The 45,154-nt window shown below is 63.9% G+C and carries 48 protein-coding genes and 2 tRNA genes; 39 read left to right on the top strand and 11 right to left on the bottom strand.

Annotation, left to right across the window (positions count from 1 at the left end):
- Window positions 1-42 precede the first annotated feature (42 nt).
- A complete protein-coding gene (gene ald, locus U9J41_RS27290) occupies window positions 43-1,158 on the top strand; it encodes an alanine dehydrogenase (RefSeq protein WP_322405311.1) in 1,116 nt (371 codons plus the stop codon).
- Here ald and U9J41_RS27285 read toward each other — a convergent pair.
- On the bottom strand, window positions 1,128-1,925 hold the full coding sequence (locus U9J41_RS27285) for a 5'-methylthioadenosine/adenosylhomocysteine nucleosidase (protein WP_322405310.1): 798 nt from the start codon (window positions 1,923-1,925) through the stop codon (window positions 1,128-1,130). The genes ald and U9J41_RS27285 overlap by 31 nt on opposite strands.
- Window positions 1,926-3,207: 1,282 nt before the next feature.
- Here U9J41_RS27285 and U9J41_RS27280 point away from each other — a divergent pair.
- From U9J41_RS27280 to U9J41_RS27245, 8 genes are all read left to right on the top strand, one after another.
- On the top strand, window positions 3,208-4,833 hold the full coding sequence (locus U9J41_RS27280) for a GMC family oxidoreductase (RefSeq protein WP_322405309.1): 1,626 nt from the start codon (window positions 3,208-3,210) through the stop codon (window positions 4,831-4,833).
- 138 nt (window positions 4,834-4,971) lie between these two features.
- Window positions 4,972-5,745 (top strand): ABC transporter ATP-binding protein, encoded by a 774-nt coding sequence (locus U9J41_RS27275; RefSeq protein ID WP_322405308.1) that lies wholly within the window; start codon window positions 4,972-4,974, stop codon window positions 5,743-5,745.
- The gene (locus tag U9J41_RS27270; protein WP_322405307.1) at window positions 5,742-6,449 is read left to right on the top strand and encodes an ABC transporter ATP-binding protein; all 708 of its coding nucleotides are present in this window, start codon (window positions 5,742-5,744) and stop codon (window positions 6,447-6,449) included. Before U9J41_RS27275 ends, U9J41_RS27270 begins: the two co-directional genes overlap by 4 nt.
- Before the next feature lie 20 nt (window positions 6,450-6,469).
- Window positions 6,470-7,684, top strand: coding sequence for an ABC transporter substrate-binding protein (locus U9J41_RS27265; RefSeq protein WP_322405306.1), 1,215 nt, complete (start codon window positions 6,470-6,472; stop codon window positions 7,682-7,684).
- A 70-nt stretch (window positions 7,685-7,754) separates the two neighbouring features.
- On the top strand, window positions 7,755-8,639 hold the full coding sequence (locus tag U9J41_RS27260) for a branched-chain amino acid ABC transporter permease (RefSeq protein ID WP_322405305.1): 885 nt from the start codon (window positions 7,755-7,757) through the stop codon (window positions 8,637-8,639).
- Between the two features lie 9 nt (window positions 8,640-8,648).
- On the top strand, window positions 8,649-9,632 hold the full coding sequence (locus U9J41_RS27255; RefSeq protein WP_322405304.1) for a branched-chain amino acid ABC transporter permease: 984 nt from the start codon (window positions 8,649-8,651) through the stop codon (window positions 9,630-9,632).
- A 36-nt stretch (window positions 9,633-9,668) separates the two neighbouring features.
- The gene (locus tag U9J41_RS27250) at window positions 9,669-10,505 is read left to right on the top strand and encodes an alpha/beta fold hydrolase (RefSeq protein WP_322405303.1); all 837 of its coding nucleotides are present in this window, start codon (window positions 9,669-9,671) and stop codon (window positions 10,503-10,505) included.
- Window positions 10,506-10,572: 67 nt separating this feature from the next.
- The gene (locus U9J41_RS27245) at window positions 10,573-11,343 is read left to right on the top strand and encodes a TSUP family transporter (protein WP_322405302.1); all 771 of its coding nucleotides are present in this window, start codon (window positions 10,573-10,575) and stop codon (window positions 11,341-11,343) included.
- An 18-nt stretch (window positions 11,344-11,361) separates the two neighbouring features.
- Here U9J41_RS27245 and U9J41_RS27240 read toward each other — a convergent pair whose 3' ends face one another.
- Window positions 11,362-12,450, bottom strand: a complete 1,089-nt coding sequence (locus U9J41_RS27240; protein ID WP_322405301.1) for a DUF1176 domain-containing protein — start codon at window positions 12,448-12,450, stop codon at window positions 11,362-11,364.
- Window positions 12,451-12,567: 117 nt separating this feature from the next.
- On the opposite strand from U9J41_RS27240, the gene mnmG reads away from it, so the two are divergent.
- The 16 genes from mnmG to U9J41_RS27160 all read left to right on the top strand — a co-directional run bounded on the left by mnmG (window position 12,568) and on the right by U9J41_RS27160 (window position 26,626).
- Window positions 12,568-14,502 (top strand): tRNA uridine-5-carboxymethylaminomethyl(34) synthesis enzyme MnmG, encoded by a 1,935-nt coding sequence (mnmG, locus tag U9J41_RS27235; protein WP_322405300.1) that lies wholly within the window; start codon window positions 12,568-12,570, stop codon window positions 14,500-14,502.
- Window positions 14,499-15,146 (top strand): 16S rRNA (guanine(527)-N(7))-methyltransferase RsmG, encoded by a 648-nt coding sequence (gene rsmG, locus U9J41_RS27230; RefSeq protein ID WP_322405299.1) that lies wholly within the window; start codon window positions 14,499-14,501, stop codon window positions 15,144-15,146. Before mnmG ends, rsmG begins: the two co-directional genes overlap by 4 nt.
- A 128-nt stretch (window positions 15,147-15,274) precedes the next feature.
- Window positions 15,275-16,045 carry a ParA family protein gene (locus U9J41_RS27225; RefSeq protein WP_322405298.1) on the top strand — a complete coding sequence of 257 codons (771 nt, stop codon included), beginning with the start codon at window positions 15,275-15,277 and terminating at the stop codon, window positions 16,043-16,045.
- Between the two features lie 18 nt (window positions 16,046-16,063).
- Window positions 16,064-16,948: a ParB/RepB/Spo0J family partition protein gene (locus U9J41_RS27220; protein WP_322405297.1), complete on the top strand. Its 885-nt coding sequence runs from the start codon at window positions 16,064-16,066 to the stop codon at window positions 16,946-16,948.
- A 372-nt stretch (window positions 16,949-17,320) separates the two neighbouring features.
- Entirely contained in the window at window positions 17,321-17,665 is a 345-nt protein-coding gene (locus tag U9J41_RS27215; RefSeq protein WP_322405296.1) for an ATP synthase subunit I, read from the top strand.
- The gene (gene atpB / locus U9J41_RS27210) at window positions 17,662-18,546 is read left to right on the top strand and encodes a F0F1 ATP synthase subunit A (RefSeq protein ID WP_322405295.1); all 885 of its coding nucleotides are present in this window, start codon (window positions 17,662-17,664) and stop codon (window positions 18,544-18,546) included. The genes U9J41_RS27215 and atpB overlap by 4 nt, the downstream gene beginning before the upstream one ends.
- A gap of 70 nt (window positions 18,547-18,616) precedes the next feature.
- Entirely contained in the window at window positions 18,617-18,862 is a 246-nt protein-coding gene (gene atpE, locus U9J41_RS27205) for a F0F1 ATP synthase subunit C (protein WP_322405294.1), read from the top strand.
- An 80-nt stretch (window positions 18,863-18,942) separates the two neighbouring features.
- A complete protein-coding gene (locus U9J41_RS27200) occupies window positions 18,943-19,413 on the top strand; it encodes a F0F1 ATP synthase subunit B (protein WP_322405293.1) in 471 nt (156 codons plus the stop codon).
- A 2-nt stretch (window positions 19,414-19,415) separates the two neighbouring features.
- Window positions 19,416-19,949, top strand: a complete 534-nt coding sequence (locus U9J41_RS27195) for a F0F1 ATP synthase subunit delta (RefSeq protein WP_322405292.1) — start codon at window positions 19,416-19,418, stop codon at window positions 19,947-19,949.
- A 72-nt stretch (window positions 19,950-20,021) separates the two neighbouring features.
- Window positions 20,022-21,557, top strand: coding sequence for a F0F1 ATP synthase subunit alpha (gene atpA, locus U9J41_RS27190; protein WP_322405291.1), 1,536 nt, complete (start codon window positions 20,022-20,024; stop codon window positions 21,555-21,557).
- A 106-nt stretch (window positions 21,558-21,663) separates the two neighbouring features.
- Window positions 21,664-22,545, top strand: a complete 882-nt coding sequence (gene atpG, locus U9J41_RS27185) for a F0F1 ATP synthase subunit gamma (protein WP_322405290.1) — start codon at window positions 21,664-21,666, stop codon at window positions 22,543-22,545.
- 98 nt (window positions 22,546-22,643) lie between these two features.
- On the top strand, window positions 22,644-24,047 hold the full coding sequence (gene atpD / locus U9J41_RS27180; protein ID WP_056437476.1) for a F0F1 ATP synthase subunit beta: 1,404 nt from the start codon (window positions 22,644-22,646) through the stop codon (window positions 24,045-24,047).
- A gap of 26 nt (window positions 24,048-24,073) precedes the next feature.
- Window positions 24,074-24,499: a F0F1 ATP synthase subunit epsilon gene (locus U9J41_RS27175; RefSeq protein WP_056437478.1), complete on the top strand. Its 426-nt coding sequence runs from the start codon at window positions 24,074-24,076 to the stop codon at window positions 24,497-24,499.
- Window positions 24,500-24,697: 198 nt separating this feature from the next.
- Window positions 24,698-25,129 (top strand): CoA-binding protein, encoded by a 432-nt coding sequence (locus U9J41_RS27170; protein WP_322405289.1) that lies wholly within the window; start codon window positions 24,698-24,700, stop codon window positions 25,127-25,129.
- A complete protein-coding gene (locus U9J41_RS27165) occupies window positions 25,126-25,968 on the top strand; it encodes a PPK2 family polyphosphate kinase (RefSeq protein WP_322405288.1) in 843 nt (280 codons plus the stop codon). The genes U9J41_RS27170 and U9J41_RS27165 overlap by 4 nt, the downstream gene beginning before the upstream one ends.
- A 61-nt stretch (window positions 25,969-26,029) precedes the next feature.
- A complete protein-coding gene (locus U9J41_RS27160) occupies window positions 26,030-26,626 on the top strand; it encodes a glutathione peroxidase (RefSeq protein WP_322405313.1) in 597 nt (198 codons plus the stop codon).
- A gap of 3 nt (window positions 26,627-26,629) precedes the next feature.
- Here the strand turns inward: U9J41_RS27160 and U9J41_RS27155 are convergent, their stop codons facing one another.
- From U9J41_RS27155 to argB, 6 genes are all read right to left on the bottom strand, one after another.
- Complete coding sequence (locus U9J41_RS27155) at window positions 26,630-28,504, bottom strand: chorismate-binding protein (protein WP_322405287.1); 1,875 nt, start codon at window positions 28,502-28,504, stop codon at window positions 26,630-26,632.
- Between the two features lie 8 nt (window positions 28,505-28,512).
- Window positions 28,513-29,091, bottom strand: coding sequence for a nucleoid occlusion factor SlmA (gene slmA, locus U9J41_RS27150; protein ID WP_322405286.1), 579 nt, complete (start codon window positions 29,089-29,091; stop codon window positions 28,513-28,515).
- 4 nt (window positions 29,092-29,095) lie between these two features.
- Entirely contained in the window at window positions 29,096-29,842 is a 747-nt protein-coding gene (locus tag U9J41_RS27145) for a pyrimidine 5'-nucleotidase (protein ID WP_322405285.1), read from the bottom strand.
- Window positions 29,843-30,057: 215 nt separating this feature from the next.
- Window positions 30,058-30,134, bottom strand: a tRNA-Asp gene (locus U9J41_RS27140).
- Between the two features lie 160 nt (window positions 30,135-30,294).
- Window positions 30,295-30,369: transfer RNA gene (locus U9J41_RS27135), tRNA-Thr, on the bottom strand.
- Between the two features lie 38 nt (window positions 30,370-30,407).
- Entirely contained in the window at window positions 30,408-31,316 is a 909-nt protein-coding gene (gene argB, locus U9J41_RS27130; protein WP_056437493.1) for an acetylglutamate kinase, read from the bottom strand.
- A 159-nt stretch (window positions 31,317-31,475) separates the two neighbouring features.
- On the opposite strand from argB, the gene U9J41_RS27125 reads away from it, so the two are divergent.
- The gene (locus tag U9J41_RS27125; protein ID WP_322405284.1) at window positions 31,476-31,682 is read left to right on the top strand and encodes a cysteine-rich CWC family protein; all 207 of its coding nucleotides are present in this window, start codon (window positions 31,476-31,478) and stop codon (window positions 31,680-31,682) included.
- 7 nt (window positions 31,683-31,689) lie between these two features.
- On the opposite strand, the gene U9J41_RS27120 is transcribed toward U9J41_RS27125, so the two are convergent.
- Window positions 31,690-32,808: an extracellular catalytic domain type 1 short-chain-length polyhydroxyalkanoate depolymerase gene (locus tag U9J41_RS27120; protein WP_322405283.1), complete on the bottom strand. Its 1,119-nt coding sequence runs from the start codon at window positions 32,806-32,808 to the stop codon at window positions 31,690-31,692.
- Window positions 32,809-33,130: 322 nt separating this feature from the next.
- Between U9J41_RS27120 and U9J41_RS27115 the strand changes: the two genes are divergently transcribed.
- The 3 genes from U9J41_RS27115 to U9J41_RS27105 all read left to right on the top strand — a co-directional run bounded on the left by U9J41_RS27115 (window position 33,131) and on the right by U9J41_RS27105 (window position 35,292).
- A complete protein-coding gene (locus tag U9J41_RS27115) occupies window positions 33,131-33,340 on the top strand; it encodes a DUF1289 domain-containing protein (RefSeq protein ID WP_322405282.1) in 210 nt (69 codons plus the stop codon).
- Window positions 33,340-34,248: an MBL fold metallo-hydrolase gene (locus U9J41_RS27110; protein ID WP_322405281.1), complete on the top strand. Its 909-nt coding sequence runs from the start codon at window positions 33,340-33,342 to the stop codon at window positions 34,246-34,248. Before U9J41_RS27115 ends, U9J41_RS27110 begins: the two co-directional genes overlap by 1 nt.
- Before the next feature lie 84 nt (window positions 34,249-34,332).
- Window positions 34,333-35,292 carry an NAD(P)H-dependent flavin oxidoreductase gene (locus tag U9J41_RS27105; RefSeq protein ID WP_322405280.1) on the top strand — a complete coding sequence of 320 codons (960 nt, stop codon included), beginning with the start codon at window positions 34,333-34,335 and terminating at the stop codon, window positions 35,290-35,292.
- Window positions 35,293-35,359: 67 nt separating this feature from the next.
- Here the strand turns inward: U9J41_RS27105 and U9J41_RS27100 are convergent, their stop codons facing one another.
- Window positions 35,360-35,941 (bottom strand): hypoxanthine-guanine phosphoribosyltransferase, encoded by a 582-nt coding sequence (locus tag U9J41_RS27100; RefSeq protein ID WP_322405279.1) that lies wholly within the window; start codon window positions 35,939-35,941, stop codon window positions 35,360-35,362.
- Window positions 35,942-36,074: 133 nt separating this feature from the next.
- Here U9J41_RS27100 and U9J41_RS27095 point away from each other — a divergent pair, with 133 nt between their 5' ends.
- The 7 genes from U9J41_RS27095 (at window position 36,075) to U9J41_RS27065 (ending at window position 41,249) form a co-directional block, all read left to right on the top strand.
- Window positions 36,075-37,901 carry an aminopeptidase P family protein gene (locus tag U9J41_RS27095; protein ID WP_322405278.1) on the top strand — a complete coding sequence of 609 codons (1,827 nt, stop codon included), beginning with the start codon at window positions 36,075-36,077 and terminating at the stop codon, window positions 37,899-37,901.
- A gap of 1 nt (window position 37,902) precedes the next feature.
- Window positions 37,903-38,163 carry a hypothetical protein gene (locus tag U9J41_RS27090; RefSeq protein WP_322405277.1) on the top strand — a complete coding sequence of 87 codons (261 nt, stop codon included), beginning with the start codon at window positions 37,903-37,905 and terminating at the stop codon, window positions 38,161-38,163.
- Window positions 38,160-38,933 carry an MgtC/SapB family protein gene (locus U9J41_RS27085; RefSeq protein ID WP_425261198.1) on the top strand — a complete coding sequence of 258 codons (774 nt, stop codon included), beginning with the start codon at window positions 38,160-38,162 and terminating at the stop codon, window positions 38,931-38,933. The genes U9J41_RS27090 and U9J41_RS27085 overlap by 4 nt, the downstream gene beginning before the upstream one ends.
- A 22-nt stretch (window positions 38,934-38,955) precedes the next feature.
- Window positions 38,956-39,534 carry a DUF924 family protein gene (locus tag U9J41_RS27080; protein ID WP_322405276.1) on the top strand — a complete coding sequence of 193 codons (579 nt, stop codon included), beginning with the start codon at window positions 38,956-38,958 and terminating at the stop codon, window positions 39,532-39,534.
- On the top strand, window positions 39,534-40,355 hold the full coding sequence (locus U9J41_RS27075) for a Rossmann-like and DUF2520 domain-containing protein (RefSeq protein ID WP_322405275.1): 822 nt from the start codon (window positions 39,534-39,536) through the stop codon (window positions 40,353-40,355). The genes U9J41_RS27080 and U9J41_RS27075 overlap by 1 nt, the downstream gene beginning before the upstream one ends.
- Before the next feature lie 18 nt (window positions 40,356-40,373).
- On the top strand, window positions 40,374-40,751 hold the full coding sequence (locus U9J41_RS27070) for an MAPEG family protein (protein WP_322405274.1): 378 nt from the start codon (window positions 40,374-40,376) through the stop codon (window positions 40,749-40,751).
- A 135-nt stretch (window positions 40,752-40,886) separates the two neighbouring features.
- On the top strand, window positions 40,887-41,249 hold the full coding sequence (locus U9J41_RS27065) for a hypothetical protein (protein ID WP_322405273.1): 363 nt from the start codon (window positions 40,887-40,889) through the stop codon (window positions 41,247-41,249).
- A 6-nt stretch (window positions 41,250-41,255) separates the two neighbouring features.
- Here U9J41_RS27065 and U9J41_RS27060 read toward each other — a convergent pair whose 3' ends face one another.
- A complete protein-coding gene (locus U9J41_RS27060) occupies window positions 41,256-41,849 on the bottom strand; it encodes a putative pterin-binding protein (protein ID WP_322405272.1) in 594 nt (197 codons plus the stop codon).
- 112 nt (window positions 41,850-41,961) lie between these two features.
- On the opposite strand from U9J41_RS27060, the gene U9J41_RS27055 reads away from it, so the two are divergent.
- The 3 genes from U9J41_RS27055 to ltrA all read left to right on the top strand — a co-directional run bounded on the left by U9J41_RS27055 (window position 41,962) and on the right by ltrA (window position 45,066).
- Entirely contained in the window at window positions 41,962-42,495 is a 534-nt protein-coding gene (locus tag U9J41_RS27055; RefSeq protein WP_322405271.1) for an alpha-ketoglutarate-dependent dioxygenase AlkB family protein, read from the top strand.
- A 180-nt stretch (window positions 42,496-42,675) separates the two neighbouring features.
- A complete protein-coding gene (locus tag U9J41_RS27050; protein ID WP_322405270.1) occupies window positions 42,676-43,245 on the top strand; it encodes a porin family protein in 570 nt (189 codons plus the stop codon).
- A 453-nt stretch (window positions 43,246-43,698) separates the two neighbouring features.
- A complete protein-coding gene (gene ltrA / locus U9J41_RS27045; protein ID WP_322401867.1) occupies window positions 43,699-45,066 on the top strand; it encodes a group II intron reverse transcriptase/maturase in 1,368 nt (455 codons plus the stop codon).
- Window positions 45,067-45,154 lie beyond the last annotated feature (88 nt).

Here is a 45,154-nt window from a genome sequence, read left to right as displayed (position 1 = left end):
ACGCCACGCGTTTTGTTTTTGAAGTACAACTTGGAGGCAGACATGTTAGTAGGCGTACCAAAAGAAATCAAAAACAACGAATTCCGGGTGGGCCTCACGCCCCCCAGCGTGCACGAACTGGTCGCGCGCGGCCATCGTGTCATCGTGCAAGCCGGCGCGGGTGCCGGCATCGGCCTGACGGACGAGCAATACACGGCCGCCGGCGCGACGATCGCGGCATCGGCGCACGAGATCTTCGCGCAGGCCGAGATGATCGTCAAAGTCAAGGAACCGCAGCCGCAGGAATGCGCGCTGCTGCGCCCGGGACAGATCCTGTACACGTATCTGCACTTGGCGCCGGATCCGGAACAGACGGCGGCCCTCGTGAAATCGGGCGCCGTGTGCATCGCATATGAAACCATCACCGGTCCGGGCGGCGGCCTGCCGCTGCTCGCGCCGATGAGCGAGGTGGCGGGGCGGATGTCGATCCAGGCCGGCGCCAGCCACCTGGAAAAATCGAAGGGCGGCGCCGGCATCCTGCTGGGCGGCGTGCCCGGCGTGGCGGCGGGGCATATCGTCATCATCGGCGCCGGCGTGGTGGGAACGAATGCGTTACAAATGGCGGTCGGGATCGGTGCGCGCGTTACCGTTCTCGACAAGAATGTCGACCGCCTGCGCCAGCTCGACCTCGTCTACGGCAACCGGATTTCGACCCTGTATTCGAACGCGCATGCGATCGAGGAAGCGGTATTGTCGGCCGATCTCGTCATCGGCGGCGTGCTCGTGCCCGGCGCCGCGGCACCGAAACTGGTGACGCGCGCAATGGTGTCGCGGATGAAAAAGGGCGCCGTCGTCGTCGACGTGGCGATCGACCAGGGCGGCTGCTTCGAAACGTCGTATCCGACGACGCACGCTGATCCGACGTTCGTCGTCGACGGCGTCGTGCATTACTGCGTGGCCAATATGCCTGGCGCGGTGGCGCGCACGTCGACGTTCGCGCTGAACAACGCGACGATAGGCCACGCCGTGGCGCTGGCGAACAAGGGCTGGCGCCAGGCGCTGCGCGACGATGCCCACCTCAAGAATGGCCTGAACGTCTGCGAAGGCAAAGTGACGTATGCCGCCGTCGCGAAGGATCTGGGCTACGATTACGTGCCGGCCGATACGCTGCTGGCCTGACCGGCATCCGCTTTTTGCCACCCCAGGCAGAACTGCCTGACGATGTGAAATGCATAACGTGCGGCCACCGATTTCACGAAGCGCATGAAATCGGTGGCCGCGTTTTCGTTGGCGTTGTCGGAAATCGTCCGGATCACGCCGAACGGGATCCCCAGCTCGAAACAGGCCTGCGCCACCGCGGCGCCTTCCATCTCCACCGCCAGCAGACCGGGTAACGCCTCATTCAACGCGTTCAGACGGGCCTTGTCGCTCATGAACTGATCGGCGCTGGCGATGAGCCCATGATGCAGCCGCGGCCCGCTGAGCGCGAATACGGCCCTTTCCGCGGGATCGATGGCGGAAGCGAAATCGTCTTCCAGGAAACGGCGTGCCGCATCCGCCAGTTGCAAGGCGATCTGACGGTCGGACAGGAAGTGCGTCAAGCCCGTCAGCGGTACTTCATAGCGGGGAAACAAGGGACTCGCATCCATGTCGTGCTGGATCAGGGATTCGGCCACCACGATGTCGCCGACACGGACAGCCGCGTCCCCGGCGCCAGCCACACCCGTAAAGAGGATGTGGGTAACACCGAACTTCTCCACAAGCGTTGCGGTCGTCAGTGCCGCAGCAACCTTGCCTATACGCGATAAAACGCACACTGCGTCGATTTCCCACAGTCGTCCGACAAAGTACTCGCGCATGCCATGCATGAGCTTGTAGGGCCCTTCCATGGCTTCTATGAGCCCCTGCTGTTCTTCGTGCAACGCACTGATGATCCCTAATCGCATGGTTCAGCCTGTTTTTGTTGGTAGAGCGGCAACGGATTGGCGGCTTGTTCACGTTGTTTCCGGTCTTTTTGTTTTATAGACATAAATGTATATAAAAAATTGATAGTGATAGTAAACGGGCTTCTGTCTGTGGATAAAGAGGAATTTGTCTACAGCGTCAACGGTTTACGCGCTCACGAAGCGGCTGGAAAAGCATTGTATCGATGCTGAACCGATGTTGGACAAAAAAGCCGGAGGTCGTCAAAACGGGGTTTTTGCACATCCAGTCCTGTGGATATGCAGGCGGTTTTCCACAGTCGGGTTGGTTTTGCGGTCGATCTGGACGCTTCGCTTGCCGTTTTTGCATGCAAACAGTGCGTACTCAGCTTTTCCGACGCTTGCAGCGAAGCGATCGCTGCTCCGGATGCGACGGGTGCGTCTCGTCCTTTCTGTAGACAAGCCGGCAGTCGAGCAGTGCCTGCGTCGGCATTCAGGGATGTGGCCAGCATTGGCGTCGGCATCGTTGTGTCGCGACGGCGCTTTTTTTTTTGCAGACAAAAGAACGTTCGCGTCGCGCCTGCCTGGTTTTCCCTCTTTAGTTAACTTGGAGAGAAAGATAAGAATAGTAGTGATAGTAAACGCGGGCCGAACTGTGGATAACCGGGATTTTGTCCACATGCTCAAGGGTTTACGTGCTGTGCTACCGGTCGGACAAACCTTGCGTCTGGACCGGACCGAAACTGGACAAGAAATTGGTCGTCATAAAACACGGCAGTTTCGCACATTCGATCCTGTGGATATTCAGCAGCTTATCCACAAAGCTGGCTCGGCCACGTGGTTTTTTAGCTGGTGGAGGCCGATGTGGTCGACGTCGCGACGGTGTCGGGTCGCGAACGCGTCCGGAGTCGGACTTTTTTTTTCAAGAACGCTTGCAGGGAGATCGTGGGCCGAGACGGTCGAGGTCGACGGTGTTTTCCGGCAGAGCCGTAGCGTTCGCAACGAATCCCCAGGTTTACAACCAAAAGCTTGTATACAGAATGATGATAGTAGTTAACGGTGGCACTCTTCTGTGGATAAGCCGGGTTTTGTCCACAACATCAAACGTTTACGGTTCGCATAAGCCGGTGGGCTGGTCTTGTATGTGCCGAGAGGCAAAACTGGATAAAAAATGCGCTGGTGCGAAAAAACGGGTTTCCCCACATTCCGTACCTGTGGATATTCATACGTTTATCCACAGCCCGGAGACCTCGTTTACACTTGATCATCTGGTAAGCTTGCTCAACCGAATCACGAATGAGGCTCCATGGAATCTGCCGGCGCATTCGATTACGTCATCGTGGGGGCCGGCACGGCCGGCTGTGTGCTGGCCAATCGCCTTAGTCGCAAGCCCGACGTGCAGGTCCTGCTGATCGAGGCGGGCGGGAAGGACGATTACCTGTGGATCCACATCCCCGTCGGCTATCTGTATTGCATCGACAATCCCCGTACGGACTGGTTGTTCAAGACGGAAGCGGACCCCGGGCTGGCAGGACGATCGCTGCTCTACCCGCGCGGAAAAGTCCTGGGTGGCAGTTCGTCGATCAACGGCATGATCTATATGCGCGGCCAGGCCAGCGATTACGACCGCTGGGCCGATATGTCGGGCGATCCGTCCTGGCGCTGGGACAATGTCCTGCCCATTTTCAAGGCAAGCGAAGACCATCACGGCGGCGCCAGCGCCATTCACGGCAGCGGCGGCGAGTGGCGTGTCGAGCGCCAGCGGCTGTCCTGGGAGATCCTCGATGCGTTCCGCGACGCGGCCAGCGAGACGGGCATCCCGAAAGTCGACGATTTCAATGGCGGCGATAACGAAGGGTGCGCCTATTTCGACGTCAACCAGCGGCGCGGCATCCGCTTGAACACGGCCAAGGCGTTTCTAAGGCCGGCTTCGGCGCGGCCGAACCTGACGATCATGACCGGCTGCCATGTGGAAAAGCTCATCCTCGAGCAAACGGCGCAGGGCGCCGTCTGCCGCGGCGTGCAATTCACGGGCGGCGGGCGCGCCTTTTCGGCCATGGCGCGGCGCGAAACCCTGCTGGCGGCCGGCGCGATCGGCTCGCCGCACATCCTGCAGTTGTCCGGCATCGGGCCGGGGGGGCTGCTGCATCGGCACGGTATTGCACCCGTCGTCGACGCGCCGGGCGTGGGCGAAAACCTGCAGGATCATTTGCAGCTGCGCATGGTCTTTCGCATCACGGGCGCCCGTTCGCTCAACACGAGTGCCGCATCCTGGTATGGCAAGCTGAAAATCGGCGCGCAATATCTGCTGTTCCAGAGCGGGCCGATGTCGATGGCGCCGTCGCAGATGGGCGCGTTTGCCCGTTCCGATCCCGGCCAGGCGACGCCGAACCTGGAATACCATGTGCAGCCGTTGTCCCTGGAAAAATTCGGCGATCCGCTGCACGGTTTTCCCGCGTTCACGGCCAGCGTGTGCAATCTGCGTCCGACGGCGCGCGGCCACGTCCGGCTCGCGGACAACGACAGCTATTCTCCGCCGAAGATCGTGCCGAACTACCTCAGCACGCCGGAAGACCGCAAGGTGGCGGCCGACGCGCTGGCGCTCACGCGCCGCATCGTGGCCGCGCCGTCCATGGCGAGATACCGCCCGGAAGAATTCAAGCCGGGCCCGCACTACCGCACGGAAGACGAGCTGGCGCAAGCGGCCAGCCTCATCGGCACGACGATCTTTCACCCGGTCGGCACCTGCCGCATGGGCAACGTGGACGATCCGCTCGCCGTCGTCGACAGCGCGTTGCGCGTGAAAGGGGTCCAGGGATTGCGCGTGGTCGACGCCTCCATCATGCCGACGATCACGTCCGGCAATACGAACGCGCCCACCTTGATGATCGCCGAAAAGACGGCGCAGCTGATTTCTCGCGACTGGCGCTAGCTGGGCATATTTGCACAACAGGTTTGCGCGCCGTCATGACATAGCGCACGGCGATTCACCGGTCGCGTGCTGTATCTTGACGAGTTCCAAAAGTGTGTATGATTTGTAAAGCTTGCATCACGACAGCGAGGAGGCGCAATGCCGGACGTCATTCTGGAAACACGCGATCTGACGAAGGAATTCAAGGGTTTTACGGCCGTCAATCAGGTGAATCTGCAGGTGCAGCGTGGCCATATCCACGCGCTGATCGGGCCGAATGGCGCCGGCAAGACGACGTGTTTTAATCTGCTCACGAAATTCCTGGCCCCATCCGCCGGCCGCATCCTCTTCAACGGCGCCGACATCACCCGGCTGAAACCGGCGCAGATCGCGCGCCGCGGCATCATCCGCTCGTTCCAGATCTCGGCCGTGTTTCCACACCTGAGCGTGCTGGAAAACGTGCGCATCGGCCTGCAGCGCGCGCTCGGCACCAGCTTTTATTTCTGGCGCAGCGAAAAGACCTTGAACCAGCTCAACGATCGCGCCGTACAGTTGCTGGCCGAAGTCGACCTGGAGAATTTTGCCGACACCGTCACGGCCGACCTGCCGTACGGCCGCAAACGTGCGCTCGAGATCGCCACGACGCTCGCCATGGAGCCGGAACTCATGCTGCTGGACGAGCCGACGCAGGGCATGGGCCATGAAGACGTGCACCGCGTGACGGCACTGATCAAAAAAGTGTCGGCCGGCCGCACGATCCTGATGGTCGAACACAATATGAACGTCGTGTCCGGCATCTGCGACCGCATCTCCGTGCTGCAGCGGGGCGCCGTGCTGGCGGAAGGCGCATATGCCGACGTTGCGCGCAATCCACAGGTGATCGAAGCGTACATGGGCAGCGCCGACAACGACCTGGCGGGAGCCCACGGATGACGCCGGCACTGGAAATCGACAATCTGCAAGCCTGGTATGGCGAATCGCACATCCTGCACGGCGTCGGTTTATCGGTACAGCCGGGCGAAGTGGTGACCCTGCTGGGGCGCAATGGCGCCGGCCGCACGACCACCTTGCGCGCCATCATGGGCCTGACGGGCGCGCGCACCGGGTCGATCCGCGTCAATGGCGTCGAGGCGATCCGCCTGCCGACGCACCGCATCGCCCACCTCGGCATCGGCTATTGCCCGGAAGAGCGCGGCATTTTCGCGTCGCTGTCGACCGAGGAAAACCTCATGTTGCCGCCGCGGCTTGCCGGGCGGGACGCCGGCATGTCCGTGGCCGAGATCTACGAGATGTTCCCGAACCTGGTCGAGCGCCGCCACAGCCAGGGGACGCGGCTGTCCGGCGGCGAGCAGCAGATGCTCGCGGTGGCCCGCATCCTGCGCACCGGCGCGCGCCTGCTGTTGCTGGACGAGATCTCGGAAGGCCTGGCGCCCGTCATCGTGCAGGCGCTGGGCCGCATGATCACGACGCTCAAGGCCAAGGGCTACACGATCGTCATGGTGGAACAGAATTTCCGGTTCGCGGCACCGCTGGCGGACCGGTTTTATGTCATGGAACACGGCCGCATCGTCACCACGATCGCGGCCGCGGAGCTGCAGGCCAGCATGCCGGCCCTGACCGAGCTGCTGGGCGTTTGATCATCGATAACGGAGACCACATGAAACGCACGACACGCACAGCGATTGCCTTTACGGTTGCCACCTTTGCGGCCGGTTTGTCCCTATCCGCCCAGGCCCAGGTCTCGGGCGACACCATCAAGATCGGCCTGATCACGGATTTGTCGGGCGTGTATTCCGACATCGACGGCAATGGCGGCGCCGAAGCCGTGCGTATGGCGATCGCCGACATGGGGGGCGCGATCAATGGCAAGAAGATCCAGTTCATCGTCGCCGACCACCAGAACAAGCCGGACATCGCCGCCAGCAAGGCGCGCGAATGGTTCGACCGGGAGGGCGTCGACATGCTGATCGGCGGCACGAACTCGGGCGCCGCGCTGGCCATGGCCAAGGTCGCGGCGGAAAAGAAAAAAGTGTTCATCGCGATCGGTTCCGGCAGTGCGCAACTGACCAACGAACAGTGCTCGCCGTTCACCGTGCACTACGCCTATGACACCGTCGCGCTCGCGCGCGGCACGGGCGCCACGATGGTCAAGCAGGGTGGCAAATCATGGTATTTCCTCACGGCCGACTACGCGTTCGGCCAGTCGCTGGAAAAGGACACGACCGACGTCATCAAAGCGAATGGCGGGAAGGTGCTGGGCAGCGTCAAGCACCCGCTGGGCGCGTCCGATTTTTCGTCGTTCCTGCTGCAGGCGCAAGCGTCGAAGGCGCAGGTGCTGGGCCTGGCGAACGCCGGCGGCGACTTCATCAACTCGGTGAAAGCGGCGAAGGAATTCGGCCTGACGAGCAAAATGAAAATCGCCGGCCTGCTCGTGTTCATCAACGATATCCACACCCTCGGCCTGCCGACGACGCAGGGTTTATATCTCACCACCGGTTGGTACTGGGACCTGAACAACGATACGCGCGCCTGGGCCAAGAAATACGTCGCGAAGATGAAGAAGGAACCGTCCATGCTGCAGGCGGCGGATTATTCGGCCGCGATGAACTACCTGAACGCCGTCAAGGCGATCGGTACGGACGATGGCGAGAAGGTCATGGCCCAGCTTAAAAAGACCAGGATCAACGACATGTTCGCGAAGAATGCCGAGATCCGTCCGGACGGCCGCATGGTGCACGATATGTATCTGATGCAGGTAAAAACGCCGGCCGAGTCGAAGGCGCCGTGGGATTACTACAAGGTCGTCGCGACGATCCCGGGCGCCCAGGCGTACACGACCAAGGCCGAGACGAAGTGCGCGGCCTGGAAGTGAGCACGACGCCGGCACAGGGTGGCCGGCACCGGCCGCCGTCGTTTTTAATCGTAGTTTGCTGACTGATCCCATGGAAATATTCGGCGTCCCCCTGCAAGCGATGATGAGCCAGCTGTTGCTGGGCCTGGTCAACGGTTCGTTCTATGCGATGCTGTCGCTCGGCCTGGCCGTGATCTTCGGCCTGCTCAACGTGATCAATTTCTCGCACGGCGCGCTGTACATGATGGGCGCGTTCGCCGCCTACATCGGCGTCACGTCGTTCGGCCTGAACTACTGGACGATGCTCGTGCTGGCGCCGCTGGTCGTGGGGGCGTTCGGCATCCTGATCGAAAGGACGATGCTGCGCTGGCTGTATCGATTCGATCATTTATATGGCCTGCTGCTGACCTTCGGCATCACCCTGCTGCTGGAAGGCGTGTTCCGCTCGTTCTTCGGCGTGTCCGGCCAGACGCTGGACGTGCCGGAAGCGCTGTCCGGCGCCACCGACCTCGGCTTCATGATCCTGCCGAACTACCGCGCCTGGGTCGTGCTGGCGTCGTCCGTCGTGTGCTTGGCGACGTGGTTCACGATCGAAAAGACGCGCCTCGGCGCCTACCTGCGCGCCGGCACGGAGAATCCGAAACTGGTCGAGGCGTTCGGCGTCAACGTGCCCCTGATGGTGACATTGACCTACGGCTTCGGCGTCGCGCTGGCCGGCTTCGCGGGCGTGCTGGCGGCGCCCGTCATCAACGTCACGCCATTGATGGGCTCGAACCTCATCATCGTCGTGTTCGCCGTCGTCGTGATCGGCGGCATGGGGTCTATCCTCGGGGCCATCGTCACCGGCCTGGCGCTGGGCGTCATCGAGGGTCTCACGCGCGTGTTCTATCCGGAAGCGTCGGAAGTCGTCGTGTTCGTCGTGATGGTGATCGTGCTGCTGCTGCGCCCCGCCGGCCTGTTCGGCCAAGAACGATAAGGAAGCGATATGAACCGAAAGCTGGCCTACGGCCTCGCATTGATCGTGGCGCTGGCGGCGCCGTTCGTCGGCTACCCCGTCTTTCTGATGAAGCTGCTGTGCTTCGGCCTGTTCGCCTGCGCGTTCAACCTCCTGATCGGCTACACGGGCCTGCTGTCGTTCGGCCACGCGGCGTTCTTCGGCGGCGCCGGCTATGTCACGGGATACGCGCTGACGGCGCTCGGGTTGCCGTTCGAGGCGGGGCTCGTGCTGGGCGTGCTGGCGTCCGCTGCGCTCGGCCTCGTGATGGGGCTGCTCGCGATCCGCCGCCAGGGCATTTATTTTGCGATGATCACACTGGCCCTCGCGCAGATGGTGTATTTCGCGGCGCTGCGCGCGCCGTTTACGCACGGCGAGGATGGCTTGCAGGGCGTCCCGCGCGGCAAGCTGCTGGGTGTGCTCGATCTCGGCAACGACGTGACCTTGTACTTTGTCGTGCTGGCGATCTGCGCGGGCGGCTTTGCCCTGATCGTGCGTACCGTTCACTCGCCGTTCGGCCAGGTGCTGAAGGCGATCAAGGAAAACGAGGCACGCGCCATTTCTCTGGGCTACGACGTGGATCGCTATAAACTCGTGGCCTTCGTGCTGTCGGCCGCCGTCGCCGGCCTGGCGGGCGCGACCAAGACCGTCGTGCTCGGCTTCGAGACCCTGACGGACGTGCACTGGGCAATGTCCGGCCTCGTCATCCTGATGACGCTCGTGGGCGGCATGGGCACGTTGGCCGGGCCGATCCTGGGCGCCTTCCTCATCGTCGCGCTGGAAAACAAATTGGGGGACCTGGGGAACTTCCTGGCCGAGACGACGCATGTAGAATGGTTTTCGTCGCTCGGCGAATCCGTGGGCATCGTCACCGGCCTCATTTTCGTTGCCTGCGTGCTGTTGTTCCGACGGGGCATCGTCGGTGAGATCGCGGCGGCACTGGCACGCGGAGGACGCCGGCGCGAGGCCGCATAAGGCCGGGCCCCGGACTGGGCTTTCAAGGAGGCGCACGTGATCGACGAATCCCTCATGCTGGACGTGAACGGCATCCACATCCACACGACGACGACGGGGCAGGGACCGGCCGTGTTGCTGCTGCACGGCTTTCCCGACACGCACATCGTCTGGCGCAAGCAGGTCCCGGCGCTGGCCGCCGCCGGCTTTCGCGTGCTGGCGCCCGACCTGCGCGGCTACGGTCGCAGCGACGCGCCGGGCGGCGTCTTCGACTACACGATGGACAAATTGCGCGGCGACGTGCTGGGCCTGCTGGACGCCCTGCACATCGACAAGGTCTTCCTCGTCGGACACGACTGGGGCGGCATCATTGGCTGGCAGATCGCGGCGCTGGCGCCGGAGCGCGTCCACCGCTACGTGGCGATGTCGACGGGGCACCCGTATGCCATCGCGCGCGCGGGCATGATGCAGCGCTTGCGCATGACTTATATCCTCGGCTTCATCATGCCGGTCCTGGCCGAGCATACGCTGCGCGCGGCCGACTGGTTCATCCTGCGCCAGTTTACGGATGAGCCCGGCCAAGCCGACCACTGGAAGCGGGATCTGTCGCCACCGGGCCGCCTGACGGCCGCGCTGAACTATTACCGCGCCAACCTGAGCCTGGCGCTGCCGCGCGGGCATCGCCAGGCCAGGGTGCCCGTGATGGGCATGTGGAGCGACCGCGACCCTGCGCTCGGCGAAAAGCAGATGCGCGATTCGGCGCACTACGTCGACGGCGAATTCTGCTTCGAGCGGATCCGTGGCGCCGACCACTGGCTGCAATTGACGGCGGCCGACGAGGTGAACCGCTTGCTGCTCCAGTTCTTCGAAGAAGGGCGCGCGACCGCAGTCTGAAGCCGGTGATTTGTTGCGTCGCAACAATAGGGCTGCCGTACAATGGCGCTTTTGCGCGTGATTGATCATGTTCGATTTTGCCCTGCTGGCCGTCGCGGCCTTCGTTGCCGGTCTCGTGGATGCTGTTGTCGGCGGGGGAGGATTGATCCAGATTCCAGCGATGTTCGCCGTGTTTCCCCGGGAAGTGCCGGCGACGCTGCTGGGAACAAATAAATTGGCAGCCATGTTCGGGACGGCCGTCGCGGCCGTCCGGTACAGCCGCCGCGTGACGGTTGCCTGGAGCACGGCGGCGCCGGCCGCCATCGCGGCGTTCGCGCTGTCCTTCATCGGTGCCTGGACCGTGACCCGCGTGCCCGGCGACTTCGTGCGCAGCCTGTTGCCGCTGATCCTGCTCGCGGTTGCCGTGTACACGTTCAAGCAAAAGAACCTGGGCGCCGTGCACGCGCCGGTCCACAGCGGCATGACGGAAAAGTTGTTGGCGACGGGCGCCGGTGCCGCGATCGGTTTTTATGACGGTTTCTTTGGCCCGGGCACCGGCAGCTTCCTGATCTTCCTGTTCGTGCGCTTCTTCGGTTTCGATTTCCTGAGCGCGTCGGCGGCGGCGAAGATCGTCAACGTCGCGTGCAATATCTCGGCGCTGATCTGGTTCGGTTACAGCGGCCATTTGATCTGGCAACTCGGCTTGCTGATGGCCGTGTGCCAGATCGCCGGATCACTGGTCGGAACCCGGCTGGCGCTGAAGCACGGCAGTGGGTTCGTGCGCAAGCTGTTCCTCGTCGTCGTCGGGCTGTTGATCGTAAAGACAGCGTTCGACACGTTTAAACATCTTGGTTGGTGATTGTTTCACGTGAAACAGTCAATGCGCCTTGCGCACATGGGTGACGAGGGTCGGTAGATCCCAGGCGCCGCCGGCCGTAATTTCGCGGCACATCCCGGTCGTCGTCGCCGATGTCTGCGCGAACGATCGACCGTCCCACGTCCAGCTTGCCGAGCTGAAGCAGTCGCCGATACCGCGCCCCTTTTGCGTCGCCGAGATGACGCCGTCGGTGTAGTCGCTTGCGGAGGTTGTCACCAGGACGGCGGAATAGGGCGGCTTGGCGTCGACGACCCAGTAGCCGTCGCCCGTGTTGTACGCGGCCATCCAGCAGGTGTGCGAGACGAGCAGCTTGTCCTTCGTGAGGCGGCGGACGACTGGCGCGTCTGTTTCCTCGGCCTTTGTGTCCACCAGTTCGCAGCTGCCGTCCTTGACGGTTTTGCGCAACGCGGCCATCAGGTCGCGGGTTTGCGCTGGCGTCAGCGTGACGGGGTGCTTGTCGTGGCTGACCGGCGCTGCGGCGACGTCCGGTGCCGGGAGTGGCGGTAGAACATTTGATTCCGGTTTCGTGCCCTTGCGTACCAGGGCGCCTGGCGTGTCCAGCCGGCCCTGGAATTCATCCATTTTAAGCAGCACCGCATTGGCACCGGCCGTCGAGATCGTCCACGTCGTACCCTTTGCCGACCACGCGACGGGTCCGTCCTTGATCAGTGCCGGTAGCAACGCCTGGACCTGCGCGTCGGACAGCTTGCCGCTGTTCGACTTCGCATCGATGTGGACGGTCCCGAGCGCCCGGCCGTCGACCGTCATCGTGAGCTGGTCGGGTGCAGGGTGGTTTGGGTCATCGGCCGGTTGAAACTGGACAGTGACAGGCTGGTCGGGACCGGCGGCGCGGGTCAGCAGGATGGTGGCGTTCGGCGCCTCGTCATCTTCTTGATGGTAGCCGGCGGCGCGGCACGTTCGCGTGTTGTCGCAGGCAAGTTCCCAATCCTTGTAATCGAACGAGATCGATGGCAGATCGGAACGTGGATATGCGCCGACTGCGGCGGTGACGGCGAGCAGGGCGAAGGTCAGCGAACGAGGTGTCGGCATGGTGGCGAAGGAAGAGTTGGCGTGGCAAAAGCCTAACATGAGCTCGCATTCGCTGTTTCACGTGAAACAAAATCTGTCGTTTTCGTGGCCGCGCAGAAGCGATGTGGAAAAAGAATTTATAATCGACCCTTAATCCTCCTCGCAACACATTCCATCATGCTATTTCCGACAGAATTCGACGTGATCGTCGTTGGCGGCGGCCATGCCGGCACCGAAGCGGCGCTCGCGTCTGCGCGCATGGGCCAAAAGACCCTGTTGCTCACTCACAATATCGAAACCCTGGGCGCGATGTCCTGCAACCCGTCCATCGGTGGCATCGGCAAGGGGCACCTCGTCAAGGAAGTCGACGCCATGGGCGGCGCGATGGCCATCGCCACCGACGAAGCCGGCATCCAGTTCCGTATCCTGAACTCCTCCAAGGGCCCGGCCGTGCGCGCCACCCGGGCCCAGGCCGACCGCATGCTGTACAAGCAGGCGATCCGTTCGCGCCTGGAAAACCAGCCTAATCTGTGGCTGTTCCAGCAAGCCGTCGACGACCTGATGGTCGAAGGCGACCGCGTCGTCGGTGCCGTCACGCAGATCGGCCTGCGCTTCCGTGCGCGCGCCGTCGTGCTGACGGCCGGTACTTTCCTGGACGGTAAGATCCACGTCGGCCTGCAGCATTACTCGGCCGGCCGCGCGGGCGATCCGCCGGCGGTCTCGCTGTCGGCGCGCCTGAAGGAATTGAAACTGCCGCAAGGCCGCCTGAAAACCGGTACGCCGCCGCGCATCGACGGCCGCAGCATCGACTTTTCCGTCATGACGGAACAGCCGGGCGATCTGGATCCAGTGCCCGTGTTTTCGTATATGGGCAATGCGGCCATGCACCCGAAGCAGTTGCCGTGCTGGGTCACGCACACGAATGCGCAGACGCATGACATCATCCGCAACGGCCTCGACCGCAGCCCCATGTACACGGGCGTGATCGAAGGCGTCGGCCCCCGTTACTGCCCGTCGATCGAAGACAAGATTCATCGCTTCGCGGCCAAGGAATCGCACCAGATTTTCCTCGAGCCGGAAGGCCTCACGACGAACGAGTTTTATCCGAACGGCATCTCGACGAGCCTGCCGTTCGACGTGCAACTGGCCCTCGTGCGGTCGATGCGCGGACTGGAGAACGCGTTCATCCTGCGCCCCGGCTATGCGATCGAATACGATTATTTTGATCCGCGCGGCCTGAAAGCGTCGCTCGAGACGAAATCGGTCCAGGGCCTGTTCTTTGCCGGCCAGATCAATGGCACGACCGGCTATGAGGAAGCGGCCGCGCAAGGCATGCTGGCCGGTATCAATGCGGCGCTGCAGACCAGGGGCGAGGAAGCGTGGACGCCGTCCCGTTCCGAAGCGTATCTTGGCGTGCTCGTCGACGACCTGACGACGCAAGGCGTGGCCGAGCCGTACCGCATGTTCACGAGCCGCGCCGAATACCGCCTGTCGCTGCGCGAAGACAATGCCGACATGCGCCTGACGGAGATCGGCCGCAAGCTGGGCGTCGTCGGCCATGCCCAGTGGGAAGCGTTCGAGCGCAAGCGCGACGCCGTCGCGCTCGAACTGGAACGCCTGCGTTCGACCTGGGTCAACCCGCGCATCCTTGCCGCCGCCGAATCCGAACGCGTGATCGGGCAGGCCATCGAGCGCGAATACAACCTGGCCGACCTGCTGCGCCGTCCGGGCGTCGATTACGACAAGCTGGTGAGCCTGCAGGGCGTCGACGGCCAGTCACTGGGCGGCCCGGGCGTGATTGACCCGGCCGTGAGGGAACAGGTCGAGATCCAGTTGAAATATTCGGGGTATATCAACCGCCAGGCACGCGAGGTCGAGCGCCATGACCACTACGAAAATCTGAAACTGCCGGAGAACCTGAACTATCTGGAAATCACGGCCTTGTCGATCGAGGTGCGCCAGAAGCTCGACAAACAGCGTCCCGAGACACTGGGCCAGGCCTCGCGTATCTCTGGCGTGACGCCGGCGGCGATTTCTCTGCTGCTCGTGCACCTCAAAAAGCGCGGTGCCAAGGGTTTTACGAATGTGCCGAATGAGGAATCGGCCGCATGAAGAATTTCGACCGTACAGCCTTGTCCGCCGTGCTGGGGGAGGGCATCGCCGCGATGCGCCTCGACGTGAGCCCGGCCCAGCAGGACAAGCTGATGGATTACCTGGCCCTGATGTTCAAGTGGAATGCCGTTTACAACCTGACGTCGCTGCGCGACCCGATGCAAATGGTCACGCACCATCTGCTGGATTCGCTGGCCGCCGTGCCCGCATTTGCGACCGCGCACAATGTGCTGGACGTGGGGTCGGGAGGCGGCCTGCCGGGTATCGTGCTGGCGATCGTGCGTCCGGACATGAACGTGTCGATGATCGACACCGTCCACAAAAAGACGGCCTTTCTGACGCAGGTGAAAGCTGAGCTGGGCCTGGTCAACGTCACGGTGTACACGGCGCGGGTGGAGCAATTGCAGGTGAGCGACAAATTCGACGTCATCACGTCGCGCGCGTTTGCCGACCTCTCGGATTTCGTCAACTGGTCCAGTCACCTGCTGGCCGACGGCGGACGCTATATCGCCCTGAAAGGGGTGGCGCCGAAAGATGAGCAGGAACGGCTGCCACCGGAATGGAAGGTGGTCGGGCTGGAGCCGCTGCAAGTGCCCAGGCTGGGCGCGGAGCGTCATTTGGTATTCATCGAACGTTCCACGTGAAACATCCGCACAAACATCCGCAACCACGCACAAGCAGATAAACCGTATAACCAGTTTATACGATTAAAACCATATAAATCGTATAAATCGTTTTAATGGTATTAACCGTATGACTGACAAGGGCATACATGGCGAAAATTTTTTGCGTAGCAAACCAGAAGGGCGGGGTCGGCAAGACCACCACCAGCGTGAACCTGTCCGCCGGTCTCGCCAAGTTGGACCAGCGCGTGCTGCTGGTCGACCTCGACCCGCAGGGCAATGCCACCATGGGCGCGGGCATCAACAAGGCGGGGCTGACCTCGTCGATTTATGAGGTGCTGCTGGGCGAGGCCGACGTGGCCGCGGCGCGCCTGCGCAGCGAGGCGGGGCGCTTCGACGTGCTGCCGGCCAACCGCGAACTGGCCGGCGCCGAAGTCGAGATGGTCGAGCTGGAAAACCGCGAGCGCCGCTTGAAGGAAGCGCTGGCCAAGGTCGACGCCGATTACGACTTCATCCTCATCGACTGCCCGCCCGCGCTGTCGATGCTGACGCTGAACGGCCTCGTGTCGGCGCACGGCGTCATCATCCCGATGCAGTGCGAGTATTACGCGCTGGAGGGACTGTCCGACCTCGTGAACACGATCAAGAAGGTGCATGCGAACCTGAACCATGACCTCCGCATCATCGGCCTGCTGCGCGTGATGTTCGATCCGCGCATGACGCTGTCGCAGCAGGTGTCAAGCCAGCTCGAACAGCATTTCGGCGACAAGGTCTTCAAGACGATCATCCCGCGCAACGTGCGCCTGGCGGAAGCGCCGTCGTACGGCATCCCGGGCGTCACGTTCGATCCGTCCTCGAAAGGCGCGCAGGCGTATATCGCCTTCGGTGCGGAGATGGTCGAGCGCATCAAGACAATGTAACCAGAACATAAACAAGTCATGGCAACCAAAAAACTCAAAGGTCTCGGCCGCGGCCTCGATGCGCTGCTCGGCGGGGACGCCCAGCAGGCGCCGGCCGCGCCCAGCGGCGCGCCGTCCCTGCTTCACGTCGCGCAGATCCAGGCCGGCAAATACCAGCCGCGCACGCGCATGGACGACGGCTCGCTGTCCGAGCTGGCCGCGTCGATCAAATCCCAGGGCATCATGCAGCCGGTGCTGGTGCGCCCGATCGATGGTGCCGCCGCGGGCGCGCGCTACGAGATCATCGCCGGCGAACGGCGCTTCCGCGCGGCGCAGCTGGCGGGCCTGGACGAGATCCCTGTCCTCGTGCGCGAAGTCGACGACCAGAACGCCGCCGCGATGGCGCTGATCGAGAACATCCAGCGCGAAGACCTCAATCCGCTGGAAGAAGCGCAGGGCATCGCGCGCCTGATCTCGGAATTCAGTTTTACGCACGAGCAGGCGGCCCAGGCCGTCGGCCGGTCGCGCAGCGCCGTGTCGAACCTGCTGCGCCTCGTGAACCTCGCGCAACCCGTGCAGACGATGCTGATGGCCGGCGACATCGACATGGGCCATGCGCGCGCGCTGCTCGCCGTCGATGCGGCGAGCCAGATCGCGCTGGCGAACCAGGTGATCGCCAAGCGACTGTCGGTGCGCGAGACGGAAAAGATGGTGGCGCGTACGCTGGAAGAGCAGAGCGCGCCGCCGGCCGCCGCGCGCCAGAAGGAAAAGTCGGGCGACATCGTACGCCTCGAGGAAGAACTGTCGGACCGCCTCGCGACGCCCGTCGCGTTCAAGATGGGACCGAAGGGCAAGGGGCAGTTGATCATCGACTTCGCCGACCTCGACATCCTCGACACCGTACTCGCGCGCCTGCGCGCCTGAGCAGCATCCGCCGCACCCGGCGGCGCCGTCACCCCAGGGCTTGTTGTAATTTGGGCACAGGGGCGGCGCGCGCCGCCCGCGCGCACGCGGCGTCGATTCATGCACGGCAGGTCAAAAAAACGTTGCCGCGCCTCCGTTCCGGGGCGCCACGCCATGGCGCGCGCTGCGTTATCCCACATTCCGGGACGCACACGCGGCGGTGTCGCGTCACAATCTGGATGCCGCGTTTTCCGTGCTTTTGTTATCAAATCAAGCAACTTTACCCGGGCAGAATCGTTTGACTCCACTTACTACAACCACTTATAATCTCGGGGATTTCTGTAATTACCACGCCGTAACTCGTTTCCCGACGGCTAGCGCGAAAATAAAAATATGCTGCGCATAGTCTCCCTGCAATTAATAGCAACGACAGTCGCTGGCTTGGTCGCCGGACTGTTGTGGGGCGGGGCTGCGATGTTTTCCGCGGTTCTGGGTGGATTGTGTTGTGTCGTCCCCAACGGCCTGTTCGCGCTGCGCCTGTTCGCAAGCGCGCGCCGACCGGGCGCCGCAAACCCGATGTCGTTTTTCATCGGCGAATTTATAAAGATTGCGTCGACACTCGCTTTCCTAGGGGCGACTGTCTGGCTGTACCACGACTTGAACTGGCCGGCGCTCCTCGGCGGCTTCATCGTGGCGCTCAAAAGTTACATCATCTTATTGTTTAGGCACCGTAAATGACTACTGAAAACGTGGCGGGAGCAGCACAACCAGCGAGTGAGCACGTCATCACGACTGGTGAATACATCACACACCACCTGCATCACAATGCATCGCACCTGCAAAACGGACCGATCGACTTTTCTGTCATTCACTATGACACAATTTTCTGGTCCGTGTTGCTGGCTGCTATCACTTCGATCGTCCTGATCGCCGCCGCGCGCCGCGTCACCACCGGCGTGCCGGGCCGTTTCCAGGGCTTCGTCGAAATGATCGTCGAAATGGTCGAAGACCAGTCCAAGGCCATCGTTCACGGCAACCGCGCCTTCATCGCGCCGCTCGCGTTGACCGTGTTCATCTGGGTCATCCTGATGAACTCGATGGACTTCCTGCCGGTCGACCTGTTCGCCACCATTTTCCGCGCGCTGGGCATCCATAATGCCGAGGGTCATGAGCCATTCTTCCGCGTCGTCCCGACCGCCGACCTGAACGGCACCATGGGCATGTCGCTGGTCGTGCTGTTCTTCATGCTCTATTACAACATCAAGATCAAGGGCGTGGGCGGTTTCGTGCACGAGCTGTTCAATGCCCCGTTCGGTTCCCATCCGGCACTGTGGCCGGCCAACTTCGGCTTGAACCTCATCGAATTCGCTGCAAAAACTGTCTCGCTCGCAATGCGACTGTTCGGCAACATGTTTGCTGGCGAACTGATCTTCCTGCTGATCGCGCTGCTGGGCGCCCAGTGGGTTGGCTTCACGACCCAGAGTGTCCTGCTGTCGGGCCTGCACATCTTCGCCGGTTCGATCTGGGCAGTGTTCCACATCCTGATCGTGCTGTTGCAAGCTTTCATTTTCATGATGCTGACGCTGGTGTACCTCGGCCAGGCGCATGAGGGTCATTAAGCGGCATCTCGTTTTTGCAGTATCCAGTAATTTTATTTTTTACTTTTTTTGATTATCTAAGGAGTTTTTGATGACTAACGTCGCGTTCATTGCACTGGCTTGCGGTCTGATCATTGGTTTGGGTGCTATCGGTGCATGTATCGGTATCGGCATCATGGGCGGCAAGTACATCGAAGCTTCGGCTCGCCAGCCTGAACTGATGAACACCCTGCAGACCAAGATGTTCCTGCTGGCTGGCCTGATCGACGCCGCATTCCTGATCGGTGTCGGTATCGCGATGATGTTCGCCTTCGCTGCCCCGAATTTCGGCGGGTAATCCCCCGGACTCTTGAATAGCCGGGCCAGCGACGCAAACAGCGTCGGCCCGGCGTACTTCATTCTGAGAAGGAAAAAGCTGTGAACTTAAACGCCACAATGTTTGTGCAGTCCATTGTGTTCCTCATCCTGGCGTGGGTCGTCGCGAAATTCGTGTGGCCGCCGGTGATGGGGGCGCTGGATGCACGTGCAACGAAAATCGCTGAAGGTCTGGCCGCGGCCGACCAGGGCAAGCAGGCCATGGCCGCTGCCGAGAAACGCGTGCAGGTCGAACTGGCCAGCGCCCGCGACGAAGGCGCCAAGCGCATTGCCGACGCCGAAAAGCGCGCCCAGATGGTCGCCGACGAGATCAAGGCCAATGCCCAGGCCGAAGCCGACCGCATCATCGCCCAGGCCCGTGCCGAAGCCGAGCAACAAGTGAGCAAGGCCCGTGAAGAGCTGCGTTCCCAGGTGGCCACGCTGGCCGTCGCGGGTGCCGAGCAGATCCTCAAGCGCGAAGTGAACGCAGCGGCCCACGCCGACCTGCTGAACCAACTGGCGACCGAGCTGTAATCATGGCTGAGCTCGCAACCGTTGCCCGCCCTTACGCCGAAGCGCTGTTCCGTGTCGCCCAAGCCGGCGACATGAACGCCTGGTCGGCCGTCGTGTCGGAACTGGCCCAGATCGGTGCCAGTGCCGACGTGCAAGCGTTCGCCCAGAACCCGAACGTTACGCAAGCCCAGCTGGCCGACACGATTGCGTCCCTGGTCAAGTCGCCGCTGAACGCTGAAGCGAAGAACTTTATCTCGATGCTGGCCGAAAACGGCCGCGTCGTCCTGCTGACCCAAATCGCCGCCCAGTTCAACGAACTGAAGAATGCGCAGGAAGGCGCCGCCGACGCGCACGTCTTCAGTGCGTTCGAGCTCGCCCCGGCGCAGGTGGCGCAGCTGGCCGCATCGCTGGAAAAGAAATTTGGCCGCAAGCTGAACCCAACGGTGACAGTGGATCCTTCGCTGATCGGTGGTGTGCGCGTGGTCGTTGGCGACGAAGTGCTCGATACCTCGGTGCGTGCCAAGCTGCAACAGATGCATGTTGCGCTCACGGCCTGAGGAATTCGCACGATACGCCGGCGCCCGACGCCCTTGCCCTACGCATCAAGAAACTATTAGGAGTTAGCACTCATGCAACTTAACCCATCTGAAATCAGTGAACTGATCAAGAGCCGGATCCAGGGTCTCGAGGGTTCCGCTGAAGTTCGCAATCAAGGCACGGTCATTTCCGTCGCCGACGGTATCTGCCGCATCCATGGTCTGTCGGACGTGATGCAGGGCGAGATGCTGGAATTCCCCGGCAACACCTTCGGCCTGGCCATGAACCTGGAGCGCGACTCGGTCGGCGCCGTGGTGCTGGGTAACTACGAGCACATCTCGGAAGGCGACGTGGTCAAGACCACCGGCCGCATCCTGGAAGTGCCGATCGGCCCGGAACTGCGCGGCCGCGTCGTCAACGCCCTGGGCCAGCCGATCGACGGCAAGGGTCCGATCAACACCACCCTGACCGCCGCCGTCGAAAAGATCGCGCCGGGCGTGATCGCGCGTGAATCCGTGTCGCAGCCGATGCAGACCGGCCTCAAGGCAATCGACTCGATGGTGCCGATCGGCCGTGGCCAGCGCGAGCTGATCATTGGCGACCGCCAGACCGGCAAATCGGCCGTGGCAGTCGACGCGATCATCAACCAGAAGGGTCAGAACATGACCTGCGTGTACGTTGCGATCGGCCAGAAAGCATCGACCATCAAGAACATCGTGCGTTCGCTGGAACAGCACGGCGCGATGGAGTACACGATCGTCGTCGCCGCTTCCGCTTCGGAATCGGCCGCCATGCAATACATCTCGGCCTACTCGGGTTGCGCGATGGGCGAATACTTCCGCGACCGCGGCGAAGACGCGCTGATCGTGTACGACGACCTGTCGAAGCAGGCAGTCGCCTACCGCCAGATCTCGCTGCTGCTGCGCCGTCCGCCGGGCCGCGAAGCCTACCCGGGCGACGTGTTCTACCTGCACAGCCGTCTGCTGGAGCGTGCCGCACGCGTCAACGCCGACTACGTCGAAGCCTTCACCGGCGGCGCCGTCAAGGGCAAGACCGGCTCGCTGACCGCACTGCCGATCATCGAAACGCAAGCGGGTGACGTCTCGGCCTTCGTGCCGACCAACGTGATCTCGATTACCGACGGCCAGATCTTCCTGGAGACCTCGCTGTTCAACGCCGGTATCCGTCCTGCGATCAACGCCGGTATCTCGGTGTCGCGCGTCGGTGGCGCCGCCCAGACCAAGGTCATCAAGGGCCTGTCCGGCGGTATCCGTACCGACCTGGCGCAGTACCGTGAGCTGGCCGCGTTCGCGCAGTTCGCATCGGACCTGGACGAATCGACCCGCAAGCAGCTGGACCGCGGTGCCCGCGTGACCGAACTGCTGAAGCAGCCGCAATACTCGCCGCTGCCGATCTCGCTGATGGCCGCGTCGCTGTTCGCCGTCAACAAGGGCTACTTCGACGACATCGACGTCAAGCAAGTGCTGGCCTTCGAAGCCGGCCTGCACGGCTACCTGAAGACCAAGCAAGCTGCCCTCCTGTCGAAGATCGAAGAAACCAAGCAACTGGACAAGGACGGCGAAGCTGTGCTGGCCGCCGCCGTTGCTGATTTCAAGAAAGCATTCTGATCGATCGGGGACGGACGCGCCGCCGAGGCGGTGCGCCCGTCCCATCCATCAGGGCGAGGGCCGCTGGAAGCTGGCTGCGGCCCTCAAACCAAAGGAGTAAGGACTCATGGCAGTAGGCAAAGAGATACGTGGCAAGATCAAAAGCGTAGAGAATACGAAGAAGATCACCAAGGCGATGGAAATGGTCGCCGCGTCCAAGATGCGCAAGGCGCAGGAACGGATGCGTGCCGCCCGTCCATACAGTGAGAAGATTCGCAACATCACCGCCAATCTTGCTTCCGCTAATCCGGAGTACACGCACCCGTTCATGGCCACGGCCAAGGATGCGAAGCAAAATGCGGTCGGCTTCATCGTCGTCACCACCGACAAGGGTCTGTGCGGCGGCATGAACACCAACGTGTTGCGCCAGGTGACGCAGAAGACGCGCGAGCTGGAACAGGCTGGCACCAGGATCGAGGCTGTCGCCATCGGCAACAAGGGCCTCGGTTTCCTCAATCGTATCGGCGTGAACGTCGTGTCGAGCCTGACCCAGATCGGCGACACGCCGCACCTGGAAAAGCTGATCGGCCCGGTCAAGGTGATGCTGGACGCTTTCCAGGATGGCAGGCTGAACGCCGTCTACCTGTGCTACACCCGGTTCATCAACACGATGAAGCAGGAGCCCGTCGTCGAGCAGCTGCTGCCGCTGCCGGCCAAGGCCCTCGAAGCCGACAAGGCCGGTTATGGATGGGATTACATCTATGAACCGGACGCGGCTGCCGTCATCGATGAGCTGCTGGTGCGCTACGTCGAGGCGCTGGTCTACCAGGCGGTCGCCGAGAACCTGTCGTCCGAGCAATCGGCGCGCATGGTGGCGATGAAGGCGGCAAGCGACAACGCGGGTAGCGTCATCGGCGAACTGAAGCTGGTCTATAACAAGACCCGCCAGGCTGCGATTACCAAGGAACTCTCCGAGATCGTTTCCGGCGCGGCTGCTATCAGCGCCTGACGAAAACTCTTTGATCGCGGGGCGGTGGCGAGCGCGGGCGCGCTTGACGCCGCCTCCAAAGATCTTAACGAATTAAAACTATATCTGAAGGAACGAAAATGGCTGATGGCAAAATCGTTCAGTGTATCGGCGCCGTGGTCGACGTGGAATTCCCGCGTAACGCGATGCCGAAGGTCTATGACGCACTGAAAATGGAAGGCTCGGAACTGACCCTGGAAGTCCAGCAGCAGCTGGGCGACGGCGTGGTCCGTACCATTGCTCTGGGCAGCTCGGAAGGCCTGCGTCGCGGCATGAGCATCCAGAACACCGGCAAGCCGATCACCGTGCCGGTCGGTCCGGCCACGCTGGGCCGCATCATGGACGTGCTGGGCAACCCGATCGACGAGCGCGGTCCGGTCAGCCTGGAGCGCACCGCATCGATCCACCGCGAAGCGCCGAAATACGACGAGCTGTCGCCGTCGCAGGACCTGCTGGAAACCGGCATCAAGGTGATCGACCTGGTCTGCCCGTTCGCCAAGGGCGGTAAAGTCGGCCTGTTCGGTGGCGCCGGCGTCGGCAAGACCGTCAACATGATGGAACTGATCAACAACATCGCGAAGGCGCACTCGGGTCTGTCCGTGTTCGCCGGCGTCGGTGAGCGTACCCGTGAAGGTAACGACTTCTACCACGAGATGGCCGATTCCAAGGTCGTCGACCTGGAAAACCTGGGCAACTCGAAAGTGGCGATGGTCTACGGCCAGATGAACGAGCCGCCGGGCAACCGTCTGCGCGTCGCGCTGACCGGCCTGACGATCGCCGAGTCCTTCCGTGACGAAGGCCGTGACGTTCTGTTCTTCGTGGACAACATCTACCGCTACACCCTGGCCGGTACCGAAGTGTCGGCACTGCTGGGCCGTATGCCGTCCGCGGTGGGCTACCAGCCGACCCTGGCCGAAGAGATGGGCCGCCTGCAGGAGCGCATCACGTCGACCAAGACCGGTTCGATCACGTCGATCCAGGCCGTGTACGTCCCTGCGGACGACTTGACCGACCCGTCGCCTGCCACCACCTTCGCCCACCTGGACTCGACCGTCGTGCTGTCGCGTGACATCGCGTCGCTGGGTATCTACCCGGCCGTGGATCCGCTCGACTCGACCTCGCGCCAGCTGGACCCGCTGGTCGTCGGCCAGGAACACTACGAGACCGCACGCGCCGTGCAGGGCACCCTGCAGCGCTACAAGGAACTGCGCGACATCATCGCGATTCTGGGCATGGACGAGCTGGCACCGGACGACAAGCTGGTCGTCGCCCGCGCCCGCAAGATGCAGCGTTTCCTGTCGCAGCCGTTCCACGTCGCCGAGGTGTTTACGGGTTCGCCGGGCAAGTACGTCTCGTTGAAGGACACGATCAAGGGCTTCAAGATGATCGCGTCGGGCGAGCTGGACCACCTGCCGGAGCAGGCGTTCTACATGGTCGGCACCATCGAAGAAGCGATCGAAAAGGCCAAGAAGCTGGCTGCTTGATAGCTTAGCCTCTTCAAAGGACACACATGGCAAATACCATTCACGTTGACGTCGTCTCGGCCGAAGAGCAGATCTTTTCGGGCGAAGCCGAGTTCGTCGCGTTGCCGGGTGAATCGGGTGAGCTGGGTATCTACCCGATGCACACCCCCTTGATCACGCGCATCCGCCCGGGTGCCGTGCGCATCAAAATGCCGGGCCGCAGCGACGAAGAGTTCGTGTTCGTCGCCGGCGGCATCCTGGAAGTCCAGCCGAAAGGCGTGACGGTCCTGGCCGACACCGCGATCCGCGGTGCCGACCTGGACGAAGCGAAAGCCCAGGAAGCCAAGCGCCGTGCCGAAGAGCTGATGCTGAACAAGGACTCGCAGATCGACTACGCCAAGGCGCAAGCCGAACTGGCGGCGGCGATCGCCCAACTGGCGGCCATCGCCAAGCTGCGTCATAAAGGACGCTGATCGCTCTTCCGAGCGCCCCGAAAAAGCAGCCCGCGGGCTGCTTTTTTATTTCCAAAAACCGGGGTCAGAGCCCGGTTTTTGGAAATGACTTGCAGTACATTGCCAAAATTCGGGCTCTGACCCCGGTGCTCGCTGGCGCCGTCCGATGATGCAAACCTGATAAGCTAGCGTCAACGACAAGACAACGAATAACAGGCCATGCGAACCATCGAACAAATCCTCCGCGCCGCCCGGACCGTGGCTGTGGTCGGGCTTTCGAACAAGCCCGGGCGCGCCAGCCTCGAGGTCGCCAGCTATCTGCAGGCGCAGGGCTACCGCATCATCCCGATCAATCCCGCCTACGCCGGCCAGGCGATCCTCGGCGAAACCGTGTACGCCACGTTGCAGGAAGCGGCCGACGCGCTCGCGCCCGGCGGCGCGCGCATCGACGTCGTCGATTGCTTCCGCAAGCCGGACGAGATCCCGCCCATCGCCAAGGATGCCATCGACGTGCGTGCCGGTTGCCTGTGGATGCAGCTCGGCATCGAGAACCAGGTCGCCGCCGACCTGGCCCGCGCCGCCGGCCTGGATGTGGTGATGAACCGCTGCATGCTGATCGAGCACCGCAAGCTGGGCGAGCAGGCCGCATGAGCACGTCGATGCTGGAACGCTTCCGCGCGCCGAAGGACCTCGAGCTGCGCGACAAGGATGCCGGCGACACCCCGCTGCGCGACGACAAGAAGGGCAAGCTCAAAAACGGCGAGATCAAGGAACGCGAGCGCGCGCTCACTGCCGAGCTGACGGCCGAGGTGGCCAAGCTGCAGGAAAAACTGTACGCGGCGCGCGATCAAAAACTGCTGCTGATCCTGCAGGGCATGGACACGTCCGGCAAGGATGGGACGATCCGCGCGCTGTTCTCGCAGATCAACCCGATGGGCCTGCACGCCACCGGCTTCGTGGCCCCGACCGACAAGGAAAAGGCGCACGATTTTCTCTGGCGCGTGCATGCGCGCGTGCCCGCCAGGGGCGAGATCGGGATCTTCAACCGCAGCCATTACGAAGACGTGCTCGTGCCGCGCCTGTCGGGCGATCTCGACGACGACGCGCGCGAGCGCCGCTGCGCCCAGATCCGCGACTTCGAGCGCATGCTGGCCGGGACGGGAACGACGATCGTGAAGGTCTTCCTGCACATCTCCAAGACCGAACAGCGCGCGCGCCTGCAGGCACGCCTGGATGATCCGGAGAAACACTGGAAGTTCGATCCGGCCGACCTGGCCGCGCGCACCAAGTGGGATGACTACCAGCGCGCCTACGCCGACATGATCAACGCGACGGACCGCGACCATGCGCCGTGGTACGTCGTGCCGGCCGACTCCAAGACCCACCGCAACCTGATCATCGCCCACCTGCTGCTGGAGACGATGCGGGGCATGAAGCTGGCATGGCCGGCGCCCAAGGCGGACATGTCCAAGGTGAAGATCGACGACTGAGCCACGGGGCCGCGCGGATTGTCATAGAATGAAGATCCACCCACCCGCGCACCCTCCGATCATGCTCAAGACCACCGCTTTGCTGCTCACCCTCGGCGCCGCCGCGACGTTGTCCGCCACGATGCCGGCGCCCGCGCTGGCGCAGGCGCCCGCTGCCCAGCCGTCCGCCCATCCGGCCAGCTGCCCGGCCGTGCTGAAGCACACCTTCAACCGCCTGCAGGACGAAACGCCGCAGGACCTGTGCCAGTACAGCGGCAAGGTCGTGCTGGTGGTGAACACGGCCAGCTACTGCGGTTTTACCAAGCAGTACGAAGGGCTGGAAAAACTGTACGCGAAGTACGCGCCGCGCGGCCTCGTCGTGCTGGGCTTTCCGTCGAACGATTTTAAACAGGAAGACGCCGACGCCAAGAAGATCGCCGACCTGTGCTACAACACCTACGGCGTGAAATTCCCGATGTTCACCAGCACCGTCGTGACGGGCACGCGCGCCAATCCGCTGTATTCGGAGCTGATCAAGGCCACTGGCAACCAGCCCAAGTGGAATTTTAATAAGTACCTGATCGACCGGAACGGTAAAGTCATCGACTACTTCCCGAGCAAGGTGACGCCGGAAGATCCGACCCTGGTCGGCAAGATCGAGCAGGCGCTGGGCGGCTGACCCTTATCGATGCAGCACGGCCCTGAGCGGCCCGCGCAGCGCGTTGCAGACGACGATCTCCTGCGCCCGCGCGAGGCTCGCGCGCGTGAGCGGGCACTCGATCGCGTCCCACGCCGGATCGTCCAGCAGCACGCCGCGCATCACGCCGGGCAGCACGCCGGCGGACAGCGGCGGCGTGTACCAGCGGCCGCCGATGCGTACGAACACGCTGCTGCGTCCACCTTCCGTCAGTTCGCCGCGTTCGTTGAAGAACAGCGTGTCGAAGGCGCCCGCGCTTTCCGCCGCGCGCCACGCGGCGTCGTAGCGGCCGCGGATGCTCGTCTTATGGCGCAGGAACACGTCGTGCGCGTGCGTCGGCTCGTCCGCCAGCAGCAGTTGCACCGGCTCGTCCAGCGGCGCCAGCGCGCCCGTCTGCACGACGATCTCGCCGCTTGGCCGCAGTGCCAGGCGCACGCGGTGCGGGCCGTCCGGCAGCGCGGCGCAGGCTTCCAACGCGGCGGCGCGCGCGAGGTCGGGCTTGAACGGATGGCCGAAATACGCCGCGGAGGCGCCGAGGCGCGCGAGGTGGCGCTCCAGGTGGCGGCAACCGCCGGCGCGCGTGGCGTACATCGTCTCGAAGATCTCGAAGTCGTTCGGCAGCCCCGTGAGGAAGCGCGCCTTGAGCCGGCATTCCGCATACTCCGCGCCGGCGTCGCTGTCGTACACGATGCCCGCGCCGACACCCAGCTCGCCGTGGCGCACGCCGTTCTGTTCCGGCTGCAGCGTCAGGGTGCGGATCGGGACCGATAAACAGAAATCGCCGAATCGGGAGCCAGCGCGGGAACCGGCGCGCGCATCCTGCTGCCTGCCGAATCCGGCACCGGGCGGCGGCGGATCGATCCAGCCGATCGCACCGGTGTAGATGCCGCGCGCGGCCGGTTCCAGTTCGCGGATGATCTCCATCGTGCGGCGCTTGGGCGCGCCCGTGATCGAACCGCAGGGATACAGCGCGGCGAAGATGTCGCGCAACGCGGTCCCCGGCGCGAGCTGGGCCTGCACGGTCGACGTCATCTGCAGCACGCTGCTGTAGCGCTTCACTTCGAACAACGCCGGCACGCCCACGCTGCCGGTACGCGCGATGCGCCCCAGGTCGTTGCGCAGCAGGTCGACGATCATGAGGTTTTCGGCGCGGTTCTTCGGATCGGCCGCCAGATGCTGGGCGCGCACGGCGTTCACGAGATCGTCGCTGTCGGCCGGCGCCGTGCCCTTCATCGGCCGCGCCAGCAGGCGGCCGGCGTCGTGGCGCACGAACAGTTCGGGCGACAGCGACAGCACGGCGCGTCCGTCCGGCAGGCCGATCAGGGCGCCATAGGGCACCGGCTGGCGTGCGCGCAGGCGCGCGTACAGCGCGCACACGGGGCCGAAGGCGTCGAAGCGGAGGCGGTAGGTGTAATTGACCTGGTAGGTGTCGCCGGCCGCGATGTAGTCGCGGATGCGTTCGATCGCGTGCGCGAACGTGGCCTCGTCGACGTTGGCGCGCATGGCGCCGATGCCGGCCGGGCCGTTCCCCTGTTCCTGCGCGCGCGCCGCCAGCCAGTCGTCGACCTGGGCCGCATCGAGCATGTCGTAGCGTTCGAACAGCAGCACCTGGGCCAGCGGCGCGTGCGGCTCGCGCGCGGGCGCGCTGCCGACGAGCTGCTCGCCCAGTTCATAGGTCAGCACGGGAACGGCGTGCAAGCCGCGCGCGAGGGCATCCTGCATGCCGTCCAGCAGGCGCGGCCAGTCCTCGATGCGCTGGCAGGCCAGCATGCCCGCGTAGCCGTCGTACAGGCGCGAACGCGCCTGCGCATGGCCTTCAGGACTCGCGTCGTCGAGGAGGGCGAACACGGTGGCGTCCATGGCGGTATTCAGGCGGCGAGCAGCAGGGCCAGCTGCAGCGGACTGTTCTCGGTCGGGTGCTGTTTGAAGCCGCTCTTGGCGTAGCGGTGCCAGCGACCCGTCACGTAGGCGACGAGCATGGCGGCGCGCGCGGCCACGTCTTCCTCGCGCCCGTGGCCCTGCGTGGCGGCCACGCGCAGCGCCTGTTTGAACGCCAGCTCGACCTTGTCGTAGAACTGGTTCATGCGCACGACCAGGCGATCGTCCTCGCCGACGAGGGCGTCGCCGATCAGCACGCGCGTCATGCCGGGATTGTTGGCGGCGAACGACAGCAGGATCTGCAGCATCGCATGCGCGCGGGTGACGCCGTTGTCCTCGCGCTCCGCGGCCTGGTTGAACAGGGTGAACACGGTCGCCTCGATGAATTCGATCAGGCCTTCGAACATTTGCGCCTTGCTGGCGAAATGACGGTACAGGGCCGCTTCCGACACCGACAGCCGGGCGGCCAGCGCCGCCGTCGTGATCTTCTCGCCCTTCGGATGTTCGAGCATGGCCGCCAGGGCCTGGAGGATCTGCTGTTTGCGTTGGCCAGGCTTGGTGCTTGCCATGTTCTTAGACGTTTTCCGTGTGTGGTCGAAGTGCGAGCCGGCGCAGGTGCGCGGGCAGCCGAAGAACGGATTTTACTTTGACATCGACGTACCCGGGGCGTTTGACCATCTTCGGCAGCGGGGCTTTGCCGATCGGATCGGCGTAGCGCAGGTATTGCGTGACCCATACCGTGCGCACGCCGAGCTGCTTGGCGCGCTTGAGGTTCATGAGCGTGTCCTCGACGAGGATGCAGCGGCTGGCTGCGAGGCCGTGGCGGCGCAGCAGGCGGCGCAGCATCAGCTTCGACGGTTTCGGACGCAGCTGGCCGTGCACGCGCATGTCTTCGATCGAGACGTGGTGCGCGAACTGGCGCTGCAGCCCGAGGTGGCGCACCACGCCGGTCGAATACGCCGTCGGCGCGTTCGTCAGCAGGATCTTGCGGCCCGGGAGGCGGCGCAGCATGCGCTCCAGCCCGCGCTCGTAGCGCACCAGGTCGTGCAGCGCGCCGATGTCGTGCGTCTCGCGCAGGAAGTCGGCCGCATCGACGCGGTGGTGGCGGATCATGCCCAGCAACGTGGCGCCGTAGCGCTTCCAGTAGCCGACGCGGGCCGCGTTGACGGCTTCCTGGCTCGCCGGCGTGACGCCGTCGCCGAGCACGCGCGCGATATACGTGTTCATGTTGGCGCTGATCGCCGGGAAGATCGCGTGCGATGCGTCGTGCAATGTGTTGTCGAGGTCGAACAGCCAGACGGGAGAGGAGGGCGTGGGCACGGGAAAGGAAAACGGACAGAGGGATCCGCGATTATAGACAGGATCACTGACGAAAAAGAAAAAGGGTCCGACGAATCGGACCCTTCTCTGAATTCTGGCGGAGCGGACGGGGCTCGCCCACGTTCCGCGGGCCGCGGTTTCGCTTGCAGGCGAAACCCTTCGAGCCCAAAACCGTGCCTCCCGCAGGGGAGGCACTTTTTATGGGAGATGAATTCTGGCGGAGCGGACGGGGCTCGAACCCGCGACCCCCGGCGTGACAGGCCGGTATTCTAACCAACTGAACTACCGCTCCAGCTTTCCTGCTGTCTCGCTCATGTGACGCTTGTCATCGCGCCGCGAGTGTTCCTCATTTCCTGCTGCGGCGGGCAAACGCGCAGCGTGGACAAGAGTCTGTCTTATCCGTTACGTCAGGCATCGGGGATACCACAACAGGCGGGAATGGGAACAAATCCTGGTGCCCTTGACGTGGATTGAACACGTGGCCTCTCCCTTACCAAGGGAGTGCTCTACCACTGAGCTACAAGGGCAAACAACGTTTGTGGCGCTGTTGAGACGCCACAAAAATTCAATGCGAGCGGATCATAGTGCCAAAAGCCTGTTCGGTCAAGACTTCCAGCAACAAAGAGTGCTCGATGCGGCCATCGATGATGTGCACGGTATTCACGCCCGACTTGGCGGCGTCCAGGGCCGACGAGATCTTCGGCAGCATGCCGCCGGAAATCGTGCCGTCCGCGAACATCTCGTCGATCTCGCGCGCCGACAGGTCCGTCACCAGGTTGCCCTGCTTGTCCTGCACGCCGGCGATGTTGGTCATCATGATCAGCTTTTCGGCCTTCAGGATTTCCGCGATCTTGCCGGCGACGACGTCGGCGTTGATGTTGTACGCCTGGCCGTCCTGGCCGAAGCCGATCGGCGAAATGATCGGGATGAAGGCGTCGTCCTGCAGCGCTTTCACGACGGCCGGATTGATCGCCTCGATGTCGCCGACGAAGCCGATGTCGAGGAACTCGCCCGGTTTGTCCTTGTCCGGCATCGCCATCTTGCGTGCACGGATCAGGCCGCCATCCTTGCCGGTCAGGCCCACGGCCTGGCCGCCGTAGTGGTTGATCAGCATGACGATGTCCTGCTGGACTTCGCCGCCCAGCACCCACTCCACCACTTCCATGGTTTCTTCGTCGGTGATGCGCATGCCTTGCACGAAGGTGCCCTGCTTGCCGATCTTCTTGAGCGCGTTGTCGATCTGCGGACCGCCGCCGTGCACCACGACCGGGTTCATGCCGACCAGTTTCAGCAGGATGACGTCGCGCGCGAAGCCGTGCTTCAGGCGTTCTTCGGTCATCGCATTGCCGCCGTATTTGATGACGATGGTCTTGCCGTGGAAATTACGGATGTAGGGGAGTGCTTCGGCCAGGATCTGCGCCTTGATCTGCGGCGAGACCGCAGTCAGGTCGTTATTCTGGTCGTCGCCCGTCATCGAGGTCAGCGTAGCGTTCATTAGGGGTCCGAAAAAGAATTTGCGAGATTTTACAGGCATTAGCCTGCCGCAGTGATCATTTTAGAAGCTCCATGTTGTATTTTCTGGCGCCCGCCGTTAAGGTGCCTTACATATGGATACACGACGGTAATCTTTCACATGAGTACCTGTACCCGCTGCGGCGCCGAATTCGGTTGCGCGATGGTCGATGGCAACGACGGCGCACCGTGCTGGTGCACGCGCCTGCCGCCCGTCGCCGCGCTCCCGCCCGCGGGCGAAGCGGCCGGGTGCTGGTGTCCGGCCTGCCTCGAGCAGCATATCGCGCAACGGACAGCCAGGGCGCCGGATACGCCGCCGGCCACGTAACACACCGTCAGCGCGCGGTCCGGAAAAAACGCATCATTTCGCGGCTCGCGTTCGGCCCCCTGCCGTCTGTATAGCTGCCGCGCATGTCGCCGCCCGACCAGGCGTGGCCGGAACCGTGGATCACCCAGTGTTCCGCGTGGATACTGCCATCAGGCTTGCGGTGCACCGTGCGCGTATAGGCGTGGCCGTCCGGCACGGCACCGGGTTCGACGACGACGTCTTCCGACGGATGGCGTCGCCTTCGCTTGATCAGCTCGTCGCCATTGGCCGGGTGCACGGTCGTGTCGCGGTCGCCGTGGAACACGATGATCGGCAAGGATTTTCCCGGCTTGTGGTGCGTGCGGAAATCGCCTTTCATCGCGGCCATCGCCGAGGCCAGGTCGTGGGCGGCCGCGAACGGCAGGCCGGAGTGGACGCCGACGGCCGCATACAGGTCCGGATACAGCGTGCCCATGATGGCCGCCATCGCGCCGCCCGCGGACAGGCCCGCGACGAACACCTGGTTCGGATCGATCACGTAGCGCGCCATGATGTCCTGCGTGAGCCCGGCGATGATGGCGGGCTCGCCCTGGCCGCGCTGCTGGTCCGCCGCGCTGAACCAGTTCCAGCAGCGCGTGGCGTTGGCCTGCTGCGACTGGGCCGGATAGGCGACGAGGCAGCCGTATTCCTCGGCCAGCGCGTTCATGCCGGTGCCGAGCGCGAAGTCGTCGGGATGCTGCGAGCAGCCGTGCAGCATCACGAGCAGCGCCGACGGCTGGCCGGCATACGTGCTCGGAATATACAGCTTGTAGTCGCGGGTGCCTGCGTCGTTCGTATGGCTGGCGTCGACGAAGTGGCCGGGCAGGCCGATGGCCGCCGCGCCCGTCGACAGCGGCGGGAGGTTGAACGGGTTGGCGCTCTGGCCCAGGCGCGACAGGTCGGCCAGCATGTCGGAAAAGGCGTCGTAGGTCGATTGGTTCGAGGCGGGCGGCGCGACCGGCTCGACGCTGTTGACGGCCGCGGCCTGCATGGCGGTGGCGTTTTTGACGGATTCGCGGAGGACGGTGCGGGCAACGGCGGGGCCGCGGCGTATCAGGGATCGGGTCGCGGCACGCATTTGCGCCAGGAACTTGTGATTCAGGGTCATCGGCACTCCTTGTGGGGTGTGTCGGCAATGCCGCCGGCGCGTGGCTGAGGCATCGAGCGAGGGTTCAGTCTTGATGGCGAAGCTTGCGCGAACCTTACAGATGGGATAAGCGCAACGGACGAGTTCAGTCTACCCAGGCCGGCCCGCCGGTCAAGCGCGATTCGTCCGGATACGTTAATCTGCGCTCCATGTGTCCAATATTCCAACCCGGCATCTGTCTCGAGTGGCGCTCCCTGCCGTTCCACGATACCCCATTTTGTCCCGACCTGCCGGATGTGCTCGCCACCGGATATCTCGTCGGCAAGATTGCGCGGGTTGCGGCGTGAACGACGCAAGCGTGCCGCCGGAACGGCAAACGCCGGTCCCTTCTCCCTGCATCAACGTGTGCAAGATGTCGCCCGTCACGGGCTTGTGCGAAGGTTGTTTGCGCACGATCGACGAAATCGTCGCCTGGAGCCGCGCCGACGACGACTATAAACGCGCCGTGTGGGCAGAAATCCGCCGGCGTGAAGCGCACATCCCGTTCGATTGATGCCGACGTTGCCGCCAGCGGTCCGGGTGTTCGAGCGCGGCTGGCTGTCGTCCAACAACATCCTCATCACGGGACGGGACGGCGCCACGCTCGTCGACACGGGCTATGTGACGCACGCGGCGCAGACGCTGTCCCTCGTGCGCCACGCGCTGCAGGAGCGTCCGCTGGACCGCATCGTCAACACCCACCTGCATTCCGATCACTGCGGCGGCAACGCGGCCTTGCGCGACGCCTACCGCTGCCGCATTGCGATCCCGAGGGCGGAATGCGCGAAGGTCGACGCGTGGGACGAGGACGTGCTGAGTTTCCGCGCCACGGCCCAGCAGTGCCCGCGCTTTGCGTATGACGAGGCAATTCAACCCGGCCAGCGCCTGCGCATGGGCGACCTGGACTGGCAGGCGCTCGCGGCGCCCGGCCACGATCCGCACGCGCTGCTGCTGTGGTGCGAAGCGCAAGGCATCCTGATCTCCGGCGACGCCTTGTGGCGGAACGGCTTCGGCGTCGTGTTCCCGGAACTGGCCGGCGAACCCGGTTTTATCGACGTGCGCGCCACGCTGGACCTGATCGCGACGCTCGACGTTCGCGTCGTCATCCCCGGCCATGGCGCGCCGTTCGCCGACGTGGCGGCCGCGCTGGACCGCGCGTATTCGCGCCTGGATTACCTCGCGGCCGACCCGGTGCGCAATGCCGAGAACGCCGCCAGGGTGCTATTAAAATTTCTGCTGCTGGAACGGCGGCGCATTCCGCTGGCCGACGTCGAAACGTTGTGCGCCACGGTGCCGCTGCTCGTGCTGGCGCGCGAGCGCTTCTTGCACGGCAGCGGCGAAGACCTGGCGGACCGGCTCGTGCGCGCGCTCGTGAAAGCGGGTGCGGCGCGCGTCGAGGACGCTACACTCGTCGAACCCTGACGAAGAATTAGAGCCGGGTATCTAGCACGGTCGTGCTTTTTTAATCCATAATCGATGGGTCCGATCAACTATCGCGAGAAATCCATGGCGCTGCCTCCCGTCCTGCAAAACCTGTCCTTACCCGTCATCGCGTCGCCGATGTTCATCGCCAGCGGTCCCGCGCTGGTGGCCGCGCAGTGCAAGGCGGGCATCGTCGGTTCCTTTCCCGCGCTGAACGCGCGCCCGGCCGCGCAGCTCGACACGTGGCTGACGGACCTGCAAGCGGAGCTGGCCGACTACCAGGCCGCGCATCCGGACAAGAACGTCGGGCCGATCGCCGTCAACCAGATCGTGCACCAGTCGAACGACCGCCTGGAACACGACGTGGACGTGTGCGTGAAGCACCAGGTCCCGATCATCATCTCGTCGCTGCGCGCGCCGCCGAAGGAAATGCTGGATGCCGTGCATGCCTACGGCGGCATCGTGATGCACGACGTCGTCTCGATCCGCCACGCCGAAAAGGCGCTGGAAGCGGGCGTGGACGGCCTGATCCTCGTCGCGGCCGGCGCCGGCGGCCACGCGGGCGCGCTGTCGCCGTTCGCGCTGGTGGGCGAAGTGCGCAAGTTCTTCGACGGTCCCATCGCGCTGTCCGGCTCGATCGCCACCGGCGACGCCATCCTCGCCGCGCAGGCGATGGGCGCCGACTTCGCCTACATCGGCTCGCGCTGGCTGGCCACGCGCGAAGCGAACGTCACCGACGCCTACCGCGACGCGATCGTCGAGTCGACGGCGGCCGACGTCGTCTACACGAACCTGTTCACGGGCGTGCACGGCAATTACCTGAAAAAATCGATCGTGGCGGCGGGGCTGGACCCGGACAACCTGCCCGTGTCGGACAAGAGCAAGATGAGTTTCGGCTCGGGCAGCGCGAAGGCGTGGCGCGATATCTGGGGCGCGGGACAGGGCGTCGGCCTGATGGATGATGTGCCGACCGTGGCGGAGATGGTGGCGCGGTTGACGCAGCAGTACCAGGCGGCCAGGGAGAGATTGGGCGTGCGGGCCTGATAAAAGGCGCGGCGCGTTGGCGCTGGCACGTCGCCCCGCGCAGGCGGGGGCGACATGCTTGTGACGTTCAGCCGAGTATCTTGTCCGCGTCGCGGATCACCCACAGTCCCGGCAGATTGCGCCAGTACCCGTGCGCATCCATGCCGAAGCCGACGACGAACTGGTTCGGCACCGTCAGGCCGACGATGTCCGCCTGCACCGGTTTTACTTTACCCAGATCTTTGTCGGCAAAGACGGCCAGGATCACCTCGGCGGCGCCCATGTCGAGCAGGCGCTGCTTCACGTGGGCCAGCGTTTCGCCTTCGTCGAGGATGTCGTCGACGATGATGATCGTGCGGCCCGTGACGTCCTGGCGCGGGATCACTTTCCACACCACTTCGCCGCCGCGATCGAGGTCGCCGTAGCGGGTCACGTGGATGTAGTCGAATTCGAGGGGAAAGCTCAGCTGCGGCAGCAGGTTGCCGGTGAACACCACCGCGCCGCCCATGACGCCCAGCACGAGCGGGAAATCGCTCGCCTCGTCGTTGTCGAAACGCTGGTTCAGCACGTCGGCGACGTGGCGTACGGCCGCTTGCACCTGGTCCGCGCTGACGATTTCCTCGGCGTTGGCCAGCAGTGCGCGGGCGCGGTTGTAATGAAAGTCTTGCATGATATTTCAGGGTCGGTTGTAGGATTCGATGATCCTTGGGTAGGCGATTATCCGCCAGATTGCGTCCGCGCGCGATGCCGGTGCGGACGGCGTATCATACCGATTTGATAAACCGAACCTCCAATTGAGCTCCATGCCAGCACCTGACACCCCCGATGTGCGCGCCGCGCGCCTTGCCCAGCTGCGCGCCGCGATGGCGCGCCACCAGGTCGACGCCGTCATCGTGCCGTCCGCCGATCCGCACCTGTCCGAATACCTGCCCGGCCGTTGGAAAGGCCGCGAATGGCTGTCCGGGTTCACGGGCTCCGTCGGGACGTTCATCGCCACGCGGGACTTCGCCGGCGTCTGGACGGACGGCCGCTACTACACGCAGGCGGAGCAGGAACTGGGCGGCACGGAAATCCAGCTGATGAAGATCCCGTCCGGCGCCAGCCTGTTGCACATCGATTGGCTGGCCGCCAACCTCGACGAAGGCAACACCGTCGCCGTCGACGCGCGCGTGCTGGGCCTGGCCGTGGCGCGCCTGCTGGGCGATGCGCTCGCCGCGCGTGGCGTCAAACTGCGCACCGACCTCGACCTGCTGGACGAGATCTGGAGCGACCGCCCCGGCTTGCCGCCCGCGCCGGTGTACGAGCACGTGGCGCCATACGCGGTGCTCGCGTGCGCCGACAAGCTGCACGCTACGCGCAATGCGATGGCGAAGCTGGGCGGCGAGCGCCATGTCATCTCGACCCTCGACGACATCGCCTATCTGTTCAACCTGCGCGGCGCCGACGTCAGTTTCAATCCCGTGTTCCTCGCGCACGCGCTCGTCGAAGCGACGGGTGCCACGCTGTTCGTCGCCGACGGCAAGATCGACGCCGGCCTGCGCGCCCGGCTCGAGCAGGATGGCGTGCGCGTGGCCCCGTACGAACAGGCGCAGCGGGCGCTCGCCGCGCTGCCGGCCGACAGCTCGCTGTTGATCGACCCGCGCCGCATCACGGCCGGCATGCGCGCCGCCGTGCCGCAAGGCGTGCGCGTGGTGGAGGCGATCAACCCGACGACGTTCGCCAAATCGCGCAAGCTCGATGCCGAGATCGACCACGTGCGCGCCACGATGGAGCAGGACGGCGCGGCCCTGTGCGAATTCTTCGCCGGACTCGAAGCGACGCTGGCCGATGCGCAGCGCGCGCCGCTGAACGAAGTGCACATCGACGAACGGATCACGGCCGCGCGGGAGCAAAGGCCCGGCTTCGTCAGTCCCAGCTTCGGCACCATCGCCGGCTTCAACGCCAACGGCGCGATCATGCATTATCGCGCCGCACCGGAACACTGCGCGGTGATCGAAGGCGACGGCCTGCTCTTGATCGACTCCGGCGGCCAGTACCTGGGCGGTACGACCGACATCACGCGCGTCGTCCCCGTCGGCACGCCGTCCGCCGCGCAGAAACGCGATTTCACGCTGGTGCTGAAAGGGATGATCGCCCTGTCCGTCGCGCGCTTCCCGCGCGGGACGAAAGGTCCGATGCTCGACGCACTGGCGCGCGCCCCGATCTGGGCCGCCGGCATCGATTACGGCCACGGCACCGGCCACGGCGTCGGCTACTTCCTCAATGTGCACGAAGGCCCGCAGGTGATCTCGCCGTCCGCGCCGCCGGAGCCGCATACCGCCATCGAACCGGGCATGATCACGTCGAACGAACCGGGCATCTATCGCCCGGGACTGTGGGGCATCCGCATCGAGAACCTGGTGCTGGCGCGCGTGGCCGACAGTGGCGTCGATGGTCAATTTGGTGAATTCCTCGACTTCGAAACGCTAACCCTGTGCCCGATCGACACGCGCTGCATCGACCTCTCGCTGATGCGCGGCGACGAGGTCGCGTGGCTGAACGATTACCACCGCAGCGTGCGCGCGCGCCTGCTGCCGCACGTGAGCGGCGCCGCGCGCGACTGGCTCGAACTGCGCACCAAGGAGATCTGACATGGCGAGCGCACGTTCCACCCGCGCCAGCGCCGCCGTCGAGCGGCTCAAACGACGCACCGGCGTGACCTCGTATTCGATGGCGCGCACCGGCAACGGTCATTTCTTTTTGTCCGAGAAACCGGGCGCGCCGCCGCTGTGCGCGCCGCTCGAGCTGGACGACTTCGTGGCGTTCGTCAACGGCCTCGGCCCGCAAGAGGTAAAACGCGTCAGCAAGCACGACGTCGAATTCGAAAAACAGCTGGTCAGGAAAAAGCCTTGACGGGCCCCGTATCGAATGACCTGGGCCTGACCTTGCCCGACCTGGTCGGGGCCTACTGGTCGCAGGCGGAACTGGCCACGAACGGCCTGATCCTGCTGAACGTGTTCGGCGCGCTGCTGCTGGGCCTCATGGTCGGCTATGAGCGTTCCTATCACGGCCGCGCGGCCGGCATGCGCACGTATGGCCTCGTGTGCATGGCGTCGTGCGCGCTGACGATCGTCGCCGGCTATCCGAGCCACTGGTTCGGCGGGCACGGTTCGTCCGTCGCGCTGGTCGATCCCACGCGCGTGGTCCAGGGCGTCGTGACCGGCATCGGCTTCCTCGGCGCCGGCGTGATCATGCGCTCGGGCTTCAACATCAGCGGCCTGACGACGGCGGCGTCGATCTGGTCGTCGTCCGTGATCGGCATCCTCGTCGGCCTCGGTTTCTACATGGCCGCGATGGGCCTGGCGTTTTTCTCCGCGATGATCATGATCTACCTGAACAAGGCGATCGGACTGCTGCCTTCGCGCCATGCGGTGGCCGTCACGCTGCACTTCAAGCCCGGCGTCTATCCGCAGGAAGAGACGCTGCGCCAGGCGGCGCTGGACCGCGGCTACGAAATCGCCGGCGGCTCGCTGACGATCTCCAGCGAGAAGGGCTGCCAGGAATGGCATTTCGTCGCGCTGGAACTGGCCGGCAAGCCGGGCGCGCCGCTGTCGCTGCTCGCCAGCGAACTGGCGACGTTCGAGGGCGTGGACGGCTTCCAGCTTTCGCACGCACGCAACTGACAAGGACATGCAAAGGAACACGATGACAGCCCAGGACGTTCTCGATTTCTGGTTCGGCGCCCCCGGCAGCCCGGAGGCGGGCCGGCCGCGCCGCGAATGGTTCATCAAGCAGGACGAATTCGACGACACCATCCGCACGCGCTTCGGCGCGACGATCGCCCAGGCGCTGGCCGGCGGCCTGCGCGAATGGGACGCACAGGGGCCGCAAGGCCAGTTGGCGCGCATCCTCGTGCTCGACCAGTTCACCCGCAATGCGCATCGCAATACGCCGTTGTCGTTCGCCGGCGATTCGCTGGCGCTGGCGGCGGCGCGCGCGCTCGTCGACGGCGGCGCCGACCGCGCGCTCGCGCCGCTGCAGCGCGCCTTCGCCTACATGCCGTTCGAGCACGCCGAGGACGCCTCCATGCAGGAGCGCGCCGTCGAACTGTTCGGCGTGCTGGCCGCCGAACAGCCGGGCTTCGACGAGATGCTCGATTACGCGCACCGCCACCGCGGCGTGATCGCGCGCTTCGGCCGCTTCCCGCACCGTAACGAGATCCTCGGGCGCGCCTCGACGCCGGAAGAAGTGGAATTCCTGCGCCAGCCGGGTTCGCGCTTCTGATGCTGCCAACCCTGAACATCGTCGGCGCCGGCCACGTGGGGCGCGCCCTCGGCCGCCTGTTCGCGGGGCGCGGCGTGTTCGCTGTCCAGGACATCAAAACGCGCGGCAGCGACAGCGCGCGCGCGGCCGCCGCGTTCATCGGTGCCGGTACGCCGGTCGCCGGCGCGTTGCGGCCGGCCGACGTGTGGATGCTGGCCGTGGCGGACGACGCGATCGCCGACGTCGCCGCCGCACTGGCGCAATCGGCGTCGCTGGCAGGGGCGGTCGTGTTCCACTGCAGCGGCGCGAAGGCATCGAACGAACTGGATGCGCTGCGCCGCGCGGGCGCCTCGGTCGCCAGCGTGCATCCGGTGCGCAGCTTCGCCGATCCGGCCGCCGTCGCGGCGGCGTTCGACGGCACGTTCTGCGGCGTGGAGGGCGATGCCGCCGCCTTGGCGGTGCTGCTGCCCGCGTTCGAGGCGATCGGCGCGCGGCCCGTGCGAATCGACTCGGCCGCCAAGACCGTTTATCACGCGGCCGCGGTGTTCGCGTCGAACTACCTCGTGACCGTCATGGATGCCGCGCTGCGCGCCTACCAGGCCGCCGGCATCCCGGCCGACGTGGCGCGCGAACTGGCGCGGCCCCTCGCCACCGAAACGTTGTCGAACGTGCTGAGGCTCGGGCCGGAAGCGGCGCTGTCCGGACCGATCGCGCGCGGCGACGCGGCGACGGTGGCGCGTCAGCATGCAGCGGTCGCGGCCTGGGACGGCCCGACGGGAGCGCTGTACGACGCGCTCGCCACGGCGACGTGGGACGTGGCGTGGCGCAAGCGTGCTTGTTAAATGAAGATTGGAGATGACATGGTATTGACCGCATGGGCGACGCTGGCCGCACTCGGCGTTTATTTCTGGACGGGCATCATGGCCGGCTGGGCGCGAAACAAATACCAGGTCCCGGCGCCGTCGATGGACGGTCCGCTGCCGTTCCAGGCCTTTCAACGGGTGCAGGCGAACACGCTGGAGCAGTTGCCGCTCGTGCTGGGCCCGTTGTGGCTGTGCGGCCACTACCTCGGCGACCGTTGGGCGGCCGCGGGCGGGCTGCTGTGGTGCGTCGGGCGGATCTTGTATGCGCTGGGGTATTACCGCGATCCGTCCAAGCGCGAGCTCGGCTTTATCGTCGGCATGGTCGCGTGCGGCGCGCTCGTCGCGGGCAGTGCGATCGGACTGTTGTCACAATAAGTTCACAGTGCGCTGTTGCAGTAGAGCAAAATCTCGAAAACCATTGGTCGACAAAGTTCCCATACTGCAATAAGCTGTGTCTGATTTCAATTTATTGAATGGCGGCCCGATCCGCCATGCGTGGAGGAAGACGGCATGCTGTTCCTGAAAAGCACCAGTGTCACCAAGGCACCCGGCATTTACGAAGTCGACGTGGCGGCCAAGCCGCCCGGCAAGACGTTTGGCGTATTCCTGGCCACCGACCCCGACAATCCGCCGCGGGCCGTGCTGACCGCCCTGGCCGAGCTCGGATTCGAGAACATCTACCAACAGAACTATATCCACAAGGATAAGGGCAAGGTGCTCGACATGCACTTCCAGAAGAATGGCACCGACCTCTTCAACGGCTGGAAGACGGACGAATGCGCCGCCAACCTGGCCGCGATCGACACCCTGTTCGGCAACGTCGGCATCAAGGTCGCGCCGCGCGTGATGAGCCTGGCCGAAGCCTACGCCTGATCCGGTTCACCCCTTCGCGTCGACGTGATCCACTTCGACGTGATACAGCGCCCACGGGCAGGCTGGAAAGCGCTGCGGCAACGGCAGCGCCGCCATCTCCGGGACCCGGTCGGCATCGTACACGGCCCATAGCGGCCCAAGGCCTCCCAGCGGCATCGGATTGCCGTCGATGTGCGTCGCGACGATGAAGCGCCGTGCGCGCGCCTGCGCGACCGGCAGTTCGACGTTGTAGCCGTCCACGGCGCGCAGCACCACGCTACCCTTGTCGTTCAATGTCGCCCCGACATGCGCCAGCACGTCCAGCAGCAGCGGGCCGCGCAGGGTATGCGGCTTGCCGTCGTATTCCAGCGTCGGGCGGATCGTCTGCGGCGGCAGGGCCAGCAGGCTGCCGTAATCGAAGGTCCACGCCTTGGTAAACGTGACCTGGTGCTTGTGCATCATCTGGTCCAGCGCCGGGTCGAGCGGACCGCGGTTGCTGCGCGCGATGGCGCCGGTGACCGTCAGCAGGGTGGGGCCGCGTTCGGACGGCCGTGCCGCCTGGCTGGCGATGGGAAAGGCGCCGGCGGCCGCCGCGGCGCCGAGGAACTGGCGTTTGTTCATGAGAAAATGCCTGGTCGATGGGATATCGCCATCATAGCAATATTGTCGAATGGATTTGTTTTCCACAGGTATAGAGCTGGTCGCTATCCCCATCGCGGATGGCGAACTGTCCATGCTGACCCAACTTCCCATGCCGATCGGCAATGCCGAGATCCTGGCGCGTCTCCTTGACGAAACGCCGTGGCGTGCCGACACCGTCGTTGTGTACGGCAAGCGCTACCTGCAGCCGCGCCTGACGGCCTGGTATGGCGAGGCGAGCTACACGTATTCCGGCCTGACCCTGCAACCGCTGCCGCTGACGCCGCTGCTGGCGCAGTTGCGCGCGGCGGTCGAGCACGTCACCGGACAGCGCTACAACAGCGTGTTGCTGAATTACTACCGCGACGGCGCCGACAGCATGGGCATGCACAGCGACGACGAGCCGGAGCTGGGCCCGCAACCGGTCATCGCCTCGCTCAGCTATGGCGCCACCCGCACGTTCCTCCTGCGCCATCGGCATACTAACCGCACCGTAAGACTCGACCTGACGGACGGCAGCCTGTTGTTGATGGCGGGGACGCTGCAGGCGCACTGGCAGCACGGCATCAACAAGACGGCCAAACTGGTTGGACCACGGCTCAACCTAACTTTTCGTTACGTGAGTTAAATTGGTTTTATCTAGGCTCAATTTTCTCTAAATAACTACTGAACTTAGGGTTATTAAGTTACATTCGATTACAAGTCTTACGAGTTCCGGACGGACTTCACCAATTTGCGCTGCTATCTTGACCACATCGCGATTCGCTGGAATTGCGAACCAGTCAAACAACGCAAAGGAATTCGCAATATGAAAAAGCTCATCGTTGCACTGATCGCAAGTACTGCCGCCATGGGCGCGGCCCAAGCCCAGACCACCCAACCGCACGCCTACGTCGGCGTCGGCATTGCCACGGCGGACCACGAGAATTCGTCGGTCGGCGGCTTGAGCAATGTCGACAGCGACGGCTACAAGGCGTCGGGCAAGATCTTCGGTGGCTATGAATTCGACCAGAACTGGGGCGTCGAAGCGGGTTACACCGACTTCCGCAACGCCGATTTCAATTACAGCGCCAACGGCACCAACGCGAGCGGCCGCACGAAGGGCTCCAGCTACTATGTCGCCGGCAAGTACAACATGCCTGTGAACGACCAGTTCGCCGTGTACGGCAAGCTGGGCCTGCAGCACAGCGAGCGCAAGCTGGAAAGCGCCGCCCTGAACCTCAAGGACACCGACACCGGTGCCTATGGCGCAGTCGGCCTGCAGTACAACCTCAACCAGCAGGTTGCACTGACCGCCGAGTATGAGCGCTACGGCAAGAGCAAGTCGTTCGGCGCCAAGGCCGACGCCTTGACCGTGGGTGCGCGCTACAGTTTCTAAGCGTCCCGGTTGACGTCGAGAAAAAAGGGCCTGCGGGCCCATTTTTTTTTGCTGTGCGCCCAGCATGGGCGCACTCTTGCGGGTGAAAGTCCCGCCGCAAGCTGACCACAGCGAGCGAAGTGAAGCGCAACTGCGGAAGAGTAATCGACCGTGGGGAGGAAGCGTGAATCGTAAATCATGAGCCGATGGACAAGAATCGCATAGAAGGCGCTGCCGAGCAGGGCGAGCGGGCGACAAACCGCGAAGCTCTTGTGGTCGAGGCGAAGCGGCGTAGATGCGGCGGTTGTGTGATGAAGGAGTGCGGCCCTTACCTGGGGACGCCCCGCCTCACGCCTGAAAGGGCGGCGGCGCTGCCGTAGCGGGGTCTCAGCAGAGGTCATAGTAGTTGGCGGTAGCGCCGGGAAGGCTCGACCCCGCCGACGAAGGACCGAACGAGTAGGAGTGTTGTCCGGCATGTCGATGCGACAGGCAATGCGTCAGATGCCCGCCAAGGCGGGGCGGGAGGCCGTAGGTCAGGGTGAAGCCTTGGCTGAAATCTCCAGCGACGAAGCCTGTCGCCCGCGACATGCGTCAGGAGACGCGGGATCAATGCTGCTGCATGCAGCGTTGAGAAGGGAAAACCTGCTGCAAGCGTTCAAGCGTGTGCGCGCCAACAAGGGCGCAGCCGGGGTGGATGGTCGGGACATCGACGAAACCTCGCGCTACCTGGCCGTGGCCTGGCCGGGGATACGCGAACAATTGTTGGCGGGGACGTACCGGCCCAGCCCGGTACGCAGGGTAACGATTCCGAAGCCCGACGGTGGCGAGCGCGAGCTTGGCATCCCGACGGTGACGGATCGGCTGATCCAGCAGGCACTGCTCCAAGTGCTGCAACCGATTCTTGACCCCACATTTAGCGAGCACAGCTACGGCTTCCGCCCAGGCCGGCGTGCGCAGGACGCGGTACTTGCCGCCCGAGCGTACGTCCAGTCGGGGCGGCGGATCGTGGTGGATGTGGACCTGTCGAAATTCTTCGACAGGGTCAACCATGACATCCTGATCGACCGCTTACGGAAACGCATCGACGACGCTGGCGTGATCCGGCTGGTGCGCGCCTATCTGAACAGCGGCATCATGGACCATGGCGTGGTGCAGTCTCGGCATGAAGGCACGCCGCAAGGCGGTCCGCTCTCGCCCTTGCTGGCCAATGTCCTGCTCGATGAAGTGGACAAGGAATTGGAACGACGCGGCCATTGCTTTGCGCGCTACGCCGATGATGCGAACGTGTACGTTCGCAGCAAGCGTGCGGGCGAGCGGGTGATGGTGCTGTTGCGCCGCCTCTATGCCAAGTTGCACCTCGTGGTCAACGAAACCAAAAGCGCGGTCGGCAGCACCTTCGGTCGCAAGTTCCTCGGTTACAGCCTGTGGGTGGGAAGGGGGAGGGTGGTGAAATTGAAGGTCGCGGAGAAGCCGCTGGCAACATTCAAGCAACGCATCCGCGAACTGACAAGACGCTCTGGCGGCCGCAGCATGCTCCAGATCGTCGAGAGGCTGCGCTCCTACATGCTTGGCTGGAAAGGGTACTTCAAATATGCCGAAACCCCGAAGATATGGAGACAACTCGACGAATGGCTGCGTCACAGGCTCCGGGCGATCCAGCTCAAGCACTGGAAACGCGGGACGACCATGTATCGGGAACTGCTTCGACTCGGGGCAATGCCTGCTGTTGCCGAGCAGGTTGCGGCAAATAGCCGTCGCTGGTGGCGCAACGCCGACCGGCTGTTGAAGTCAGTCCTTACGGTTGCCTACTTCGACCGGTCGGGAGTACCACGCTTGTCCTGACCTCAACTACTCGAACCGCCCGGTGCGGACCCGCATGCCGGGTGGTGTGGCAGGGGCGCAGCTAACATTAGCTGCCCCCTATGCCGAT

Origin of the sequence: Massilia luteola, assembly GCF_034420155.1 — a bacterium.
GTDB lineage: Bacteria > Pseudomonadota > Gammaproteobacteria > Burkholderiales > Burkholderiaceae_D > Telluria > Telluria luteola.
Note: the sequence above shows the minus strand (reverse complement) of the source record. Positions and strands in the feature narration are given on the sequence as shown.

What these genes read in the sequence shown, in the direction of transcription:
- ald (WP_322405311.1), top strand. Translation starts at nt 43, where the DNA reads ATGTTAGTAGGCGTACCAAAAGAAATCAAAAACAACGAATTCCGGGTG.
- U9J41_RS27285 (WP_322405310.1), bottom strand. Translation starts at nt 1,925, where the DNA reads ATGCGATTAGGGATCATCAGTGCGTTGCACGAAGAACAGCAGGGGCTC.
- U9J41_RS27280 (WP_322405309.1), top strand. Translation starts at nt 3,208, where the DNA reads ATGGAATCTGCCGGCGCATTCGATTACGTCATCGTGGGGGCCGGCACG.
- U9J41_RS27275 (WP_322405308.1), top strand. Translation starts at nt 4,972, where the DNA reads ATGCCGGACGTCATTCTGGAAACACGCGATCTGACGAAGGAATTCAAG.
- U9J41_RS27270 (WP_322405307.1), top strand. Translation starts at nt 5,742, where the DNA reads ATGACGCCGGCACTGGAAATCGACAATCTGCAAGCCTGGTATGGCGAA.
- U9J41_RS27265 (WP_322405306.1), top strand. Translation starts at nt 6,470, where the DNA reads ATGAAACGCACGACACGCACAGCGATTGCCTTTACGGTTGCCACCTTT.
- U9J41_RS27260 (WP_322405305.1), top strand. Translation starts at nt 7,755, where the DNA reads ATGGAAATATTCGGCGTCCCCCTGCAAGCGATGATGAGCCAGCTGTTG.
- U9J41_RS27255 (WP_322405304.1), top strand. Translation starts at nt 8,649, where the DNA reads ATGAACCGAAAGCTGGCCTACGGCCTCGCATTGATCGTGGCGCTGGCG.
- U9J41_RS27245 (WP_322405302.1), top strand. Translation starts at nt 10,573, where the DNA reads ATGTTCGATTTTGCCCTGCTGGCCGTCGCGGCCTTCGTTGCCGGTCTC.
- U9J41_RS27240 (WP_322405301.1), bottom strand. Translation starts at nt 12,450, where the DNA reads ATGTTAGGCTTTTGCCACGCCAACTCTTCCTTCGCCACCATGCCGACA.
- mnmG (WP_322405300.1), top strand. Translation starts at nt 12,568, where the DNA reads ATGCTATTTCCGACAGAATTCGACGTGATCGTCGTTGGCGGCGGCCAT.
- rsmG (WP_322405299.1), top strand. Translation starts at nt 14,499, where the DNA reads ATGAAGAATTTCGACCGTACAGCCTTGTCCGCCGTGCTGGGGGAGGGC.
- U9J41_RS27225 (WP_322405298.1), top strand. Translation starts at nt 15,275, where the DNA reads ATGGCGAAAATTTTTTGCGTAGCAAACCAGAAGGGCGGGGTCGGCAAG.
- U9J41_RS27220 (WP_322405297.1), top strand. Translation starts at nt 16,064, where the DNA reads ATGGCAACCAAAAAACTCAAAGGTCTCGGCCGCGGCCTCGATGCGCTG.
- U9J41_RS27215 (WP_322405296.1), top strand. Translation starts at nt 17,321, where the DNA reads ATGCTGCGCATAGTCTCCCTGCAATTAATAGCAACGACAGTCGCTGGC.
- atpB (WP_322405295.1), top strand. Translation starts at nt 17,662, where the DNA reads ATGACTACTGAAAACGTGGCGGGAGCAGCACAACCAGCGAGTGAGCAC.
- atpE (WP_322405294.1), top strand. Translation starts at nt 18,617, where the DNA reads ATGACTAACGTCGCGTTCATTGCACTGGCTTGCGGTCTGATCATTGGT.
- U9J41_RS27195 (WP_322405292.1), top strand. Translation starts at nt 19,416, where the DNA reads ATGGCTGAGCTCGCAACCGTTGCCCGCCCTTACGCCGAAGCGCTGTTC.
- atpA (WP_322405291.1), top strand. Translation starts at nt 20,022, where the DNA reads ATGCAACTTAACCCATCTGAAATCAGTGAACTGATCAAGAGCCGGATC.
- atpG (WP_322405290.1), top strand. Translation starts at nt 21,664, where the DNA reads ATGGCAGTAGGCAAAGAGATACGTGGCAAGATCAAAAGCGTAGAGAAT.
- atpD (WP_056437476.1), top strand. Translation starts at nt 22,644, where the DNA reads ATGGCTGATGGCAAAATCGTTCAGTGTATCGGCGCCGTGGTCGACGTG.
- U9J41_RS27175 (WP_056437478.1), top strand. Translation starts at nt 24,074, where the DNA reads ATGGCAAATACCATTCACGTTGACGTCGTCTCGGCCGAAGAGCAGATC.
- U9J41_RS27170 (WP_322405289.1), top strand. Translation starts at nt 24,698, where the DNA reads ATGCGAACCATCGAACAAATCCTCCGCGCCGCCCGGACCGTGGCTGTG.
- U9J41_RS27165 (WP_322405288.1), top strand. Translation starts at nt 25,126, where the DNA reads ATGAGCACGTCGATGCTGGAACGCTTCCGCGCGCCGAAGGACCTCGAG.
- U9J41_RS27160 (WP_322405313.1), top strand. Translation starts at nt 26,030, where the DNA reads ATGCTCAAGACCACCGCTTTGCTGCTCACCCTCGGCGCCGCCGCGACG.
- U9J41_RS27155 (WP_322405287.1), bottom strand. Translation starts at nt 28,504, where the DNA reads ATGGACGCCACCGTGTTCGCCCTCCTCGACGACGCGAGTCCTGAAGGC.
- slmA (WP_322405286.1), bottom strand. Translation starts at nt 29,091, where the DNA reads ATGGCAAGCACCAAGCCTGGCCAACGCAAACAGCAGATCCTCCAGGCC.
- argB (WP_056437493.1), bottom strand. Translation starts at nt 31,316, where the DNA reads ATGACGGGCGACGACCAGAATAACGACCTGACTGCGGTCTCGCCGCAG.
- U9J41_RS27125 (WP_322405284.1), top strand. Translation starts at nt 31,476, where the DNA reads ATGAGTACCTGTACCCGCTGCGGCGCCGAATTCGGTTGCGCGATGGTC.
- U9J41_RS27120 (WP_322405283.1), bottom strand. Translation starts at nt 32,808, where the DNA reads ATGACCCTGAATCACAAGTTCCTGGCGCAAATGCGTGCCGCGACCCGA.
- U9J41_RS27110 (WP_322405281.1), top strand. Translation starts at nt 33,340, where the DNA reads ATGCCGACGTTGCCGCCAGCGGTCCGGGTGTTCGAGCGCGGCTGGCTG.
- U9J41_RS27105 (WP_322405280.1), top strand. Translation starts at nt 34,333, where the DNA reads ATGGCGCTGCCTCCCGTCCTGCAAAACCTGTCCTTACCCGTCATCGCG.
- U9J41_RS27100 (WP_322405279.1), bottom strand. Translation starts at nt 35,941, where the DNA reads ATGCAAGACTTTCATTACAACCGCGCCCGCGCACTGCTGGCCAACGCC.
- U9J41_RS27095 (WP_322405278.1), top strand. Translation starts at nt 36,075, where the DNA reads ATGCCAGCACCTGACACCCCCGATGTGCGCGCCGCGCGCCTTGCCCAG.
- U9J41_RS27090 (WP_322405277.1), top strand. Translation starts at nt 37,903, where the DNA reads ATGGCGAGCGCACGTTCCACCCGCGCCAGCGCCGCCGTCGAGCGGCTC.
- U9J41_RS27080 (WP_322405276.1), top strand. Translation starts at nt 38,956, where the DNA reads ATGACAGCCCAGGACGTTCTCGATTTCTGGTTCGGCGCCCCCGGCAGC.
- U9J41_RS27075 (WP_322405275.1), top strand. Translation starts at nt 39,534, where the DNA reads ATGCTGCCAACCCTGAACATCGTCGGCGCCGGCCACGTGGGGCGCGCC.
- U9J41_RS27070 (WP_322405274.1), top strand. Translation starts at nt 40,374, where the DNA reads ATGGTATTGACCGCATGGGCGACGCTGGCCGCACTCGGCGTTTATTTC.
- U9J41_RS27065 (WP_322405273.1), top strand. Translation starts at nt 40,887, where the DNA reads ATGCTGTTCCTGAAAAGCACCAGTGTCACCAAGGCACCCGGCATTTAC.
- U9J41_RS27060 (WP_322405272.1), bottom strand. Translation starts at nt 41,849, where the DNA reads ATGAACAAACGCCAGTTCCTCGGCGCCGCGGCGGCCGCCGGCGCCTTT.
- U9J41_RS27055 (WP_322405271.1), top strand. Translation starts at nt 41,962, where the DNA reads ATGCTGACCCAACTTCCCATGCCGATCGGCAATGCCGAGATCCTGGCG.
- U9J41_RS27050 (WP_322405270.1), top strand. Translation starts at nt 42,676, where the DNA reads ATGAAAAAGCTCATCGTTGCACTGATCGCAAGTACTGCCGCCATGGGC.
- ltrA (WP_322401867.1), top strand. Translation starts at nt 43,699, where the DNA reads ATGTCGATGCGACAGGCAATGCGTCAGATGCCCGCCAAGGCGGGGCGG.